We start from the raw sequence: 57,671 nt of genomic DNA on the forward strand, positions 1-57,671 counted from the left end.
GCGGCAAAGACGGTGGAATAGCCTTTGAACGGGCGCACCCGCGTTGTGGCGAGTGCTGCGAGCACCGCCGCCGAGGTCGCGATGAGCGAGGCCCAGAAAGCCAGAACGAGGCTGCGCACCGTCGCTTCTTGGACCTGCTGGTTGTCCCAAGCGCTGCGATACCATTGGAGCGAAAACCCCTCCCAAATAGCAACAGAGGTGCCTGCATTGAAGGAATATACCACCAGCAGCACGACCGGCAGATAAAGCAGCACGAAACAGACCGCCGCGATGGTGGTGAAGCCCCATTGCTTGCGGACATCAAAGCCTTTTGCGGAATTAGCCATGCCCCACCTCCTCGCGTCCCGCCGAGCGGACATAAAAGATCAGCGCGACCATCACGATGGCCAACAGGGTGATCGACAGCGCCGCCCCCAAGGGCCAGTTGCGCCCCTGCCCGAACTGCAATTCAATCAGGTTGCCCAGCATCAATTGCTTGCCGCCGCCCATCACCCGCGGCGTCACGTACGCCCCCAGCGACGGCACGAAAACAAGGATCGACCCTGCAATCAGCCCCGGCTTGACCAGTGGCAGGATGATCCGGCGCAGCACGGCAAAGCGGGTGGCGTAAAGGTCATAGCCCGCCTCGACAAGATTGAAATCCAACCGCTCCATGCTCGCATAAAGCGGCAGCACCATCAGCGGCAGATAGACATAAAGCATGCCGATCATGATCGCAGTTTCAGTGAACAGGATCTGGATCGGCTGGTCGATTACCCCCGACCAGATCAACAGCGAATTCACCGTGCCTTCGTTGCGGATCAACTCCATCACCGCAAAGGTGCGGATCAGCAGGTTGGTCCAGAACGGGATCATGATCAGCAGCATCCAGATATCGCGACTGTGCGGCGGACGTGTGGCGATGAAATAGGCGGTCGGAAAGCCAAGGATCACCGCGCCGATGGTGGTCATCAACGACAGCTTGACCGAGCGCCACAGGATCGACAGATGCGCATCGGCAAAGCCCAACGTGTCGTCGAAAATATCGCGCTGGAAAATGACGTTGAACCACGCCTCGGTGGAGAATCTCCACTCCACCCCGCCATAATCGCCCGGTGTCAGAAAGGAATAGGTCAGCGTGATTAGCAACGGCCCCGAGGCGGCGATCAGCAGTATAACAAGGGCCGGTGTGAGCAAGAGCCAGCGGTTGCGCCGTTCCTGCTTTTCGCGTGACTGCGCCAGATCGCTCATTCCTTCAATCCTTCAGCACTTGGCCGACGCCTGCCGGAAAATCCACGCCCACGGTGTCGCCTGTCTTGAACTGTGCAACGCTGCCGGGCAGGTTCTGGGCACGGGTGACGATGGTTTCGTCCTTGCCGATGGCCACGTGATAATGGGTGTCGGTGCCGAAATAGACCACGTTCTCCAGCCGCCCTTGCAGCAAACCCTGATCGGGCGGCACCAGTCGCGTGTGTTCGGGGCGGATCGCCAGCGTGGTGCCCCCGCCCTGCCCGCCTAATACGGCGCGCGCCGCAACCGTTTTGCCAGATGACAGCGTGACCTCGGCCATGTCGCCCTGCACGGTGCCGACCTGCACGGGCAAGAAATTGGTATCGCCGATAAAGTCCGCGACAAAGCGTTCGGCGGGTTGCTCATAGATGTCATGCGGGCTGCCGATCTGGCGGATCGAACCTGCGCTCATCACCGCGATACGGTCCGACATCGTCAGCGCCTCTTCTTGGTCGTGGGTCACGAAGACAAAGGTAATACCTGTCTCGGTCTGCAGACGTTTGAGTTCGATCTGCATGTCTTTGCGTAGCTTGAAATCCAGCGCCGAGAGAGGCTCGTCCAGCAACAGCACTTTCGGCTTGGGGGCCAAAGCCCGCGCCAGCGCCACCCGTTGCTGCTGCCCGCCGGAGATTTGCCCAGTCTGGCGATCTGCCATTGCGGTCATCTGCACCAGCGCCATCATCTCGTCGACAGTCTGTGCGATTTCGGCCTTGGGTTTGCCCAGCATTTCCAGCCCGAAGGCGATATTCTGGCGAACGGTCAGGTGGGGAAACAGGGCGTAGCTTTGGAAAACCGTGTTTACCGGCCGGCGGTGAGGCGGCAAAACCAGCAGGTCTTGGCCGTCCATCGTGACGCTGCCCTCGGTTGGATCAACAAAGCCCGCAATCACCCGCAAGAGGGTGGTTTTGCCACAGCCCGACGGGCCGAGAAGGGTGAAAAATTCGTTCTTTCGAATGGTGACCGAAACATCATTCAGCGCCATAAAACGCGACTTCCCCGCGCCGTATGCTTTGCTGACTTTATCAATTTCGATCATTTATTTTGCCCCTGTCGGTTGCAGAGTTGCCCCGCTTTGAGCCACGCTAGCCCGAAGATCAGCAATTAGGCAAGGCGTTCAAATAATTTTTTGATCAAATTCCCCGGTGGTCAAATTATCTGCCTGATGAATATGCAGCAGATCAGAAAACACGGCAAATGGTGAGGGTTGCTGGGCCCACCATTGCCTAAATTAGCGATTCTATCCAGCTTTAGAACAGGCCGCGCAATTGCGCACAGCCCCGCGCCGCGAAATCGGTTTCGCCCGCGGCAATGAAGGCCTCGATCCGGCGCAAAACCATGCCAGTACATTGCGGATCCAACAGATTTTCCTGCGCTGGCGCCGTACGGCGGGCCTCGAAATAAAGCACTTCGCGGTCTTGGGTGCCGTAGCCGTACTTATAGGGCTCGTTGCCATGGCCAAAATCATAAAGGCCCATGCCATTTTTAACCGCCCAATCAATGCTGAAAAAATGCAAGGCGGTGCCAACGAAGGGCTCGTCCGCCAGTTCGTCGCGGCCAACGATGATGAAATGCACCGACTTGCGGTCGTGATCAACGATATGGCCCAAGGCACCAAGGGGCCGGTCCCCGCGCCTGATAACCGGCAGCATCAACGCGCCAACCCGATGGGCGGCGGTAAGAACACCGCGGTAGGTTTCGGCCACGCTCGCGGCCTTTGTGCTGCCCTTCTCGGCGCGCCATTTTGCTTTCCATAAACCGAGCAGAGCATCGAGATCAGCGTCCAGCGTCCCAGCGTCAGAAATTCCGATGTTATAGTCGCCGCTATCGAGAAATTGGCGTTTGAACCTGTTGTACTGCTGGCGTTTGTTCCGGCTGATCGAGGTTTTCATGAAGGTGTCGAAATCCTGCGGCAGCGCCACCTGCGGGCAAAGCAGATTGTTCGTCTCGCCGCGGTTGATCATATGGTCCTTGAACTTGATCGACACGCCCCGCGCCGCCAAAGCATCCGTGAAAATTCGGCAACGGCGGGTTTGCGCGATATAGCGCAACGACAAACGCACCCACGGCATTTGCGCCAGTTGGTTGGCGGCGGCGATCAGCCCCGCCTCCTCCACCGCCGGATCGCAGAGAAATCCGGTGTACTCACTCCACAACAATCTCCCGCCTGCCTGAAGCTCTGTCTGGAACGCACGGCGCGTGGTGCTCCAATGCACGCGAGCTTTGAGCGGCAGGACGCAGACAAGATGCTCTGGCGCGGCTGCACTGCGCACCACGATCACGCTCCATTGGTGCAAAGTATCTCGGAAAGCCTCCGCCATCCACGCCCAAGACAGGAAGAACGTGGCTTCTGGATCGCGCTGCTCAAGGTTCTGCCACGCTGTTTGGAGCGCGGAGAAGCCTGCATGATCGTTGATCACCTCGACGACAAAATCGCTGTCGGCTTGTCTGGTGATCGCTTGTTGTAACATCTTCCGCTCCTCGCGTCCGAACCGGCATTTATGAGAGCTGATAGAAGTAGATCACGGCAAATTTGAGGAAAAACGTGGAATATGCACCTATAACGGGCATGACAGATTGAAAAAAAGGGCCCCGCTTTACGAGGCCCTTTGACGAGGGTGATATTAGACGTCGCGATCAACCCAGACTTTTTCAAGGTGCATTTCGCGCAGCGGATGACGGACATAACCCTTCACAGCAGCCGTGTGGTGCATCGCCAGCTCGCGCCAGTAAGGCTGGATGATAACACCGCTGTCTTGCAGCATTTGTTCCAGTTCCGCCATCAATGGCTTACGCTCTTCGGGGTCGAAAATCCCCAGCGCTTCGGAAAGTTTTGCATCAAACTCGGGGTTGGAGTGGCCGCTCTCGTTCCAAGCCTCGCCAGTCTTATAGGCCAGCGCATAGACCTGAACGCCCAACGGACGCCCGCCCCATGAAGTCGTCGAGAACGGGTATTTGGTCCAATCATTCCAGAAGGTTGCCCCGGGCAGCGTGCGCCGCGAAATGTTGAAACCTGCATCGCGCATCTGCGCTGCAACGCTGTCGGCGAGATCTTTCAGCTCGCCTTCATCAATCGAAATCAGTTCTACCTCGCCGCTGAAACCGGAGGCGTCCAGAACTTCCTTGGCGCGCTGCGGGTCGGCCGGCGGCCGTGGAACTTCGGCATATTCAGGGTGCACAGGGGCCACATGGTGGTTATCGGCCACAGTGCCCAAGCTCGCGATCGCCAGCTCCAGACAGATAGAGTTATCAACGGCAAGCTGCACGGCGTTTCGTAGTTCCTTGTTGTCGAAGGGGGCGGCATTCACGTTCATCCGTGCCACGGCGGTGGTTGCGGTCAACGCCACAGCACGTTCCAACCCGATAGAATTGAACACTTCTTCGATATTGTTGGTAGTTTCGTCGTTCATGTCGATCTCGTCGGCCTCGAAAGAGGCGACAAAGGCCACATCGTCGCTGCCCAGATCAATGAACTCCAGCCCGTCGAGATAAACCTCGCCACCCCACCATTTGCCGTCTTCGCGGCGCTTGAGGACTGCTTTCTCGCCGACACCGAAAGAGACCAGTTCAAACCCGCCCGTGCCAATCGGCGCATCCTGCAACTGGCCAGCAAAGCTGGGGTGTACGCAAAGCGCGGGGTAGTCGCCAAATGAGGGGATCAGCGAGATATCGGGGGTGAAGAGGTTCAGCCGCACGGTGAAATCATCGACCTTTTCGATCGCGCCTTCTGCGGCTTCGGTCGCCTCGCCTTCGCGCAGTGCTGACAGACGCGCGGCCATCGAATTGCCTTCGGCTGTGCTGTCGGCCATGCGTTTGATGTTGAAAATCACATCCTCCGCGGTGAAGGCGTCGCCGTTATTCCAAACCGCATCCTGCCGGACCTTGAGCGTGTAGGTCTTGGCATCCTCGCTGACCTCCCAGCTTTCCAGCAGTGACGGTGAAAAGGATCCGTCCGCCTCCCAGCGCACCAGCGGTTCACAAAACTGCCGCGCCACGTTGGATTTTTGTGGCCAGTCATAGGTGCGCGGATCATTGATATCGAGAATCTGCTGACCGATCCGCAAGACACCACCCTTTTTGGGCTCCTCTTGCGCGGCGGCAGGTGTCGCGCCGATCAACCCATATGCCACCGGAGTCGCCACGCTGAAAATCGATGCAAGCGCCAGAAATTCACGTCGGTCGAGACGACCCGCCTTTACGTCCTGCGCCATCTTGGTGACGCGCGGATTGATGTCATGTGTCATGTGGGGATCCCCGTTGCTGAGCTTTTCGCGATCAACCTGCGCCTTTGCCAATGCGAAATCCCTGCAGGCTGCATCTGCAACCGACTCAAGGCATCGGATCAAACCCGCCGCTGATGAACCAAGAATTTGGCCCGCTGCGCGCAAATATCAAGATAATTTTCCGCTGGGGTCGGCAGAACGAGTTACTCTGCGCCCCGGCTGCCGGTCACCGTATGCATATCCCGCAGATACTGGATGCCGCACATAACACGCCGCACCCGCAGGTGCATTTTTCGAGTGAGGAAAAGTGGGGCGACCGACGGGGCTCGAACCCGCGACCACCTGGATCACAACCAGGGGCTCTACCAGCTGAGCTACGGCCGCCTCAGCGCCGATGGGTCTAGCCTCTGATCCGGCTGCTGTCCATAGGCTTTGTCACAGTTTTTTTCAGCTTTCTGCAAACCTTTTGGCGAAACTGTCCAGGTCGATCTCGGACTGGGTGCCATTGCTCATGTCTTTAAGAAACGCAGTGCCGTCACGGGTCAGCCAGACGAAGGGAATGCCTTTGTCGTTGGCATATTTAAGTTGTTTATCCAGCCGCGCCACATCTGGCAAAACCTCGACATTGACGCCAAGCGCGCGGATTTGTGCCGCAAGCGCATGCGCCGTATCGCCCGCGCCTTCTTCTTCATTGGCCACCAGAACCTGTGTTGGGCTTTTGCGCCCCGGGGTGACCAGACCTTCCTTCAGCAGCTTGGTAAAGATACGCGTCAGACCGATGGAAATTCCGACCCCGGGCAATTTGCGCCGCATAAACGAGCTCACGAGATTTTCATAGCGCCCGCCCGCACAGATCGACGGGTAATCGGGGAAGTCGATGAACCGCGCCTCATAGACAACGCCGGTATAGTAATCGAACCCGCGCGAGATCGAGAGATCACCGTCGATGATGTAGTTTTCGGGACGCGTGGCCTCCACCCGGTCCAGCAGCGTACAGAGCTGGTCACGCCCCTCGCCTATTGCGTCGGCGTCGAGCTTCAACGCATCCAACCCGTTAGAGATCGCGTCTGCATTGCCGTAAACTTTGCAAAACGCGATGCAGGTGTCGATGGCACGCGTGTCCAGCGCCAACTCGGTGCTCAGCCGCTCTGCCAGTTGTTCGCCACTCAGCTTGTCAACCTTATCAAGGATACGCGCCAAACGGGTTGCGTCGGCGAGCCCCAAACTGCTCGCAAGCCCGTCCATGATCCGCCGGTTGCTCACCTGAAACTTAACCGGCCCTACGTCGAGCGCCGTGAGCGCCACAACGGCCATTTCCAGCATCTCGGCGTCAAAGGCATGCGAAACCGTTTCGCTGTCGATCACATCGATATCGCATTGGGTAAACTCGCGGAAACGGCCTTCCTGTGGGCGTTCGCCGCGCCAGGCGCGTTGCATTTGATAGCGTTTGAAAGGGAATGTCAGGTTGGAATAATGTTTGGCCACATAGCGCGCTGTTGGCACGGTCAGGTCGTAGTGAAGCGCGAATTTGGGCGTGCTGCCAGCTTCGGCGGCCAGACGCGTCAGCGCGTAGATTTCCTTGTCGACATCCTCGCCCTTTGAGGCAAGCGTCGCAACCGTCTCAACCGAAGGAGTTTCGATATTCGCGTAGCCGTAGCTCTCGAAAACCCGCGCCAGCTTGGCCAGCCACGCCTGTTCAAGCGCGCGTACTTCAGGCGTAAACTCAGGAAAACCGCTCATCGCGAAATCGAGTTTTTGGGCGTTATTGGCCATGGCGGGGCGGTCCTTGCTAGGGCGGGAATGACGCCCGAACGGGGCCCCTTTCACCGCGAAAATCCGGCGACCTTATAGGACAGCCCCCCTGCGACCACAACTGCCAATGGCGAGACGTGCCAGCCGCGCAACATGTGCTGGGTCGGCGGTTTGCCGGTTTGGTGCCCGCCAAGCATGAGAAAGCGTGCACAATTTTCCCGAAAAAAGTTCATTATTTCTTAATCTGCCCAAATTGCGCCATCTTTCCCCGTCAGGTTGATCAAAACGGGCTCCGCCAATCGCTGCCTAAGAACCCGAAGCTGGAGAGATGTGTGATGAAAATTCTTGCTGTTGACGATGATCCGATCATTCTCGAACTGCTCACCCAATTTGTGTCCGCTTTGGAAGGGCATACTGTCGTTACGGCAGAGTCTGCGATGGAGGCGCTTGAGCGCCTGAAAGACCCTGCCGTCGGCGAGTTCGACTGCTTCTTGCTGGATATCCAGATGCCTAAAATGGATGGCATCACGCTGGCGGGCCGGATCCGTGAAACCGTACGATATGCGGATACGCCGATTCTGATGCTCACTGCGATGTCTGACAAACGCTATATCGACGCCGCTTTCGCGGCTGGCGCTACCGATTATGTCACCAAACCATTCGATCCGCTGGAGCTAAAAGCGCGGATCAATCTGGTCGATGGACTGGTGAAAGCGCGTCAGGCACGGACCCGCAAAATCTTCGCGACCAAAACATTGAGTCCGCAGGTCACCCCGCTCGAAAAAGGCGTGGAGTTGCATGAGCCGATCTCGATCTTCGATGTGGAGAACGTGATCGATTTCACCGCGATGGAAAACTATGTCCAGCAGCTGAGCCGCGGATCGCTCTTCGGCTCGACCTGCTTTGCCTTTTCGATCCGCGAAGTCGGCCAGTTCCACGGCTCGCTAAGCTCATTTGAATTTTACAGCCTGATCTCGGACGTTGCCGAGGTAATCTCCGACGCCCTTTCCGACCATCAGTATCTGATGGCCTATGCGGGTAACGGCACATTCGTTTGCGTCACCGAAAGCGGCTGGCGTCCGGAAATGACCCGTTTGATGGATGGCATCAATCTGTCGCTGGCCCGCACCGAGCTTTTTGACAACAACGGCGCGAGCCTCAAACCGCGCGTCAGCGCCGGTGAAGCCGTGCGCTTGATCTGGAAATCAGGCCAGTCCATATTGGACGCCCTGGGGCATGCCCATGCCAGCGCCGAAAAGGCCTGCAAGGATTTCGAGAACGCGCAGAATGACTTTTGGTACCTAGGACGATCCGCATGACGATGATGCACAACCCTCCGCTTATGCCCGGGATCGAGGCGATCCAGCATCGCTTCGTGACGCTGCTTGAGGAACGTCAGGGCATCATCGCACAGCACGCATTGAATGCATGGGAAGGCGAGACAGTTGAGCAAGTGAACAGCAACCTTGCTTCCGCACAGGCCACCTTGCACCAGATTGCAGGCAGTGCCGGTTCTTTAGGCTTTGGCGAGCTTGGGACTTGCGCGCGCAACTGTGAGATTGAGATTATTGCCCACCTTGATGGGCCCGATGCCGATTTGGCAATCTGTCCTGGCGAGCTGATGCACCATCTAGATTTGTTCATTTCCGATTGCCGAACCCTGATCGATACCTATGACATGCCGGTTGCACAGCCGGGCATGGCCACGGCGGTGTAGTCGCCTGGGCGGCCACCCTGCCCGGCACAAATTTTGAACGCGAAATTTTCAGCCCTGCCGTTGCTATTGCTTCTGGCGGGGCATTTTCGTTTTCAGGGGCTGGCCCTGACATGGTGGCCAAGCCTGCGTGGTGGATTTGGCGATACAAAAAAGCTGTAGACCGAGTAACGGCTACAGCGAATTTTACATTTGCTTTGCGTTTAGGATCGGCAGGAGCAGCTGGCCCTACATCGAGGACTTTATGCTGTCGGCCAGCGACATCGGATCGAACGGCTTGCTGATCACATCAACCGCCCCGATTGACAAAAGCTCTTCGATTTCAGCGTGCTGGGCACGTGCTGTCATGAAAATTGCCGGGGTCTCTTTGAGACCGTCAAGCTGGCGGATCTCTTCGAGCGTCTGCCGGCCGGTCATGCCTGGCATCATCATATCCAGCAGGATAACGTCGGGCTTGAACCCCACCACAGTGGCAAGTGCTTCTTCGCCCGAGCTGCACTGGAGTACATCGAATTCACCGGACAACTCGAGCGCCATCTTAGCAATTTCGCGAATGTCCGCGTCATCTTCAACGTGCAATAATCTGATCATGATATCCTTCTCAGCCCGAAACACGACGCTGGGCTGCATGATTACCTTTTTCACGGTCATCTTTATCCGAAGGAAGTACGAAATGGAAAGAACTTCCTGACCCGGGATGGCTTTCAAAGCCTATCGATCCGCCGAGGCTCTCGACAATCGCTTTACAAATGCTCAACCCAAGCCCCGTTCCGCCTTTGCCACTTCGGTCCGAATTTGAAAGATCGGCAAAACGTTTGAACACTTTATGCTGATCCTCAGCCGGAATGCCGGCTCCTTCATCACGCACTGTAAGTGTCATGCCGCGAGGACCTTCAACACAACTTACGTGAATAATACCATTTGGGCGGGAAAATTTCGACGCATTCGAGATAAGATTAGTGAGAACCTGAATTATACGATTGGGATCGGTATAAATCACTTCACTACCTTGAACCCCGTCGAATAGAACCCGCTGACCGAAGTTCTTTGTCGTCACAGCACTGGCTGCAATCGCTTCTTTCACAAGCTCATCTAAATCTACATCACACATGGTAAACTCCATGCGACCCGTTGTGATTTTTTCGAGATCGAGAATATCGTTAATAATAAGAACCAATCGGTCCGCATTACGATGGGATATTTCCAATAGGCTTTTCGCTTTTGATGGCACGTCACCCGCGGCACCTGACAGCAGCAAACCCATCGATCCTTTGATTGACGTCAACGGTGACCGCAATTCGTGGCTTACCATCGAAATGAAGTCGGCCTTCAGCTGTTCTTGTGCCAGGCGATCCGAAATGTCGTTGAGCAAAATTAGGAAACGGCCACTGCTGCGTTTATTGCGCAGCAATTTAATGGTCACGTCAAAGTGCGAGCCCAGAACTGACATCTCGTGATGTGCAATTAACTCGCCAGTGCGGTGCAACGCGGCGCAAGCGTCCAGAATCGGGCCTGTTTCCTGCTCGACCGCCAGATCGACCAGTGATTTCTCGCTATACTCGTTCTCGCTCCAACCAAATCGCGCCATCGCTGTGCGGTTCATGTAGCGGAAGTGCAATGTTTTTTCATCGACGATCCAGACGTCATCGCGCAATTCATGCAAAGTCAGGGCCGTATCCCGCTCAGCCAGTAGTTTTTTGTGCTGCGTTACATCGGTGCGCGCGGAAATAGATCCACACCAGTTACCCTTCTCATCCATCAGCGGCAGAACTGTGGTTTGGGTATAGAAAATAGTACCATCAGCACGGCGTAACGGCGTTTCACCTTGCCAGGAGCGCCCCTGCTTGATCTCGCCAAGAATGCTGTTGGTGAAATCATGGTCATCAGGGTCGTACAGATGCGACACTGGTTGGCCGATCAATTCCTCGCGCGAAAAGCCCGTGAGTTTCAATAAGTGATCGTTGACCTCCGTCAAAATGCTGTTCTGATCAACGACATTTACGATTGCATGCAGGTCGAGCACGGCCAATCTTTGCAGAAGCGTTCTCTCAGCGTTTCTCGCACTCCGGCGCACTGATTTTTGAACCAATAGAATAGGCACAACGCTGGCAAGCGCGATGGCCCCGAACGCGGGTAATGCGCTTGTGCTACCTAATAGCGCGGTCGTGACACTGTGCCAGCCACCGGCAAGCACCGCGCCGAGAGCCAAACCACCCACTGTCGTTTTAAAATGTTCTAACTGCGACACAATAATCGCCTCGCTAATGATATCGGTTGAGGGGAGCCAGCCAGTCTTCGTTGCTGGTCCACTAATCAATTACGTACATTTCAAATCAAGTTGGCAAAAATGGGGCAAAAAAGAAATATCGCTGTTTTTAAACATGCTGCGCTCCCTTCAGTCGGTCAAGATGCCTGCTCCCGCCAAGTCGTTATTGTCTCGACAATATTCGACAAGTCAGTTTTTGATTTAACAATATTTTTTAGAATGCGATCGTCATGCTTTCGGTCCGCGTCGGCCGAAAGGCTGAACATTCTAGCTTGAGGTTGGGCTATCTCGATCTCATCCAAAAGCTCCGACGCGTCACCATCCGGTAACATCCAGTCCAGAATTATGATATCGATCGTCTCTTTCCCGATGATTTCTCGCGCCTTCGCGACGCTCGCAACATTTGTGACCTGCGCGAAATGCTCCAATCCCGTCCGCACCACTTCGGCGAAATCGGGGTCATCCTCAAGATGCAGAACCTTCAACTTCCGGCTATCGATCTGCTCGACAGGACCATTGTGAGCGGCGTCTGCTTCCTCTTCGGTCATGGTGACGGGCACCGTAAACCAGAAGATAGTCAGCCCGTCAGGATTGCTCTCGAAGCCCATCTTGCCGCCATGGCGCAACACGATTTGCTTAGAGATATTCAGCCCCAGACCTGTGCCGCCTTTTGCGCGCGTGTCCGACGAATCGGCTTGAGAGAAGGCTTTGAATATCTGTGCCTTGAAGCTCTCGGGCACCCCTGGTCCGACGTTTTGCACGTAGAACACCGCGAGGTCGCCAACTTGCTCCACTTTCACGAGAACTTCGGTATTATCCCACGAGTATTTGCACGCATTTGAAATTAAGTTGGCCATGACCTGCATCATACGCCCTCGATCTGCGTGAATCGTTAACCGCAGATTGGGCAGGTCGCAGCGCAATGTCGTTTTATGTTTAAGTGCAAAAGGCGACATCTCCCTGATCGAGGCTTCGACGATTTCTCGAACTCTAATATCTTCATTATTATAGGAAATACTCCCCGAAGATATCTTTTCTAGATCAAGAATATCATTCACGATCAAAGTAAGCCGGTCAACATTGCTGGTCGCGATCTCAAGCAAGCGCATGCCGGCGGGCGCCAGTTCATCCTTCACGGAGGCTGTGAGCAATCCAAGCGCACCTTTGATTGAGGTAAGCGGTGTGCGCAACTCGTGGCTGACTGTTGAAACAAACTCGCTCTTCATCTGATCCAGATGTTTTTGGTCGGTGATGTCGTTGATCTGCGTGATGAAAAAATTGCCTTTGGCATTTCTGTCATAGGCCCAAGACGTGTTGAAAAGCCCCCACCTCTCGCTGCCGTTTAAATGCTTGATGCGATGCTCGCCCCGATACGGGTCAGTCGAGCCTTCCGCCATCAGCGCGCTAACTGCCGAGTAAATCTGTTTCAAGTCTTCAGCTGGCACAAGATCTTGCAAACGGAAGCCCGATAGCAATTGTTCCTGTGTCCGACCGCATAGGGCCCCCAGCGCCTCGTTGACGCCAATAAATTCGCCCCGCTCGTTGGTCATTGCCATGCCAACCGGGGCTTCGGACAAGACCAAGCGGAAACGCGCCTCACTGGTTTCCAGCGCGTTGCGAGCATGGTGCACGTCGGTCACGTCTGTTTGCGTGCCAACCATCCGCAAGGCACGACCGTCGCTGTCGCGCTTAATGACCACGGCGTCAGATTTCATCCAACGCCAGCGGTCATCTCCAAAACTCATTCGGTACTCCGAAATCGAGCGGTCGTTGCTGCCTTCAATGCAAGCTTTGTCTGAGGCAAGCAAAGATGGCAAATCTTCTGGATGGACCCGAGCTAGAAACAGCTGCTGGGTATCTAGAACGGCAGCGGCTTCGTCTATCCCCATGATTTGACACCATGTTTCAGACACGATTGACCTGCCGGTAATCAAATCGACCTCGAAGATGCCAATCTCGGCCCCGTCGAGCGCCATGTCAAACCGGCGCTTGGTCTCCTGCATCTCGCCAACAGCTTTGGTTTCGGCTGTAATATCGCGGGCAATCACAGTGGTACGGCTGACGTCGTTCAAAGTTGTCCAGCCATTACTTTGAATGTCGAGCTGCAAATGGGCACCGTCACGGGTGCGCCCTGTCGCGTTGTGACGCGCCACGCCCTCTTCAAGATCGACATTGGTGACGAAGGCCTCGAACAACTGGCCCAGCATTTCTTGATCACTGTCATAGCCAAAACAGGCGACGGCCGCCTGATTGGCCGAAATCACCCGGTTGTCGGCATCAAGAATGAACACAGGCGTGACCGCATTTTCCATGATCGATCTGTTTTCGTCTTCACGCGCGCTGACTTGGCGGCTGCGCAGTGCAGCGACCTCCGTCAGCGCATCGCTGCGCAAACGCATATTCCTAAGCAGGTAAGCCAACATCGCGGTCAATAACAAACCGCCCACAAGGATCAGGTAGGCTGAGCTGTCCTTGAAAACGACATCGAAATCTGTGGTGCTGGAAAACTGGATTGTCCATGTCCGGCCATAGAGTTGCATCGTGTGGAGGTCAGCAAAGCGGCCCAAGGCCTCGCCCGGCTGGCTGCTGTCGTAGATCAGTTTTTCCGGCGCCAACTCTGCCCCATCATAGACGCTGAGGTGATAAAAACGCCCCTCATCCGCAGAGAGATTGCTCAACAGGTTCACGCCGATAAACGGCGCATAAACCCAGCCCCTAAACGGGCCGCGTTCGGCAGCGCCAGCGGGCGCGTCAAAAACCGGACGCAGCAACAAAAAGCCAGGCTGCTTTGTTGCGTCCTGTACCAGCAGAATGCGTGGAGTAAGCCGCGCCTCTCCAGTCTCGCGCGACTCCGTCGCCGCCCATTTCCGCCCCTCTTCAAAGGAGATATCGAGCCCGAATGCCTCTTTATTGATGCCGCGAGGATAGATGTATTTTATGACAAACCGCTCTGGCCCGTCCGTATCTGGAAACACGTTGAAACGCTGCCCGCCATTGAGCTCGACCTCACGCATCAATTGTTCTTCTTCGCCTCGCTGGATCGGCACGATAAAGCCGACACCATTAATGCCTGGCAGGTTTCGCTGAACGTCCAGCGTTTGAACGTAGCGTTCAAAGTCGGGCGCGGTTACTTCATCTGAGGCATTGATAAGAGCAGCGGCACCGTTCAAGGTCTGCATGTACAAGGACATCCGGGCGGAAAGGTCTTGAGCCCCGGTCGAAGCAATCTTCAGGAACTGCCGTTCAGCGGCACTATCTGCGGCCTTTTTCGCACCAAATGAGAGCCCCAGCGTCACGGCTAGAGCGATGCAAATAAGAAGAATTTCTAGACGCCTAAACAAGGCAATACTTTCCTACTCGCGCTTCCCCCCGCCCCACAAAAAATGGACGACATTTTGAGCAGCGCACCACACTAAACACTCCTTCCACCTATATGTAGAAGCAGCTAGTCCAACAACCGTTATTTGGCCGAAGTGTTTATATCCGGCAAAGATTACACCACAATTTCCCTTATTTTTGCATCATAAAGTGCACAAACACAGTGCTTGGGGCCGAGCTGGACCTGAACATAATAATGCAGTCCATGACGTATCATCAGGGGCTGCAAGATTGTGTCGTAACCAGGGCTTCGCGTTTATTGACGCAACATAACTTTGCCTGCCCACGCCGGTGTCAGTGCCGCTTGGATCGCAGACGAAACATCCTCCAACGCAAACAAGCCGCCGTCCTCCAGCACCAACAGCCCCGATGCGACCAAGGTCACCAATTCCGTGATCAGACGCGTGCGTTGTTTGGCAGGCATTTGCTGACTGACCCGCGACCTCCAGAAGCCTTTGACCGTGATGTGTTTCATAATCAATACGCCCGAGTTAAACGGCATCGGCGCACCGGTCGCGGTACCAAACACCACAAGTTCACGGTCAACGCCCAACAACTCAACCAGACTTGCGCTGATGTCGCCACCAACGGAATCAATCGCCGAAAACGCGCCAGCATCACCGATCAACGCGCGCGCTTTCTGCTTCCAGTCGGCGTCCGACGTCGGCAGGACATTATCGATGCCAAGGGCTGTCAACTCGGTCACCGCTTCATCGCGCCGCACAAGGTTTAGCAAGTTGATGCCGCGCACCTTGGCCAAAGTTGCCATGACCTTACCAACCGCGCCGTTTGAGGCAGTTTGAATGATCCAATCGCCTTTTTGCGCCTTCAACGTTTCAAGCAACGAAAGCGCGCTGAACGGCATGGCAATCAACTGGGCACCAGCCGTATCAGAGACAATCTCAGGCAAGGGTAAAACGCCATTCGCGGAAGCCGTGAAAAAAATTCGGCCCACGCACCGTGAACCCCCGTGACGGCAACGCGCTTGCCGACCATTGCCGCATCGACGCCCTCGGCCACAGCCTCAACCGTGCCCACAGCCTCGGACCCGCCGATCCCGTCCGGCAATTCAGGCTCGAGTGGTCTCTGCCAGCGCCTGCTCAAGCGGCGTCTGGCTGCGGGACAGTTTGGAAAGAAATGCAGCGCCTAGCCATTTGGCATAGAGCATCTGCGCCGTCACCAACGTGTCGGGGAATTTGCGGACAGTTCCATCAGCGCTGCCCTGCTCCAAAAGCGTGGCGATGCGGTCGACCAACTGGGTGAAGCCAGCGTTCAGCGTCTCGCGCATGCTATCGGACAAATCCGCCACCTCGGACCCGAGCTTGACCACCAAGCGCTGATTGGCGATTCCTTCGGAGCTAGCTTGTGCCAGTCAAGCCGCCTAGACCGCATCCAGCTTTTCTGCAGCGATGCTATCAGTGTCAATTAGTGCTTCAAAACGCGCGAGTTAGTGATCAATATAATCTTGCCAAAGCGCTTGGCCAAATGTCTCTTTTGCTGAGAAATAACAGTAAAACGAGCCCTTTGGCACTCCACACTCGCTTGGAACCCTAACAAGGCCGACTGGACCGAAACCGTGTGTGGCGAACAGTGGCTGCCCTGCGGTGAGTATCCGGTGTCGCGCCTGATCTGATTTTGTCTGCTCTGTCATGGTCAACGATCCAGCCAATAACAGACCGGTTGTCTGCTGGACGTTCACCAAGACGTGACAACAGATGCTGCACCCAGCCTGAAACAAAACGGCAGAGCGCTAAACGCTCTGCCGTGAAATCGCAAGTCAATCGGGTTGGCTTAGTTCACCATCCGGAAGTAAGAGGCGCGATAAGCATTTTCCATGCCGTGGTTGCGGCAGTACCCCATCTCCATGTTGCTGGTTCCATCGATCCGGCCCTTGGAGACGAATGACACACCTTGGATGCCGTTCGCACCCGCTGCAAAGGTGATATCTTTTAGCGCAAGGATCTGACCGTTGAAGGCTTCCAGCGACGAGGCTGCACTAAAGCCGCCGAGTGTCATCAGCGTGGCCCCACCGCCCGGCGCACAGTTGTCGTTTCTGCCGATCTGCATGTGAGACGTGCTCAGGGATTTGATTCCAGTGTTTGTCGTCGCGATTACGACATCCTCCAAGATCACCCCGTTCGCAAATGTTATTTCGCAGTTCGAGACAAAGACGAACGAGCTGTAGGTTCCTGCCTTCAGCGTTTGCTTACCACCGCCCGCACAGCGCAAGTAATTCACAGCATTTTTTTCGAAGTGATAAGGAGTCAAACCGCTCCCTGTAATCTTTTTACCGGTGTCATCAACCGGGTTCGCAAGCGCCACATCGTAAGGCGATCCTGCATAAATGTAGGGCGGCAGATGTTCAGGCTCGGCGGTCCAAAAGCTGTCAATGATGGATGGCAACTGGTTAAGCAGCCGCAGGCGATAGGCGCCCGCACGCAGCGCTGATTGCAAGCCCTCGTTTTTTTCAAAGCCCGAATTTGGCATGTCCAGATTGTCGAGGTCAGGCATCGACACCACGGTCCCCGGCTCGAAATAGTTGTTCTGGTTCATGCTCACGTATTGGTTGGAATGAATGCAAAACCCTTCGGAGAACGAGTTGTTTGACTGAATATCCACAACCCCGTCCGCGACAAAGCCTTCGCTGAAACAAGGCGGGTAATATGTCGAGTAGACTGACTCTGCGCCAATGTTCAACTTTGGCTGGCCCAAGATATGCATCATCAGATTGCGCGACGCATTGCCACGATCCTCGGTCATCTCGGCACGAACCCGCACGGCAGTTTTCGAGTTCACATCCGAAGTGAAAACCCAATTGGTTGCATCCCACGTGCCAAACGTCACGTCGGCATCGTTTAGCGCCACTGTGCCGAACCGTTCGCTCGGCAGCATCTGGACGATGGTTTCTAGCGCCTTTTGCCGGGACGCCGCAGGCTCTTCCTTTTCTCTCGTGTAAAGCGCGGCATGGGCGGCGGTATCTGCTGCCACCTGCAGCTGCGTCCGTTCCGAGATCGCTTTGTTATAGTCAACCGCAAGGCCGCCCAGCATGATCGAGACCAGAAGAAAAGACAGGGCAAGCAGTGTCGCGGTCCCGTCTTCATCTTCAATAAAGCTGGTGGATTTTGATAGATTAGGGGAGAGGTCTGACTGTTTCATACTAGAACTCGATTATATGTTGGGCATTGACCGCAATCGTAATGCTGTCAAACGCGCTGGTCATAAGGTTGAGGGGCATCAAATCGGTTGCCGGAACGCTCAGATTTGTGGTTACAAACCCACCCGTCGTTTCCGTGACAATGGTCATGCCCGCTTGAAGGTAGGCCAGATTGTTACTGATATAGGTCTGCACTTCCTCGGCACTGGTAAGCCGCCCGAGTGAGTAGGCACGATTGCCGTCTTGCATGACCCGCAAAATCTGGGACTCGTTGAAGAACACGATGGATATGTTCGTAACGAATGTCAGCAGGATCGCAAAGATCGGGAACCAGATGACAGACTCGATCGTGTAGCTGCCGTCTTCATCGCCCCAAAACCGGTGAAAACGGCATACGGGCTTTGCACTGTGACGCCGGTGTTTCATCGTATCTATGCCTTCTATTTCAATTTCTTGGTTATGATTATGTAATCTAAATGAGGTGTAAATATGGTGAGCCCCGATCTGATACTTGGCTCCTAAAATCCCGATGCAAAAATCCGGAATAGCTATCCCGCCTTAAACAAGGACGAAAAAGTTTATATGTATCAATGCGTTAGAATTAAAAATACATCATAGTTTAATCTTAATCGGCGATGCACTCGGCAAATCGCCAATCTTTGCCCAAGCTTTGCCACATTCCACCCACAATTTGGCAACTCACAATCCCACCGACCGGTGTGAGAATCGTCTGCCCCCATTTGATGTGAAAATCGGCGACAGCAAATCCTGCTCTATCGGCACGCCAGCCCCTCCATGTTCCCGTCAATTGTATATCTCTTTCCTTGGCCGCGACGTCCGCAGAGCAGCGCTTTGGGCGGCCCGGCCTCCACCCTGATCAAGCTCATGCGGCAACAAACGCGCTAAACCGTTCCAAACTGACCGCTCCAACGAACCCCGGGCGAGGGAACCCATCGCTAGGCCGCCGCGTTAGGCTGGAGTAGTTTTCTGGAGTTATAAAATGGTTTTGTCAGTCGCGATTATCGGGTCGGGGCCTACGGGCGTCTACACCCTCGCCCATCTGATCCGGCAGAAAAGCCCATTGGAGGTATCGCTGTTTGAGAAAGCGGAAACAGCCGGCATGGGCATGCCATTTTCGCCCGAAGCCAGCAGCCGCACTATGCTTGCCAACATCGCCAGCATCGAAATTCCGCCGATCAAAACGACCTACCTGGAATGGCTCCGCGCAGTGCCTCAAGGCAAATTGACCAGTTATGGCGTCGATCCAGAACGCCTGACCGAGCGTAGTTTCACCCCGCGCTTGTTGCTCGGAGAGTATTTCCGCGATCAGTTTTTGGAAATCATCGAAGACGGCCGCGCGGCGGGCCACGTCATCAACATCCACGAAAACACCGAAGTGCTCGATATTGGCGAATGGGGGCAGAAGTTCAAACTCAGCACCGCAGCAGGACCACTTGCAGAGACATTTGACCACGTTGTCTTGGCGACGGGCCATAGCTTCCCAGAGGATGACGCCGCCACCGGATCATATTTTCCCAATCCGTGGAGCGGACTTATCAGCACGGATATAGCCGCAGGGGATATCGGAGTGATGGGTACCTCGCTCAGCGGCATTGATGCCGCGATGGCTGTCGCCACGCAACACGGTACCTTCAAACCCGATGCCGACGATGGCCTGACCTTCGAAACCAATTCCACTGATCTGCGTATCACCATGGTATCGCGCAACGGGTTGCTGCCCGAAGCCGACTTCTACTGCCCGATCCCCTACGAAGACCTTCAGATTATGACCGAACAGACGCTTACCGAAGCGTGCCAGTCACCAAAGCCGCTAGACAACATTTTCGGGCTGTTCCGTGCAGAACTGGCCGCAGCAGACCCGGCCTACGCCCGCAAGATTGATCTTGAAAACCTGTCAGCTGATGATTTCGCGGACGCCTATTTCGCTGCTCGTGCCGAAGTGGACCCGTTTCGCTGGGCCCGCAAAAATCTTGCCGAAGTCGAGCGAAACAAAGCGGAAAACCGTACTGTGCACTGGCGCTACGCAATTTTGCGCATGCATGAGCAGGTCGAAGAAGCCGTTTCGGAATTTTCCGACGGCGATCGTGCGCGGTTTGATGCGGGGCTCAAGCGGGTTTTCATCGACAATTACGCTGCGGTGCCGCCAGAATCTATTCGCCGCCTGCTGGCGCTACGTGACGCAGGAGTGCTGCACGTCGCCGCTCTTGGTGATGATTACGAGCTAGACGCGGAAGCCCCGCAGCCAACGATCACCACAGGCGATCAAAAGCTTGTCTTTGACGTATTTATCGACGCGCGGGGGCAAAAGCCGATGGTCACCGCCGACCTGCCCTTCGCCAGTTTACGGCACCGGCTGTTGGAAGCCGATCAAGAGGTGCCCGACATCGCAGACGACTATACCTTGATTGCCCCGCCCGCGATTGCAGGCCGCGTATCTTTCGCAGCAATCCCCTACCTGATGCACGATAAACCTTTTGTGCAGGGTATCACAGCCTGTGCCGAGTTGGGCGAAGCCATTGCGCGGGGCGTCGGTAAAAAAAGCCGAGAAGCAGGCATCAGACGACGCCGCCGACTGGCGTGAACGCGCCCTCACTTCCCCTGACAAACCGCAAATTTTTGTAATCATCTACCGAATCGGAGTGCGAATATCATGGCAAAACAACCCTCAAAATCCGGCAAATCATCCCAAGAGATCCCACAGGGCTCCGGCGGCGAAACACAGCAGCGGGGTGGACCTGCACTGACCACTAACCACGGGGTGCCTATTTCCGACAACCAGAATACTTTGAAGGCCGGCGAACGGGGCCCTGCCCTACTTGAAGACTTCGTTCTGCGCGAAAAGATTTTTCATTTTGATCACGAGCGGATCCCCGAGCGGATCGTGCATGCACGCGGCACCGGGGCGCACGGCTACTTCGAATGTACCAAGGCGATCCCGGAACTCACCAAAGCCTCGCTATTTCAAAAAAAGGGCGCGAAAGTCCCTGTGTTTACGCGCTTCTCCACAGTGGCCGGATCGAAAGGGTCAAAGGATACCCCCCGCGATGTGCGTGGTTTCGCGGTAAAGTTCTATACTGATGAGGGCAACTGGGATCTGGTCGGCAACAACATTCCCGTCTTCTTCATCCAAGACGCGATGAAATTTCCCGACCTCGTGCACGCCGTGAAACCAGAAGCCGACCGCGGCTTCCCGCAAGCAGCGACCGCACATGACACCTTCTGGGACTTCGTTTCCCTGATGCCTGAAAGCATGCATATGATCATGTGGGCGATGTCAGACCGGACCCTGCCGCGCAGCTTGCGCATGATGGAGGGGTTTGGCGTTCACACGTTCCACTTGGTTAATGAAGCTGGCGACGCGAAAATGGTGAAGTTCCACTGGAAGCCAAAATTTGGCGTCCAATCGACAACATGGGACGAGGCAGTCAAAATCTCTGGCGCCGATCCCGATTACCATCGCCGCGATTTGTTCGAAGCGATACAAGCGGGCGACTACCCTGAATGGGAACTTGGCATTCAAGTCTTTGATGAGGCTTGGGCCGACAAGCAACCCTATGACGTGCTAGATGCCACCAAGCTGATCCCTGAAGAGGAAATTCCTGTTCAAATTATTGGCCGGATGGTGCTTGACCGCTATCCAGATAACTTCTTTGCCGAAACCGAACAGGCCGCCTTCCTGCCCTCCAACATCGTACCGGGAATTGAGTTTTCCAACGACCCGCTTCTGCAGGGTCGGCTGTTTTCCTACCTCGACACCCAAAAATCGCGGCTCGGTACGACCAACTTTCACCAGATTCCGATAAACGCGCCCAAATGCCCGATGCACAACTTCCAACGCGACGGGATGATGCAGACCCAAGTCCACAAGGGGCGGGCAAATTACGAGCCAAACAGTCTGGATGAAGCCAATGAGGACGCAGGCCCGCGTGCGACGGACGCTGGATTCAGGTCGATTTTGGATAAGCAGAATGTTGGCGACGGAAAGCGCCGCGTGCGGGCAGAAAGTTTTGCCGATCACTTCAGTCAAGCGCGACAGTTCTTTAAGTCGCAAACCGAAGTTGAGCAAAACCACATGGTCGCGGCCTTGGTGTTCGAACTTTCCAAGGTACAGCTTAACCACGTGCGGAAAAGGGTACTGGCCCAGTTGCGCAATGTTGATGAGGATCTGGCAAAGCGCGCAGCAGATGGCCTTGGCATCGACCTCCCCGATGCAATCGCAGCAGCCAAGAAACCTGTGGAGCTCGCTGCTTCCGACGCGCTTTCGATCCTCAAGCACAAGGCCCCTGTCGCGGGCCGTATGCTCGGGTTGTTAGTCGCGGACGGATCAGATGCAGATGTGGTTAACGCCGTGATGGAGCAGGCCAAAGCTCAGGGCGTGATGGTCAAAGTAGTCGCGCCAAAGGTGGGCGGCGCAAAGCTAGAGGGCGGCAAGCTGCTGCCTGCCGATGAGAAGATAGACGGCGCGCCTTCGGTGATGTTTGACGCCGTGGCGATCGTCCTGTCGGAAAGTGGCGCACGCGAACTGGCGGGTGAGAAAGCCGCACTCGACTTCGTGTCCGACGCCTTTGCGCATTGTAAGGCCATCGGACACACCGCCGACGCGAAGCCCTTGCTCGACAAGGTTGGGGTTAAGCCGGACGACTTTTTCTTTGACCTTTCCAGCGACGCTAAAGCTCTTCTAGCCAAAGTTTCGACGCGTCACTGGAGCCGCGAAGACAAAGTGAAACTGGACGTCTAAAACCACGAAGGGCCTGATTTATAATCAGGCCCTTTTGGTTATCCGTGGTGGAATTCTAGCGAGAATTGCACACGCGTTACGCGACAGGGGCCCGCAAACGGCCCCGGATGGAGGACGTAAGTTCGCCCATGCTAAACGGCTTACCGATCAACAGCGTTTCGTCTGATAAAAACTCCAGCTGGTCACGCGTGTAGCCGGAGACGACTATGTAGGGCGTTTGATTGCGGTCGAGGTATTCCATCACCGGTCGGGCGCTATCGCCGTTCAGGTTTGCATCCACAACCGCGCCATCGTAATCTTGGTTCTGCAGAAAATCCAATGCCTCGGGTATCGTCCGTGCACACCCTGCAACCTCGCATCCCGCGTCAGCGACAGCTTGCTCAATATCCAACGCGATTAAAACCTCATCTTCGATGATGATAATGCGATTGCCCAAGTTCTTTCACCTCCGGAAGTAATCGTTACGCCAATGCGCTCACTTTATTTCTGACCCCGTCGAGCGGGGCAGTCAGATTCCACCGTACCCCCGTGGGGTCATAGTCCAACTCAACACTGCCGCCAACGGAATTCGCCGCCATTCGCTCGATCACGATCCGACCAAATCCACGACGTTCGGGCGGGCTGACTGCGGGGCCGTTCATCTCACGCCAGTCAATAGAAAATTCCTGGTCGTCCTGTTGCAAGTTCCATTGCACCAAAACCGTCCCGTCCGCAACCGAAAGTGCACCATATTTCAGTGCATTGGTTGCCAGTTCATGCAGCGCCATGCCAATCCCCTCCGCCGCCGCAGGCGAGATGATAATTTCGGGCCCGTCGACCTGAACGCGGTTGTCCCGCACTTCCTCACTCAAATGATTCATTTGCGACAGTACAAGTTCACGCACCCCGACCCCGTCCCAGTTCCGTTTTACAATCAGATCTTGCGAGGCAGACAGGCCCCGCAACCGCTCGCTAAAGCGTTCGACGAAATCCACAGGCTGCGAGTTGCGTGCCGTTTGGCGGGCCATCGACAGCACCACCGTCAGCAGATTTTTCGAGCGGTGATTCACTTCGCGCATCAACATGCGCACATGGTGTTCATACCGCTGACGTTCAGAAAGATCATAGAAATTACAGACAACGCCTAGTCGCCCATCCGGCATAGTGATCCGCTCAATCCGCCAATCGTAGGATTCAATTTCACTAGTGTCCTGCCGAATCTTGGTGGAGGACGGCGCCTGATAGGGCTCCCCCGTTGCGAGCGTATGGCGAAACAATCCGATGGCCTCGGTGGCGAACGGCTCGGCCCAAACCGTGCGCAGGGCTGCCTCGAAATCATGCCCAATCAGTGGGTCTACATTTTCAAACACGCTGCGAGCGCCATCGCTGACATGGGCGAGGCGAAAGTCCTCATCAACGGTGTAAATCCCAAAGGGTGACTTTGCGACGAGATTTTGGAACGTATCATGTGAGGTTTTGAGCGCCTCAACCATCTTCTTTCGTGCAGTGATATCAATGCCGGAAGGGATCAAATTAACAATTTTGCCATCCAAATCCTTTAGCGGCGCGACCTGAAAATCAATCCAGACGAGCCTTCCGTCTGCAATTCGCACCTGTTCGTCATAGCGGATGAGCTCGCCTTTCAGCGCATCCTTACACGCCTGTATCAGGCGTTCCTGAACATCGGGTGCGTGGTTCCACCAATAGGTATCCCAGAATTTCTTGCCGATCACATCGGAGTTCACAAGATTGGCCGCCTCCAAAGGAGCGCGGTTGGCCTCCAGCAGCGTACCGTCTGGCCCGAGGATACCGACAAAGGCAAAGAGGTTATCCAAAACGTTGCGCAGTCGCTGTTCCGCAGCCCGTTCGTCCGTGACATCGCGGTGCACATTGGAAATGCCGATAATCTCGCCTGTGATGGAGCGGATCGGCGCAGCCGTCACCGCAATCGTGCGCTTGTCACCATATTTGGTCTGTCGCACCACATCAAAGCTGCGCAATTCGCGGGTAATGATGTCGGCGATATAGTCAGAGACCTTCGCAGGCCAGTTTGGCGGATAAAGGATTTCGATGCTCTCACCGATCACTTCATCGCGTTCATAGCCATAAAGCTTATAGGCGGCCGCGTTCCAACTGATGATCTTGCCATCGAGATCAAAAGCGATAACCGCGTCCGGCATGGTCGCGACGATGGCCGCTAAGTTTTCGACATTCTGCTCGGCATGGCTGGCTTCAACACTTGCTTCTACGCGCGATGTTACGTTGCGATGCGCGATCAGTGCATACTTCTGGTCGCTTAATCCAAATGGTCTGGCGATAATCTCGAACCAGCGCTTTTCAGTTGGCGAATGGCAGGGATATTCAGTGCTAAATTCCTCGCCACCGGAGAGAACGCCGCCGATGCCCGTGCCAACCCGCCGCGCCAACTCGTCTCCGGCGTCCGAGCTTTGACGGCAAACATCGAGGTAATTGACGCCTACATATTCATCAGCGGTGTCCCCCTCGTTTGCCGCCGCGAACTTTCGCCACGTATCATTTACCCATAAAATCGTGCCGTCTGCTGCGATGATGGCGGCCCCGTCTTTCATCGCATCAATAAGCGATTGCAGCTCTGGGTGTTGGGGAACAGAATTTTGCATCATTACTCAGGGCTCGCTCGTCGGGCATTCAGGATCGGTCAGGCGCGCGGGTATCGCCGCAATGCTGAGGTGCATTACGCTATAGGGCAAGGCTCAATCAACCGAAACCATGTGAAAATGGATGCGTTATGTTAAAAAGCTGCTCGCATTCCCACAAAGCGCGAGCAATTTCTCGACCTATGTCGATGAGAATTCGGGAGCGCTGGTGCCCATCAGATCGTTCACTGCGAAACTACATATCCCGTCGGGTTAAGCCCGATTGCCTGACACTCCCTGAAGTTGCGAGCGCCCGCGAGATCAACTCCGCAGGTTTGCCGCAATATCCTGAAGAGCTGCGATAATGCGTGTCGTGGGATAGGGCTTCGGGAAAAACAGCGTCCCTTCGGGCATCTGGGCTTTGTCAACATCAACAATGCCCGAGGCGATGATAATCGCCAGCGACGGCCAGCGCTCCCGCACAAGGCCCGCCAATTTGATCCCATTCATTGAGCCCGGCATGTCTACGTCGGTAAACAAGACGCCGATGTCATCCTGCGCTTCGAGTATTTTGAGCGCGGCATCCGCCGACCCCGCATCATAAGTTCGAAAGCCGGCATCTTCGATTGTGTCTACCGCCTCCAGCCGGATCAAAGGCTCGTCTTCGACCACAAGTACGGCGGGCAATGCGGATTTATCTGACGTCATAACATAAACTCGATCTCGTTTTGCAGCAATCTAGGTTGGCAATCTCATCCAGTCAAACCCGCCAGTGGTGCCTTGAGATCAAAGGACAAACCGTCCGGTTCGTATCGAAGTTCCGCGGTGCCCGAAAAATACCCTGCAAGTGCCTGTTCAATCATCCGACTGCCAAATCCGCGCCGCTCGGGCTTTTGCACCTTCGGGCCGTCGCTCTCGATCCATGAGAAGATAAACATCTCTCCTTCAGCGGTGTTTTCGACCTTCCAATTCACGTCGACCTGCCCGATCTCGCCCAGCCATGCCCCGTATTTGATCGCATTTGTTGCCAGTTCGTGCAGCGCCATCGTCAGTGCCAGCGCTTGTTTAGAACCGATAGGCAAGTCCGGCCCGCCGATGGTGGTACGCCCCTCACCGTTCGAATGCGGCGCCAGCGCGGCCAGCACGACCTCAAGGATATGGGTATTGGTCCAGGTTGATTGCACAAGCCGGTCATGGGCTTGCGACATCATGCTGATGCGCGATTCAATCGACGCCTTGGCATCGACCAAACTCTCGGCCTGCCGAAGAGTTTGAGAGACCATTGCATGCACCATGGCGAGCGAGTTCTTCACCCTGTGATTCATCTCTGCCAGCATCAATTGGCGCTGTTCTTCGGCGATCTTGATCTCGTGGATGTCAGTGCAACTGCCGTACCAGCGTTGAATCTCACCATTTGCGCCGAGCACAGCCTGCGCGCGCCCCAGAACCCAGCGATATTCCCCGCTGCGATGCCGTAGCCGATATTCAATCTCGTAGGGCTCCCCCGTGGCGAGACTATGGTTCCAGCGATCCCAGGCACGCGCCTGATCATCCGCATGAAAAACCCCATTCCACTCCTCACCGTTGGTTGATCCTTCAGGCACTCCGGTGAACTCATACCAGCGATGATTAAAGTAATCATGAAGACCGTCGGGCGTTGTGGACCAGATCATCTGATCCACAAAATCGGCAATGGCATGAAACTTTGCTTCACTCTCATGGAGTTGTTTTTCACGCAGCCTCAACTGCTCCATCTGGGTGCGCGATTGGTGTTGCCGCCCTCGCGCCGTCAAGGCAGAGCGCACCGAGCGTATCAGTTCTTCAGCATGCAGCGGGCGCGATAACAGCACCGCGTTTTGTAGCGCATTCAAGCGGTTGGACGCCTGATCGGAACGGTTCGTGATTGCGCCGTTGGCAAGCACAATGAAGGGCACATCCGACCATGTCGCCTGCTCCCCAACGGCGATTTGTAACGCCCCTCCCCCGCCAGCTAACGCTTCTTCGGTTACCAAAACAGCACCTATACCGTCGGTAATGATTGCGGCCAGTCCATCAAGCGACGCGACCACCACAGTCTCGATGGCTTCGCGGGCCAGCAACTGTTTGACCACGGCGGCATCGCGCCCACGCGGCGCAAGGACGGCAAGAGAAGCGGCTAAGTTTTGAACGTCGTAGCGTTGGGAAAGGCTCTGAACCACGATTTCGTTCACTTCTGCGGCGACCCATCATCATCCAGCGGCCTAAGCTGGCCGTGGTTGCGGTTATACACCGGAGAGCCGGAAAGAATGCCGCTAAAGTTGCGGAGCGGCTGGCCCACGACGATGCCACTTGCGTCAATCTTAAACTCGCGAATGGTTCGCTCGTGGTCCGACGTCCGCGTTTTGATAACCGCAATTGATTTGCGAACTTCACCGTCGGTTTCAAAGAACCGCAGCATCATCACCGTATCGGCCAGATAGCTGATATCGACATCTGACCGTAGCTCGCCCGTCACCCCGTGCTGGCCGAGTGTCATCAGCGACAAAACCCCCTGCTGCGCAAGGTAGCTGAGCAATTCGTGCATCTGCAGCACAAGGAAATTGTCGCTCGGCATGGCGTGCAGGTAGGCATTGAGGCTGTCGATTACGACAACGCCCACGTCATCTACTTCAACACTGTGACGCACGGCGGCAGCAAACTCACCGGGCGAGAGTTCCGCAGGATCAATCTGGCGCAATTCCAAAGCGCCGGAATCGATAAAGGGCTGCAAGTCCATGTCGAGCGCTTTTGAGCGGATCATCAGAGTGGAAAGCCGTTCATCAAACAGAAAATACGCCGCCTTTTGCCCACGCCGGAGGGCGGCGATCATGCTGCGCACGGCAACGGTGGTTTTGCCAACCCCTGCCGGGCCGCTCAACAATGTGTTGGTGCCGGGAAAGAGACCATCGCCAAGGATCGCGTCCAGTTCAGTCAATCCCGTGGTGACCGGCTCGGCGGAAAAATTGCGATGGTGATGGGCTGCGATCAACCGCGGATAGACACAAATACCGCCGCGTTCGATTGTAAAATCATGGTAGCCGCCGTGATACTTCAGCCCGCGCATTTTAGTCACCCGCAGGCGACGGCGCTCGGATCCGAAATCATTGGCGAGTTGTTCCAGCGAGGTAACCCCGTGCGCTATGGAATGCAGTTGCAGATCACCCGGCTCGGCGGAGCGGTCATCCAGCATAAGTACCGTGCAGTTTCGGCGTGCGAAAAAGTGTTTCAGTGCAAGTATTTGCCGACGATACCGCAGCGGATTCTGTGACAGAAGCCGCAGCTCTGACAGGCTGTCCAGCACAACGCGGGTGGGGTTGGTCTTCTCGACCAGCTCGATGACACTGCGCACAGTTTCACCCAGTTCAACCTCACTTGGGTGCAGGAGAGATTGCTCGTGCTCGGGGCCAAACTCATCTTCCGAAAGCATTTCGAACAACTCAATGTCGTCCAGCGTCCAGCCGTGCGACCGCGCCACGCCTTGCAGTTCCATCACCGTCTCTGACAGAGTGATATAGAGACCTTTTTCACCGGCCTCCCGTCCCTCCATAAGAAACCTCAGAGACAGAGTGGTTTTCCCCGATCCGGGCGTGCCTTCGACAAGATACAACCGGTGCGGCGTCAGCCCGCCGACCAGAACATCATCCAGCCCTTTGGTTCCTGTTAATACTCTGGGCTCTGGCTTGATCGCCGTTTCGAGTTGCATACTAGCTATCCTGCGCAGCAACCCCATGCTGCGACACAGGGCCTAGTGACAATTTTCACGCCAGCTTATCCCGAGCAGTGATCGCTCTGCAATCTGGCACAATGTATCCGGAAACGTTTTTACAGCTCTAGATCAAAAAGGTTACTTAGATCGCAAGAGCATAATGTCGAGGTTTCGCCCAATCACGAACGGAACAAGCGCTGCTTGAACGCCGATTATGCCAATCGCGCAACAGAGGCATAAGCTAAGCAGGCGCAGAGATCCCTCTCCGCGCCTGCTCTTTTTAAAATTTGAAGCGCTGAAAGCACCGGCCCCTATTCAGACCTTGTGCCACTCACGATCGCCATTGTGGTCCTTCACCCGCGTTGGCAGGCCGATCTTATCGAGCAGCGTGAACAAGGGCTTCGGGTCAAGCTCTTCAACGTTCAACATTGTGCCCAAGTCATAGGTGCCATCCGCAACCAGCATCGCCATCGCCACGGGGGGCACGCCTGCAGTGTAGGAAATCCCCTGACTGCCTACTTCGTTATAGGCGTCTTTGTGATCGGCGACATTGTAGACAAAAACCTCAACGTCCTTGCCATCTTTGGTGCCTTTCACCAGATCGCCGATGCAGGTCTTGCCGGTGTAATTCGGCGCCAGCGTCGAGGGATCAGGGAGCACGGCTTTCACCAGTTTCAACGGCACAACCTCAAGGCCTTCGGCGGTCAAAACCGGCTGTTCGGACAACAGACCCAGATTTTGCAGCACAGTGAAGACGTTGATATAGTGCTCGCCAAAGCCCATCCAGAAGCGCACGTCGGCCTGCGGGTAGTTCGCGGCCAGCGAATGCACCTCGTCGTGACCCGACATATAGGCGGTTTGTTTGCCGACGACAGGCAGGTCCCACTCGCGACGCTTTTCGAACATCTTGTTTTCTTGCCACGCGCCGTCCTGCCAACTGTAGACAGTGCCGGTAAACTCGCGAAAGTTGATCTCTGGGTCAAAGTTGGTGGAGAAATACTTACCGTGATCGCCTGCGTTAATATCGACGATGTCGATCGATTTGACATCATCCATAAACGTATCAACGGCATAGCGGGCAAATGCGTTGACCATGCCCGGATCAAACCCCGCACCAAGGATTGCCGTCACCCCGGCCTGCGCACAATCGGCACGGCGCTTCCATTCGTAGTTGCCATACCACGGCGGCGTTTCGCAGATTTTGGCGGGGTCTTCGTGAATTGCGGTGTCGATATAGGCGGCGCCTGTGCGGATACAGGCCTCCAACACCGACATGTTCACAAAGGGCGAGCCCACGTTGATCACGATCCGGGTGCCCAACGTGTTGATCAGCGCCTCGACTGCATCACTGTCCATCGCGTCCACGGCGTGGGCCGCAAAAACGCCGTCCTGTTTCATCGCGGATTTTTCGTGCACGCTTTCGATGATCGCTTCACACTTTGCGACCGTGCGGCTTGCAATATGCAAGTCACCCAGCACATCATTGTTTTGCGCGCATTTATGCGCCACGACCTGCGCGACGCCACCGGCACCGATGATTAGAACATTGCGTTTCATGTATTCAAAAGACCTCGTATAGTTGTTGAGATTAAGACAGGGCGGCTTTGAAATCGTCATAGCCAAAGTCGCGGACCAGGCGGACGGTTCCATCCAGTTCACGGATCGCGATGCCGGGCATCTTCACACCGTTGAACCAGTTTTTCTTGACCATCGTATAACCGGCAGCGTCCTGAAATGAAATCCGGTCGCCCGCCGTCAGCGGCGCGTCAAACCGGAATTCACCGAATATATCGCCCGCAAGGCAGGATTTGCCGCAGATCATCCATTCATGTGCGCCGGTGTCGGGGCTGATCTTTGCGGGCTCTCGGTAGATCAGTAGATCAAGCATATGCGCCTCGATCGAGCTGTCGACAATGGCTAGGTTCTTGCCGTTGTGCAGCGTATCCAGCACCGTAACCTCCAGCGTCGCCGCCCCTGTGATCGTGGCCTCCCCCGGCTCCAGATAGACTTGCACGCCGAAGTCTTCGGCAAAGCGCTTCAGCCGTCCGGCAAGCTTATCGAGCGGATAATCGGGACCGGTAAAGTGAATGCCACCCCCGAGACTCACCCATGCCATCTTATGCAGGGTTGCGCCGAAACGATCCTCAATCAGGGTTAACATCTCGTCAAAGCGGTTGAAGTTATCGTTCTCGCAGTTGTTGTGGAACATCAGCCCGCTAATCCGGTCCGCCACTGCCGCGATCTGGGCCGGTTCATGTTCGCCCAAGCGGCTGAACGGGCGCGCCGGATCGGCCAGATCAAACTCCGAGGTTGAAACACCAGGGTTGACCCGCAACCCCCGCACATGGTCCTGCGCAACACTCTCGAACCTGTCGAGCTGGCCGATCGAATTGAAAATGATCTTGTCGCTATTGGCGAGCACCTCGGCAATTTCATCTTCCGCATAAGCCACTGAATAGGCGTGGGTTTCACCACCGAATTTCTCATACCCCAGCTTGACTTCGTAGAGCGATGAAGATGTGGAACCATCCATATATTCGGCCATAAGATCAAAAACCGACCACGTCGCAAAGCATTTCAGCGCCAGCAATGATTTCGCCCCCGAGGCATTCCGGAGCCATGCGATCTTTTCGAGATTTCGCAGCAGGCGCGCTTTGTCGATGAGGTAATAGGGGGTTTGCATGGCAAATTCCTCGTGCTGTGGAGCGATTCAATCGCGGGGTACCGCTTAGAATAAGCGCTCTGATAAGGCAAACCTCGACTGTGCCGTTCGGTGATCGGGATGCGAAAAAGTCGGCGCTGGAATAGTCCGCTTACAGGTTGCAAACGCCCCGAGCTCAGATCCGTTCCGGCGCGATCCCCCATCGCCGCAATGCATCAGGGTTTGATTTGCTGGCGCAGCGTGCCGATAGGCTGATCGCGGAGGGCGTTTGGGAAAAGCGCGGCGCGGGTGCCGCTTGTACGACACCATCCACCGTTTGAAACAGACCACGCGCCTGATTGACCGGATCAGCCTGCGCCTCCTGCGGACTTAAGACCGGCGTGACGCAACCATCACTCTGGGCGAACAGGGCCGCCCAGTGCTGCCGTGTTTCTGCTGCAAAAATCCCGCCAAGCGTCGCGGTGCAATAGGGGTCATCAGCGATATCGCTTTTGATAAACCGCGCATCCTCTAACAGCCCGAGCTTTTCCAGCAGCACGCGGCGAAAGGCCGGTTCAATCGCCCCGACCGCGACATAAGCGCCATCCGCGCAAACATAGGTGCGGTAGTAATGCCGCCCGCCATCCAACACGTTTTGCCCCGCAGGTGCGCTATGCGCCCCCATCGCAGCCAATGCGGTTAAGAGAGTATAGAGGCTGGCAGACCCGTCGACGATATTTGCATCCACCACCTGTCCCTGCCCCGTCGTTCGGGCGTGCAGCACAGCAGATAACATACCGATCACGCCAAACAACGCACCGCTGGCCATATCTCCCACAAGCGGCGGGATTGCCACGGGCGGCACCCCGTCGCGGCCAAAAAGCGACAAGGCACCTGACAGGGCGATATAGTTCAGATCATGCCCCGCCTGCCGCGCCATCTCCCCTTCCTGCCCCCATCCGGTCACACGGACGTAAGCCAATGAAGGGCGATGCTCTAGACAGTCTTCCGGTCCAACCCCCAAAGCTTCCATCGCGCCTGGCCGATAGCCTTCGATCAGGGCATCCGCCTGCCCGATCAAGTCAAACATAACCTCGCGCCCAGCGGCGGATTTAAGGTTTAGCTCAACCAGAGGGCGCGAACGGTAGAAGACCGAAGCCGCATCCATCGACGCGAAATCCAAAGTCGGGTCAATCGCCGGATAGCCACCGGGCCGGTCAATGCGGATAATGTCGGCGCCCATATCAGCTAGCACCATCGCGGCATAGGGCACCGGCCCGATGCCCGTCATCTCAACGATGCGCATCCCGCTGAGCGGACCTTGCCGCTCAGCCATGTTCGACCACACGCGCCATTATAGCGACGCTAACACACCTATTCATACGACCTGTCCCCTCACATTCACCGATCGAACGCTATGCAAGGGCTGGCAGGATAACAAGTCGGCCGGACCGACTGGGCGATCACGTGCCATCACTCACCCGACGTAGCGGATCAGCATCCAGATGCCCATCGCGAGCATCATTACGTTCTCGGTCAGCGAGATGAACCCAAGCGGCACATTGCTGTCGCCGCCCACACAGGCACATTTCAGCTCGCGCTTGTCGATGTAAACCGCCTTGATCACAGACACCGCACCGATCCCGCCGATCACAATCGCCACCGGTGCCGACAACCATGTCAGCGCCCCCGCCGTCATCAGCACGCCTGCCAGTGCCTCACCGAAGGGATATATTTTACCGTAAGGCACCCAACGCTGCGCCAGCAAATCGTAGTTGAGAAACATTGTGGAGAACTTCTCCACGTCCTGCAGTTTCTGGATTGCCAGAATGCACATCGAGATCGAGATGAACCATTCAAACGCGCGCAGAGTAAAGATCGTACCAAAGGCCGCATAAGATACCGCCAGCGCCATCAACAGGGCCATCGCAAAGATGGCAATCACCGGGGTATAGGAGGTGTCGCTCTGTTCTGCTTCGGGTTTGTCGATCTCGAAGTGGATCCGCAGGTCATCATACCCACCGATGCGCTGTCCGGCGATAAAGGTTTGTGGCGTAGTCTCGACGTTATGCTCGGCCTTGAATGCTTCGGTTTCCTCGCGGGTGGTCAGGTGGTGATCCTCAACCTTAAACCCCCGCCGCTCCAAAAGGTCTTTGGACTTCAACCCATAGGGGCACATGTGCTCGGTCATCACCATCCGGTAAAGGGTGGCAGTCTTCTCTGATGTGGAAGGTTGCGGCGGGTTGGTTGATGCAGTGGTCATGACGTCCCCTATTCTTTGGTACTGTAGCTTTACGGCACAAATAGCTGGCTTGGTTTGCCAGCCCTCAGACTCTCTTATTTGCTAAACGCTCTTCCTGCGTAGGAAGGTTCCGAAATACAGCATTCGGGCGACCATTGCCTTTTTTACGCCTCACTCCAGATTGAGCGATGACGACTTTCGGCTGGTCAACATCCGCGAAATCTGCCGAATGCCTTAATATAAAGTGATAATTCCCGTTGCGAGAGAAACACCGAGGTCACAGATCGAAACAGTTTGTTTCCGACAAACTCGGTAAAATTAGGCGAAAATGTGGTACCAATTGGGCAGGGTCGTAACTCCCTTGGGCGAGTCCCATATACGATTGGGTAGGTTGCGAAGCGATTTAAGTGCCTGCCGCTAACGTGAAAAGCAGCAGGTTAGAAGTGCGGGGTCGCTGTTATCGACCCGGGGCCACTACGCGGCCGTTACAAGTACCCTTCCGGCGCGGGTCTGCGCGCGAGGGGCGTTAAGAATTACGATGAAACCCTTGGAGGGTTAGCATGAAGAAGTTTTCTCCGGATGCGCCCGATTACAGCGTGTTTGATATGTCCCTAAGGTCCACCGATCTGGACTTTGCAATGCCTATGGGCGCGTCCGTCGGCCTGCGCAGACCCGCGCCAAGTGTTGTCTGGGAAGCTGCTTTGGCGCGCAAATCCGCACGCGCCGCGAAAACGCGCGACGGGATATACCGCCAGTTTTTCAAGCGCGCCTTTGACCTTACCTTGATTGCGGTAAGCCTGCCGATCGTTGTGCCCCTCGTCGCGCTATTTGCCCTCGCGCTTTGGCTGGAGGGCGGTGCTGCGTTCTATACCCAGCGCCGCATCGGTCGTCACGGCAAGACGTTTTCGATCCTGAAGCTGCGCACGATGGTGCGTGATGCTGACACGGTACTGGAAACCTATCTGGCCGCCGACCCTGCCCTGCGTCAGGAGTGGGACTCGATGCAAAAGCTGAAATCCGACCCACGTGTCACACCTGTCGGCCGCTTGCTGCGCGCGACATCGCTCGATGAATTACCGCAGCTTTTCAACGTCCTGCTCGGCGACATGAGCCTTATCGGTCCACGCCCGATGATGCTGAACCAAGCGACGCTTTATGGCGACAAACGCGCCTACGAGGCCCTGCGCCCCGGTATCACCGGACTGTGGCAAATCTCTACACGCAACAACAGCCGCTTTGCTTATCGCAACGAAGTGGATGCCGCTTATGAACGGTCGCTTACCTTCGGCACCGATCTCACAATTTTGATCCGCACGGTTGGCGTGGTTCTGCGTCGCACAGGATATTGACCGATGATCCCCTGCCCGACCGCAACAAAAAAGTTTACTCTGCACCAATGCCCAAAATGCCCAACTCCAAAAAGCGAAAGGCCGATGCCATGAAAGACAGCTATCTGTCCGACATACCCGAGGGTGATATGCCTTTCGATCTGAGCACCTTGGAAGGGATGCGCCACAGCATTCGGCCACGGCGTGCGCATCTGGATCAAGCCGACGTGCGTCTTGATGCCCCTCAGCTCGACGAACGGGACGTTTTCAACGCTCTAGAAGCCCCGGCAATCCGGAGCCGATCGACGCGCATCGACGACCCTCTGAGCCATGCCGAGCGCATCGCCCGCTGGGAGGACCTCGACATTGAGGAACCAGGTGCAAACCGCGCACGTAACACGGCGATGCCTGTGGCCGATGCTGACCGCGATACCGCAACCGCGCGTGCCTTTGACCTGCTGCGCACAAGATTGCGGCAGACGACAAAGGAACACGGCTGGCGCAATATCGCGGTGACTGCGCCGACGCGCGGCTGCGGCAATACCTTTACTGCGGTGAATCTTGCGCTGGCGCTCAGCAGAGTTGAAGGTTCGCGCACTATTTTAATGGACTTGAATTTGCGCCACCCCGGCCTTGCCGATGCCTTTGACATGCATCCGCGCCACAACATGCGCGACTTCCTGTCAGGTGGTTTGGCACTTGAAGATCATCTCGTGCGCCTCAGTGATACGCTGGCATTGGGCCTGAACGACACTGCCGACAATTCCCCCGCGGAAGTGCTGCAAGGCGCCGCGACAGCGCACACTTTGAATCGGATGACCGCCGCATTAACGCCCGATCTGGTGATCTACGACATGCCGCCGATGCTGGCCCATGATGACGTTTCTGCCTTCCTGCCGCAGCTTGACGGGGTGCTGCTGGTCTCGGACGGAACCCAGACGATGGCACGTCAATTGGTTGAATGTGAGCGGCTGCTCGAAGGTCAGGTGCCGCTTTTGGGGGTAGTTCTGAACCGCGCACGCCGCTCCAGCATTCCTGATTACAGCTGATCCGATGATCGTTTGAACCTGTTGAATTCAACGGCCTTGCCCTATTATTACCAAATTGTGCTGCTTAACACGGTCGGGCACAGGTGCGGATCGACCGCGCTACGCACCGCGATGGGCATAATGCTATGGGAACGACAGGCTGATGGGTCCAATCTATTCGCTCGATGATTTTTTAGACATGGTCCGCCGTCGGGCCGTGTTGATTGCGTTCGTCATATTTGCAGGCTGCATCGCCTCGGTGCTCTGGGCGCTGTCCAAGCCCCATCTCTATTCGTCGTCCGAAGTCATCCAGATCGAACAGCCAAAAATTGATAGCGCGCTGGCCCCGACCACAGTCGCGGGCTCTTCTGCGCGACGTTTGCAGCTCATCCAGCAGCAATTGATGGCCCGCAGCACCTTGCTTGAGATTATCGCGAAATACGATCTTTACGACAATCTAACCGCTCTGCGCCCCTCGGAAAAAGTTGATCTGCTGCGCCGTTCCGTCACCATCACTGGCGTCGCGGCGGCCCGTGAAGGCTTTTCAGAGGATGGCACGATCTCGGTTCTGACGATCACCGCAGAAATGGACAGTGCTGTGCGCGCGCAAGCTGTGGCGCATGAAATCGCAGACCGTACCCGCGCCCTCTCCGCAGAACAACGTACCAGCCAGACCCGTGAAACGCTCGACTTCTTCTTGCGGCAAGAAGAAAACCTCAGCCGTGATATCGCTAATCTTGAAGGTGAACTGGCGACCTTCCGCGCCGAAAACGATCTTTCCATCGAAGGCAGTCTCAACTTCCGCCGTGCAGAAGTGGCCAGTCTCAACGATTCCCTGCTGGAACTGGACCGCCAGATTATCACCACCGAACTGGCCCGCACTGGCATTGACAGATCCGCACGCGCAGCAACCGTTACACGGCAGGAACGCGAGCTTGACGACCAACTTGAAAGCCTCAGAACCCAACGCGCATTGCTGGCTGAACGACGCGCAACTTTGACCGAAAGCATCGAGACGACCCCCGAGGTAGATCGCGCCTTGGCAAATTACGAACGTCGCATGGCGCAATTGCAAAGCCAGCTTGACGTCACCTCGGCCCGTCGCAACGAGGCCGAAGTCGGCTTTTCGCTCGAAACCGATGCCCGTGGCGAACGGTTAATCACCATCGAAGAAGCGCAGGTGCCGGACTATCCGATCACCATGAGCCGCAAGATACGCGCGATCATGGGCGGCGGTGCCTCCGTTCTCGCGGCACTGGTGCTGGCGCTGTTGCTAGAGTTGCGCCGCCCGGTGATCCGCACTGCCCGCCAGATGGAGCGTGAAACAGGGCTCATGCCTGTGGTCTCAATCCCCGAAGCGAAAAGCAGCAAAGCGCCGCGCCGCGTGTCTTCGCTCTGGCAGCAACGTCGCGCAGCGGGTCAAAAAGGCCGGGCCGCGCGTTTGGCGCGGCGCAACTAAACACCGCGCCGCCAATTAAACCGATGCTCTCGCCATCGCCACGATCGCATCCCAATGCAGCCAGAGCGCTGTACTCCCAGCCAATGCACCAATTGCGCCAAAGGTGAGATCGTGGCGTGGATCCCAGACTTTGTGAACGCGTGCCAGCCAGATCAACACGAGATGCGCCAGCACTAACGCGATGCCCATGCCAATCAGCGCACCGATCAATCCAAACGTGATCGCGCCAACCAGCAACAAGCCAACCTGCAAGGTAGAGCGCAAGGCTGAGTACACGAAAAACCGCCGCGAATCTCCGGCGGCCAATGCAGCCTGATCATAGGTCATGCCAATCACTTGCGACATCAATACCACCGATAAAACCACCACGATCGCGCCCGCTTCGGCAAAGCGCGGATCATAAAGATGACTGACCAGCCATGGCCCCGCAAATGCCATCACGATCAACAACCCGATGACCGCAGCGCTCAACCCATAGCGCATCCGCAACAGGCGCAGCGGATCGGCTTTCTCTCGGTAGACCGGTATCATCACCCGCCCCGTGACGTTGAGCCCAAGCAACAGCGGGAAGCTGGCTAGAAAATAGCCAATATTATAGATGCCAAAATTTTCGAGGGTCAGGAATTTACCCAAGACCGCCTTGTCGCCCTGCGAGGCAAAGAACCAAAACACTGTCGAGAGGAATATCCATTTGCCGAAATGGACCAGCTCGGTCACGGCGGCGCGTTCCCAACGAAAGCGGTTGCTTGGCCCCGGCAGGAACAGATGCGTCAAGGCGAGCTTTGCCACTGCGCCGATCACCCCTCCGACGACTAAAGCCGCCACTGACTGAAACGCCAGCGCCAGCGCGACCATCGTCGCGATGCCAATGACCTGCGACAGCAAATCCAGCGCCATCAACCGCCCCATCAGCAGATGCCGATGCGCCGTTTCGATCCGCGTCGGGTTAAACCCCGCCACCACCAGCGAAAGCGCCGCCATTGGCAGATATAACGTCAACTCCGTCTGGTCATAGAAAAGCGCCACCGGATACGCCAGTGCACAGGCGGCAAGCCACAGCCCAAAGCCGCGCCCGACCTGAATGGTCCAGGCAGTATTGAGAAAATCGGGATCATCGCCGCGCTTGCTTTGCGCGATGGAGGGGGCAATGCCCACGTCCGAAAAAAGGGTCAGCCCCACAGTGACAACGCTTATCAACGCCATCAGACCAAAGGCTTCGGGGAACAGCAACCGCGTCAGGATCAGGTTAGAGGCCAACCGGATCGCCTGACTGGCGCCGTAGCCCAGCACGATCCACGAGGCCGACCGCGCCACCCGCGCCATCAGACGATTGTCACCAAGCAGGTGGAGCATACGCGCGAACACTTTTGAAAAACTGCCTCACTGCCTTGTTCGGGTCAGGTTATCGCCTTGCCCGCGCAGGCACCAGCCGCAACGGTTGATCGCGGGTCATGCGGGGGCTTGCCGCGAAAGAAATACACACCAATGCGACACCCACCTTGGCCCAGGGCCGAAACCCTGTGGTCAAAGCCGCTCACGACCGCCAAGATAGCGCGCGGCCTGCTGCTCCGACCTCTAACCCAGCTTTGGATATCAAAACGTGAAGATCGGCTATATTCTCAACACCTATCCGCAACCCTCGCAGAGCTTTATTCGCCGCGAAATCCGCGCGCTTGAGGCGCAGGGCCATGAGGTGTTGCGCTTTGCCATGCGCCCCAGCGCCGAAAAATTGGTCGACGCGCAAGACCTCAGCGAGGCGGCAAAGACCGAGTATGTGCTCTCGGAGGGCGGTGCGACTTTGGCCCGCAGCGTTTGGGAGACCCTGCGCCAAGATGCGTCTGGATGGGCTGAAACCTTGCAGGCGGCGTGGCGTCTGGGGGCAGCATCCGAGGTCGGCCGCCTGCGCCATCTGATCTATCTCGCCGAAGCCTGCTTTGTCGCCCAACGCGCCCGCGCCGAAGGCATCACCCATCTACACGCCCATTTTGGCACCAACGCCGCCACCGTGGCGATGCTGGCACATATGCTGGGCGACCTGCCCTATTCCTTTACCGTGCATGGCCCCGAGGAATTTGACAGTCCGCGTGCCTTGTCGCTGGGCACCAAAATCCACCATGCCGCCTTTACCGTCGCGATCAGCCAGTTCGGGCGCAGCCAATTGTGCCGCTGGGCCGCCCCGGTTGATTGGGCGCGGATTAAGGTCGTGCATTGCGGTATTGAGCCTGCCCGTTTTCCTGCGCCCGCACCGTTCCCGAAAGGCCCGCGCCGCGTGGTCGCGATTGGCCGGTTTGTTGAACAGAAGGGCCAGTTGGCACTGATCGAGGCTCTGGCGCAGGCTACCGCGCCGCTGCATCTGACGCTGATTGGCGATGGAGAGATGCGCCCAATGATTGAAGCGCGCATCAAATCTCTCAGACTGGCTGAACGCGTGACGCTGACAGGCTGGGTCGATGAGGCCCGCGTGAAAGCCGAACTCGACAATGCGCATGCGCTGGTCATGCCAAGCTTTGCCGAAGGTCTGCCGATGGTGGTGATGGAGGCAATGGCCGCCGGCCGCCCCATCATCTCGACCCTGATCGCGGGCACGCCTGAATTAGTGCAGGATGGCACCTCGGGCTGGTTGGTCCCCGCTGGCGATGCAGATGCCTTAGCACAAGCGCTTGAGAAGTTGGTTAAAGCGCCCTTGGCAAAGTTGGAAAAAATGGGCGCAGCGGCACGCGAACGCGTGTTGGCGCGCCATGACGTGGCGATAGAGGCCGCCAAGCTTGCCGACCATATGCGCGGCTAAAAACGGGCCGAGTTTAGCGGCCCCGCACCCAACGATCCTTACTGCGCAGCACCGGCAGGAAAATCGCCAGCCGCACCGCGGCAAAGACCCCGAAGGCCAGAGGATCGCGCAGCGCCCGTTGCCAGATCGGCTTAGTCCGGTCGTGGCTGTCGTCGTTGGTTATTAACTCGGGGAACCGCTCTTCGATCTCGGCCACGCCGACATCTTGCCGCCGCCGCACCCGTACCAAGGGCGCAAAGCCTTCGATCATCGGCCAATTATAGGTGGCGGAGACCGACAGGCGTTCTTCGGGGGCGAAGTTCAGCCGCGCAAAAGTATCGTCCGAGATGATATCGGGCCAAGCGCCCCAGCGCGTGCGCCCCGCACGGTTCATCGCAAATACTCCAAAGCCCGGCACCCCGTGGACCATGAAAGGGGTCGTGCGCCAGAACCGCGTATAATGCCGCGTCACGGCGCTATGGGCCGTGGTCACGCGCGGCCTACCGCTGGCATAGCGCGGCAAATCGGTATCAAGCGCGGCGGCGATTTGCGCGATCAACGGCGGAGAAACGTGCACATCAGCGTCCAGATAGATCAACACATCGCCGATGGCCGACAACTCCCCCGCATTCCAAGCTTTCAGCTTACCGCCTTCGGGCAGATCCAGCACGGTATAGCGCCACCCCTTACTCTCGAACCGCGTCGCGAACCCGCGCGCAATATCAGCGGTATTGTCGCTGCAGCCATTGGCGATCACGATGACCTGCACCTTATTGGGCACAGGCTCCGAAGCGAGCATCGCCTCCAGACAATCGGGCAACCAAGCGGCCTCATCATGGGCGGGGATCAGCACGCTGACTTGTCTCATCGGAAATTCACCAAAGCGTCCCAACGCGGATTTTCGTCATCCAGATGGCGCAGCGCCCCCCAAGAGCCCCATTTTGTCGGGGCGTATACGTCAGAAAAAGCATTAAACAATTGCCCGCCAATGGCCTGCCATCCGGTCAGCAAGGTGCCGTAAAGGGCACCCATTTCTGCGGTGTAATTGAAATGGTGGAAGAAGTCTGTCAGCGCTTGGTTATCCACCATCGGCCCAAGACCCACGACATGCGTGCCGCCCTCATACATGATCAGATCAAGCCCCTGTGACCGCGCCACAGCAGCATGATACGGCCAGACGCGGCCAATCAGATCGGTTAGGGTATCGCTTGTATTTCCGCTGACCGATCCGTCCTGTAGCTCCTGCGCGGCGATCTTTGTGGCATGGTCATATCGGTGATCGGCGATGTAAGCCGTCGCGGCCTCCGCCTCCAACCCGTCGGCGCTGGCCTGTGCACGGGCCTGCGCCAGGCTTTCCGCAAGCCAGCCCGCAACAGTGGCCTGCCGCTCCTCCAGCCCCAGAACACCGCCGAAATAACCACTGACCGCATAGGCATCAAACGCACTCGCCGGTGCGGTGGTCCCTTCGGCCGTGGCCAGCGGCGCGGAAAGGATATCAACCTCCAACCCCATCCAGCCGGTCTGGGTCGCGATCACATTGATCAATCGGGCCTCGGCATGCTCGCCAAATACCTCAGACCACAGCCGCGCTATTTCGGCGGCGCGCACCCCATATAACTGCATCCATTTGTTTTTTTCATCCCAGCGCGCGCGGGCCTGCTCATCGGCCCAACGCGCCTGTCCAAACTGCCAGTTCCAAACCTCGTTGGAGAATTCGACATAGGCTTTCAGGCGCGGATCAAGATTTGCCTCAACGGTCTGTGCAAAGCTCCGCGCGTAACCATCATCGGCCAGATGGGGCATATTAAACCACGCATCCATTTCAAGCTCATTGGCCAGCGCCACCAAAACCTCGACCGGCACACCCTTGCGGGCATAGGTCATATCGGCGGGTTTGGGGCGATCCTCCCACCGCGACTGGCTGCTATCGTTTGTCGCCATCCAATCCATAAAACGCAGGGCGCGAAACTGCCCGATCCGGCGGGTCCAATCGGGGTTGAACAGCGCGCCTGCGTCAAAGCGTTCGGCGTTCTCGGCCTTGACCACTGTAATATTGCGCGGCGGGTCAGTGACGTTAATGCGCTGAACACGGATGTCGACGCTCCCCGGACCGGGTTCATAGTCAAAGGTGATCTCGCCTTTGCCGTAACGCACACCGCTCGCCCTCCCGGCCACTTCGATCACGCCCGTTCCCTCAAAGCGTAGACGGTAGCGCCCCACTAACGATACCGCCTCGGCAGGCATGTCGGTCAAAATCAAGGTGCCGATGCTGCTCAAGCTGCGCGGCATTTTCACGGGCCAGCCATCGGCATCGAGATACCCGCCTGCCTCCAGCTCCTCGATTTCCATGCCACCAAAGCGTGAAGGTTCATGGCCAAGCCATGGGCGAGCGGTCTTCATCACGTCTAGAAACGGCTGTTCAACGCTCCAGTCGGCAACGCCGGCAAGGCCAATCGCGACATCGCGGGTGCCCGCAACCGCGTCGGGCGGGGTCTGCGTCAGATCAATCGCGGGGGTCTTCGGAGCGTCAGGAGCCGGCGTCAAGGCGTTCGCATTGGCAGCTGCCGCAGCGGTCTTTTCAACTGGGGGCACATCTGCGCCAGACACAGGGGCTGGCGGCGGTATCGGCCAGACCCGCTCACCCTGATAGGCCCGTACCGCATCCCAAGCGACACGCTGCAACTCCCGCGCCAAATCTTCGGACGGGGTATCAAATGCCTTGCCCCACCGGTTTCTAAAATCCGTCGGCAAGCCCTGCGGGTCCTCGCCTGTCAGCACCGCGTATTGCACCATCGCAACGAAGTAGTGGCCTTGATCATTAAGGTGAATATCATCACTGAACAGCGCCGAGATATCCGCAAGCTCTGCGACTCTGCCCGCGCCGATTTCATCAAAGAGCCGCGCCATCGCTTGGCCTGCGGGGATCAGTTCAATGCTGGCGGTATCGATCCGGTTGCCCTCGGCCACAGCTTCGACAATGCGCTCCCATGCGGGCAAGTCCTGATCGAGCCGCAGCCGCCACGGGATACCAGCGTTATCATCGTGCTCAACAGCCTCCCCCGTGCCGCTTTTCAGGCTGTGCCAAGTTTCTTGGAGATAGACCTTGGCGTCCGGATTGGCCAAAGCCGCGAGGCCAAAAAACGCTTGCGCATAGACCTCGGTATCTGACCACTGCGTGTGGTTGGCCAGCGGTATCGCCTCGGTCAGGATCAGGTGAGAGATGCCGGCGGAGGGCAACACCGCACGGGCATCGACCCCTTCGGCCTCATGGGAATGCTCCCAGTTATAGCTGAGCGGCGCACCGTTGATGATCTGGGCCTGAACCGTGCCCTCGCCTTGTCCAGCGCGCAAAGCTTCTTGCAACATGTCGGGGCCGGTTTGACCGAACAGGCTGTGTCCAACCATTAAAACGGCAAAGGCAGCGGCAAGCGGGTTCACGCGGCCACCCCGGTTTCGGGCATCTGCGTGACCACCTGCCAAACGGTGCGCTGCATCAACGCCGACGCCGCGGCCGAAGGCGCAACAGCAGCGGTGCCGTCAGCGCGGCGCAAAGCAAAAGGCAAACCTCGGGGATCGCGGTGATGGATTACAGCGTAATGTGTCAATGCCACGAGATAGGCTCCCAAGTCGTTAAAATGAATGGTGTCCGGCATTCCATCTTCCGCTTTCGCGAAAAGGTCATGCAGGCTGCTAATCCCTTCAACCCCGCCTGCACGCTCCACCGCACGCACAAACGCAGCCATCACCTGTCCAGCGGGGATCAGATGGATCGGCGCGCCTGTGGCACGCATTGCCGGATACTTCACCGCGCCCTGCCAATAGGCAGGCAGATCATGCTCGATACGGGTCATCCAACCATCGGCATCATTGGTGTGGTGCCACGTCTCATACAGGTAAATGCGGGTTTCAGGGTTGGCGTCCTGCGCCAATGCAGCCCAGCGGGTGAGGTATTCGGCGCTGTCGTGATGGCGGATCGCATCGCGGATTTCGACCATTTCGGTGAGTACCACCGCATCATACTCCCCCGAACCGATGGCTTCATGGGCATCGCGGAAATGAGGGTGGGCATTTTCCTGCGCGAAGCCTTGGATCACCGCTCCCGGCTCCCAATGCTGTTTCAACGAGGTGCCCCAACCCAACTGGCTGTGATAGCGATGCGCAGGGCCGCAAAGTTGTGCCAGCATCGCGGGCATGTCACGCCCGACCAGCGAATGACCCAGATGGAACACTTGCATCGCCGCCTCTGGTTTGGTCAGCGGATTGGTATAGAGCGCCTGCATCTGCCTCCGCGTCACCAATCGGTTGACCGGCCCGTAGGCAAGGCCCGCGCCCGCAGCTGCGAGGCAGGCCAGAGCGAGGCCTCGGGTCAGTGGCGGCATGTCAGCTCCCTTTGACCCCACCCTGCCCAATCACCACTGTGGTGACAAGGTGACCTGCCGCGCGACCAAAGCATCCAAGCAAGCTGTCGCCGACGGCGAAGCAACCAGCGGGTTTGATAAAGGTCGCGGTGAAGCGCTGCGCCGCAAGATTTAGGCTGATATCAAGGTGGTCAAAGCCGAACAGCAAGCCCGTGCGCGGATATTGCGCCTTATAGGCGGCTTCCTTCGCGGCAAAGATTAGGGTGGCGCGTTCCAGCCTCTCCGGCCCTGCGATCCGCGCCACTTCCTCATTTGAACAGATTGTAGCAACTAAATTGGAGTCCATCGGGCTGTCAGGCTCCAGATCAACACCCAGATCATAGGGGGCAGCAGTCACTGCGGCGATACAGAGCAAGTTCGAATGAGAGATACTGCCGCGCCAGCCTGCGGGCCATTGGGGGGCGCGGTCCTCTCCCGCAGGGATGGCGGTTTGCGGGCCACCAAGCGTTGCCAGCGCACGACGCGCCATATGCCGCCCCGCCGCAAACTCGGCGCGGCGCGCGGCGGTTGCGCGGCCAAGATGCGCATCTTCATGCGGCATCAATATCGGCTGAGCGGCGCGCGGATCACAGACCTGCACGGCAAACTCTGGCCCCAACATCTGCGCCGTCAGCGCGTGCATTTGCGCGCAAGGGTCGGACGCACGGCTTGTCATCAGCTGTCCGTACGCGCCCGACCGGCCCGCATCATGCGGCGTTTCGACATGGTTTCCGTCTTCGCAGGCTCTGTCGCGGGGATGGGCTCAGGCACGGTGACAGCCTTACCTTGCGCCTTATCCAGATGCGCCGCCAATGTTTCGAGCGTGGGAAAACGGAAGATATCCGTGATCGACAAACGGTCTGCACCGAGGGCGGCACGGATATCCCGGTGCGCTTGCACGGCCAGCAGCGAATGTCCCCCCAAAGCAAAGAAGTTATCCTCGCCGCGAATATCAGCCACCCCCAAAAGCGCCGTCCAGACTTGGGCAATCGAGGCTTGGGTCTGGCTGGCAGGGGCTGTGGTGGCAGCAGCTCTGGCAGGCTTGCGGGCTTCGGGCGCAGGCAGTGCCTTGCGGTCGATCTTTTTGTTAGGGGTCAGCGGCATGGCGTCCAACACCACTAGCTGCGCAGGCACCATAATTTCCGGCAATTGTGCGGCAAGGCTACGCTTGGCGGCCGCGGGGTCGAATGTCGCTGCCGCAGTCACATAGCCGACCAGTTGCGCACCTCCAGCCGTATCGCGCGCGATCACAACAGCTTGGGTCACACCTTGGATCTCGGCCAAGCGGGCCTCAATCTCTCCCAGCTCGATCCGGTGACCGCGAATTTTTACCTGCGCATCGACGCGGCCTTTGAAATGCAGCACGCCCGCAGCATCCCAAGTAGCCAGATCGCCGGTCCGGTAAAGCTTTCCAGTACCGAAAGGATTTTCGACAAAACGGTCTGCGGTCATTTCATCCCGCTTGAAATATCCTTTGGTGACCCCATCGCCTCCGATCAGTAATTCACCTGTTGTCCCAATAGGTTGTGGGGCCAAATTCGTGTCGACGACATAGACCTGCGTATTGACAATCGGCGTGCCAATCGGCGTCGTGTCAGCCTTTGCATCCGTCACCACATGGGTGGTCGACCAAATCGTTGTCTCGGTCGGACCATACATGTTTTGCACCTGCGCGCCGCTCCGCGCTTGCAAAGCGCTGACAAGCGTTCCGGGCAAGGCTTCGCCGCCGACCATCAGGTGCTTTACCTTTGCCAAAGCCTGCGCGGCCTCGTCGTTGGTCGCCAGCATCTGCGCCATTGATGGCGTGCATTGCAAATGCGTCACGTCGTGGCGGATGATCTGTGCAGCAAGAGAGTAGTCATCCTGCGCCAGTTCAACTCTCCGGTTGGCCTGTGCCAAAACCTCGGCCAAGGGCTCAAGCCCTGCCAATACCGTCTCTACGGCAATGCCGTAGTCGATCAGGCAGGCAATCTCGTCCACGCCGATGCGGCGCAGCTGTTCGGTGCGCGCCAGCCCTTCAGCCACCGTGCCGAACATACCGCTGTCGTTGAAATAGCGCTGGAAGGCGAAGTCGAGGATCGCATCCATTTCCTCTTCCGACAGACCCTCGAGGTCGATCTCGAACGGATTGGTCGCACCTTCCGGCTTCTTGAAAGCTGGAAACGCCCAAGCGTATTGCTTGATCAGCCCCGCAGCCGACCGCAGGTAGTCTTTCATCGGTTCGCGCGCAACCGCTTCGGCGGCCTCGCGGGTCTCGGCCAGATAGGTGTGCAACATCACCGTGACCTTGTGATTTGCGGGGTCGTGGCCCGCGGCACGCAGGGCTGTGTGGTAAATCTTGATCTTCTCCGCAACTTCATCCACCGACTGGCCTAACAGGTGGGTTAGCACGTTCGCGCCAATCTCACCGGCCTCTTTCCAGGTTTGCGGATTGCCCGCAGTGGTGACCCAGATCGGCAACACCTTTGACACAGGGCGCGGCTGGGTGACGACAGCAAAGGGCGTGCCATCCTTGGTGGGAAACTCCACCGCTTCACCAGCCCATAGCTTGCGCAACTGGTCAATCGCCGCATACATCGCGGGCTTGTTTTCGGGCGGCGTGTTTTCAGGCCGCAGCACAAAATCATCCGGCTGCCAGCCGCTGGCGATTGCCAGCCCGACGCGCCCGTTGGTCAGGTTGTCGATCACCGCCCATTCTTCGGCGATACGGGCGGGATGGTGCAGCGGCGCCACGCAGGAACCTGCGCGCACGTCGATATTTTTCGTAACTGCCGCGACTGCTGCGCCCGTCACCGACGGGTTTGGATAGGGGCCGCCAAAGGCATGGAAATGCCGCTCCGGGGTCCAGACCGCGTTAAAGCCATGGGCGTCAGCGAACTTCGCACCTTCCAACAAAAGCTCGTATTTCTTAGGGCCGACCCCATCGTCATTGCCCCAGTAAAAGAGGTTGAAGTCGATGTGCTTGCCGGCACTCGCCACCGGACCGTTCGATACCAATGTGCGGCTGTCATCGCCCGCCAGCACCAGTTTGAACCCGCGTGACAGCGTCCAGAACAGCTCCAGCACCGAGATATCAAAACTCAGCGAAGTAACGGCGAGCCAGACCGCGCCATCGGTGTGATCAATGCGATCATCCATTCCGGCAAAGAAATTCGCCACATTACCGTGGCTGACCATCACGCCCTTGGGCGTTCCGGTTGAGCCGGAAGTATAGATCAGATACGCCAGATCATCCGCCGCCGCTACTGGCGCGGGATTTTCCTGCGAAGCGGCTGCAAGCTGGGGGTCACTGTCTAGCTCCAGTACCTTTGACGCGTGGGAAGGCAGTTGATCCGCCAACGCCGTTTGGGTCACAATAACGGGCGCAGCACTGTCGGCGATATAATGGGCAATCCGGTCCGCCGGATAGGCTGGATCAAGCGGCAGATATGCGCCCCCCGCCTTAAGAATTCCCAGCGTCCCGACCAGCATTCCGGTGCCGCGTGCGCAGAGCAAGCCGACGGGCGTGCCAGCCACCACCCCCATGTCGCGCAGGCGATGCGCAAGCTGGTTGGCGCGGGCGTTCAACGCGCTGAAACTGAGGCTCTCACCCTCGCAGACCAAGGCCGTGGCATCGGGGGTGCGGGCGACCTGTGCCTCGAAAGCGGCATGGATCGTGACCGGATCATAGTCCTTTTGCGTGTCGTTCCAGTCCGAGATCTGGCGCTGTGCTTCATCTTGCGGCAAGGCCCAGACCTCGGCGCAAATTTCTGCAGTGGCAAAGCGGGCAAGCGCCGCCTCCACGCGCGCAGCAATCAGACCGGCGGCCTGATCCGTGAGCCGTGCCGCGTCATACCAGATACTTATGCTATCCGGACCGAGACAAATAGAAACCGCCGCCCCGTCCAAGGGTTGCGCGCCAAGGCAAAGCGCAAAATCCGGCTTGGCTGCTGGATCAATCGCCGGATCACGGGCCAGCAAATCACGGGCAAATCCGGCACTCTCGGCGGCGCGGTCAAGCTGCGCCGAAATCGCGACGGCCACATCAATGACTGGTTGTTCAGCAGCAGCATCGACCTTTAACGGCATCCACGGGGTCACTAGCGGATGCGCGGGCGATCCTGTGAAAAGCGCGAGATCACCTGCGGTCACCCCAGCCGACCGGATCGCAGCCAGCCCAATCGCCGCGACACAATCGGCGCGGACAAGGCCCGTGGGCATAGTCAACGGCAAGGTGCGCATTTCTGCAGCGGTGTTTGAGGTTTGGGCCAGCGGGACCGTCACCGGCACCATCTGCTGCAGCGCACCGCGCCAGTAGGCTTCGTCAGCGACCGCCAATTCGGGCAAGGCGGGGGTGGCAATCACCTCACCGACCTGCACTAGTTTTGTCACGTCCAGCGATTGCCCGCCCAGCGCTGTCAGCCCACGCAAGGTCACGGCAGTGGTCGCGGTGCCAAGGGTAATCGCGTCAGGTTCAAGCGCCAGAATTTCTCCGCTGGCGGCGGCGACGTCCGGCGCGACCTCGACACTGCGAACGCGCAGTAGTGTGCCGTTCAATGTGATCATCGGCAGGGCCAGCGGGTTCCAATGGTCGCCAAAATCTAGCGCCCGCGCCTGAGCAGACAGCGCCTCGGCGGCCATAGTAAATTCGAGCAGCCCGTTGCCCGCAGGCCGCGCGTCACGCTCAAAATAGCTGCGCTGTTCAAGACCCTGAGGCATCCGCTCCAGTGCGCCGCTTTCAAGCTGCCCCAACACCTGCGCAAAGCTCTCCATCCCCGCGGCATAGCATTTCGAGTTGATGCTGAGGGCGGTTTCCTCCGCCGTGATCTCAACGAGAGTTTGCGCCAGAAGGTCGCCCTCATCAACGCCACCTTCGATCAGATGCCAACTTACGCCATGCTGGGTCTCGCCATTCAGGATGGCCCAAGCCGGCGTATTAAGTCCTGCATAGCGCGGCAGTGGACCGTCGTGAAAGTTGATCGCCCCGCGCGTCGGGATGGCCAGCACTGCCTGCCGGATCAGCCGCAGGTTCGCGATGCTGAGCAACCAGTCGGCCTGCACCGATCCCACGAGCGCTGTTGCCTCACGCTCCACGCGCAATCCCTGCTCCGAGGCCCAATCGCGCACCGCCTGATCAAGCGTCACGACAGCCGTGATGGTATGACCGCCCGCCAAGACCATATTGCCACAGGCGATGGTGAGCGACTCGTCTCCCATCAAAATTGCGCTGAAGGCGGCAGGATTGAAAGTGGCAGTCATAAGGTGTCCTCCGTGATGGTGCGGCGCGACATGCGCGGTGATCCATTGCGTGCAAGGCCAAGGCCGTGGCGCGTCAGATCACCTAGAAAGTGCGGGGGGTCTTGCGGCGGGCGGCCCGAAAGCACGCAGCGCAGCTTGTGGACCCCGCCCCCGGCAAGGCGTGCTGCCCATGCCAGTTTGGCATAGAGCACCCCGTGGTTTTTCGTGAAATAATGCTGGCGCGAATTGAACCAGTATTCCGGCATCCGCTGCCATTCTTTCATTCCTGTCGAGACCGAGCCGATGTGCACGGCGCGGGCCTGCGGCACGTACCAGCATTCCCATCCTGCAACGGCGGCGCGTTTGCACAGATCGGTTTCCTCGAAATACAAAAAGAAAGTTTCGTCGAATAATCCGATGTCGCGCAGCATACTGCCGCGCAGCAGCACCGAGGCTCCGGCAACCCAATCCACGCGCGTGGTGGTTTCGGGCAGGTCAGGCGCCACAATCGCATGGGATAGCACGCGGGAGACCACCCCGATCCGCGCCGCGCCCTCGAATTCCCCCGCGACGGAAGGAAACCGGAACGCGGTGGTGTGGGGCAGGTCATCACTGCCCCGCACATGGCTGCCCGCCAGACCTGCGCGCGGATGATCCGCCATATGCTCCATCAAATGCTCAATGCATCCGCGATCAACAAAGGCATCCGAATTCACGACAAAAACGAAATCGGCTTCGGATCCATCGGACATGCCTGCGCGCATGCCGATGTTATTGCCCGCGCCAAAGCCGCCATTCACGGCGGAGGCGACAAGCCGCACCTGCGGCCCCCAGCCCTGATCGGCGATTGCCTGCTGCAGCACCTCCACCGAGCCATCGCTTGATGCGTTGTCTACGATGATCAACTCGGCCCCGCGCGGCATATCGGCAAGTGCTGCCTCAACGGCGCGCAGGGTCATCGCTGCGGTGCGATAATTCAGTATAACGACCAAAAGCGAGGGAGAGGTTTGCATGGTCATTCTGCTGCTGCCTTAAATCCTGCGTCGTCGATGCTGCCTTCTTGCGAGGAGAGCGCCGCCGCAATCACTTCGCGCAGTTCTTGCGCCAAAGTAATGACATTGGGTGCCAACACCATAGTGACATGGTCACCGGGCACTTCGATGACATTCAGGTTGGCGGCATATCTACGCCAGTCGTTATCCTCAAAGACATACTCGCGCTCGCTGCTGACCCACTGGCCCTGTGACACTGGCCAATATTGGTCGAGCGGCGGGCGGAAAAGCGTGATTGGGCCATCCCAGTCGTGCGTCTCATAGGCTGCTACCGCACCCAGGAAGGCCTGCTGGATTTTCACGTTATTGAACTCGGACCCAGCGGGCGCAAGTACATCGCCCCGACCCGCTGCGCGCTTTTGCATTTCCCAGTCCCAGCGGTTGCGGGCCCACTCCATCAGATAGCCCGGCCCTTTCGTGCGAATTTCTGCAATTTTGATCAACGCTTTATCACGGCGCGACAACGAGGGGCGCACAGGCAGCGGCGTATCGAGCAGCACGAGGCTCGCGACTTCTTGGCCCGCTGCCCGCAATTGTTGAGCCATCTCATAAGCAGTAATGCCACCGCCCGAATAGCCTGCGAGCAAATAAGGGCCTTCGGGCTGCACCAGACGGATCTCTGCCAGATAATCGGCAGCCGCTTCGGCGACGGTTGCATGTGGTGCGGTATCGCTGATCAACCCGCGCGCCTGCACGCCATAAACGCACCGCTCGGCACTGAACGGCAAGGCAAGGTGGCGCAGGTTCAGCACGTTACCAAACATCCCAGCGACAACAAAAACCGGGGCCGCATGCGCAGGCGGAGTCTGGTTAAGCGGCACTAGAAATTCAAAGCGGCGCTGGGGTTCTTGCTGTGAGGCTGTGCCATCTGCCTCGCCATCCTCTCCCGTGTCGCCGGTCTTTGCCGCGATCATTGCAGCACATTTGGCAATCGTCGGTGCTTCGAACAGCACCGAAATCGGGAACTCCACCTTGAACTCGCGCTTCACATTGGCAAAGAGCCGAACAGCGATCAAGGAGTGGCCGCCCAGATCGAAAAAGCTGTCCTCAACCCCGACAGGGCTGACGCCAAGCAGGCTTTCCCACATGGCGGCAAGACGTGTCTCGATGGAATTGCGCGGGGCAAGATAGGTGCCGTCGAGATCGGGCCGCTCGAAAGTCTGGCCTTGTACGCTAACATTCTGCGCCGTCTGTCCGGCCTGTGCGATCAGCCCGTCCAAGGGCAGTGAAGAAACCATAACCATAGACCGCCCGAGGCCGAGCGCACGGCGCAATGCTTCGGGTCCTTCGGCGCTGCGGATCCCTTGGCGGACCAGATAGGCGAGCCGCTCTTCGCTGGCGCTGCGGGTGTCGCTGTCGGTCTCGCTTGAATCAAAATTCACCTCTTGTGCGGTTAGCGGTGCCGTGGCTTTGAACCCTTCGGCCAGACGCTTCATTGCGAAATCGCGCACCTCGACCAGAACCGTGCCGTTACCGTCAGTAAGCGTTACATCGAAATTCACAAATCCCTCGCCTGCCGCGCCTTTCGCAAGGCGCACCCACGAGCGGATATTGGCGGGGAGCGGCGCGTGCACAAGGATCTCGCCATATGATACCGGCACCCAGAGATGCGCCGCGCCATAACCCGGGATAAGGTCCATCGCCCAGCCGGTTGCAAGGTCCATCAAGCCACTATGCAACAGATGACCTGCGTCAAGATCGCCCTGTACCTCGGCGGGGAGCGATAGCTTTGCCAACCCCTCGCTGGTGCCAAAAGCCATTTCGCGCAAGACATGCCAGCGCGGACCAAAGTTCAAATGCGCCTCCTGCGGGGAGGACAAACGACCCCCGGCCTCCGCGCCCAAGGCAGGCGCACAACGGGCGGAGATTGCGCACAGGTCAAGCGATGCAGGGCGCTGCGCGTCCAATGGTGTGAGCGTCGCTTGTGCGTGCAGCTGCCAACCCGCCTTGGATTGGAACATACAGTCGCTGCGCACTTCAGCAGCAAACCCGTCGCCCTGCGGCGTCAGCGTGATCTGGATTTGACGGCTAGCGTCCTCTGCCACTGGCAGGGCCCGCAGGAAATAGAGGTCGGTGATCGTCACCGCGCCGATGCCCTGCCCCTGCGCGGCCTCGGCCAGCATTTCGATATAACCAGTGCCCGGCATGACCATCTGGTCATCCTTGGTACGGTGCTGGTCCAGCACCCAATCGTCCTGGCTGACTTCGGCCAAATAGACCGGATGGCCATTGGTATCGGTGGTGACACCTTGCAAAAAGCCTGCGGTAAGCGGACGCACTGGCAGTGTATCGATGGCGCCATTTTGGGTCGCTTCGGCGGCCATGCCGACGTCTGCCCAGATGCCCCAGTTGACCGCACACACACGGGTTTTGCCGCCAGCACGTGACTGGGCAAAAGCATTGAGCCACGCATTTGCTGCGACATAATCTACCTGTCCCGCCGACCGTGTGGCGGTGGAAGTCGATGAAAACAGCACCATCATCTCAAGCGTGCCATCGGGCAGCAACTGGTCCAGCACCCGCAGGCCCAGAACCTTGGGCTGCAATACCGCGTCGATACCTGCATCGGTTTTAGCTAACAGCGGCGCATCGTCCAGCACACCAGCGGCATGGATCACACCTGTGAGCGAGCCGTGGCGCGCGGTGACATCTTCCACCACACGGCGCATCTGCGCGAGGTTGGCGACATCGGCAGCGAGCGTTTCCACGCTGCCTCCCAAGGGGCGCGCGATCTCTTCGAGGCGCAGAACCGCGCGGATCTGGCGGGCGGCGCGGTTCGATGCGGGCGTGTTTTCAAGATAGGTCTCCCATGTCGCGCGGGGCGGCAAAGCAGAGCGCGACAGTAACAAGACCGTCGCCTTGTGCCGCGTCAGGATATCGGCTGCAACTGTTTGACCAATGCCGCCTGAGCCGCCGGTGACCAGATAGACACCGCCATCGCGGTAGACGGGCGCATCGGCAGGCGGCAGCGCTACATCGCGGTGGCTTTGCTCGAACCGTTTGGGACCCCGGTAAGCGGCAACCGTATTCGCCGGCTGTGCCAAGAGGTCCTCAACGATCCGGTCGGTTAGATCATCACGGCCCGCCTCGATCGGGGCAACTTTGGCGAACCAGCCTTGTTTGGCGGGATTTGCTGCGGGCGCTTCAATATCGATTTGCGCACATGTGACATTGGGCATCTCGCGCGCAAATACGCCGACGGGGCCAGAGATCATCGCCTTTTCAGGATGAGCCAGCGGCTCGTTGCGCAGTTGTGCTGCACGGGTTGTAAAGACCGACAGATGCAACGGCGCGTCGTGGCCTGCGTCGGCCAAAGCCTGCGCCAACCACGTCAGGCTCCAAAAGCCCTGCTCGACGTTACGGTCAAATGGGGACGAGCCGGGACGCGGCGTATGGGCATCATCGGTGAGCCAGAAATGGGCAATCCGGTCCGGCAAATCCGCGGCTTCGACCAAGGCAGCGATCAGACGGTCATAGCCGCTGCGCCCTTCTTCGGCGGCGAGCAGATAGGCGGCATCGCCCTGACGGGAAAACGCATCGCCCGCGGTAACCGTGATAACCCGGTGACCCGCTGCCTTTAGCCGCGCGATAACCGGCGTGCACAGCCCTGCGTCATCGGCAAACACCAGCCACGACAGCGGCGCGGCGGCCAAAGCGCCTTCTATATCTGCATCGACATCGGCAAAGGCAGGGCGCCAGATCGGCACCGCGCCCCATTGTGTCATATCATCGCGACGGCTGAGCGCCACTTCCGGCGCGGCTTGTGCGGCTTTTCCGGCTTCGATGAAATAGCGGGCGCGCTGGAACTGGTAGGTCGGCAGCACCACGCGATTGCGCCGCGCCTCGCCCCATATTTGCGACCAATCAGCCTCCACGCCGCAGGCCCAAAGCCGCCCGATGACCGAGATAAAATAGGCATCATCCGCTACATTGTGATCGGGATGGCGCAGGGTCGAGACTACCTGGCCGGCCCCGACATTGTGGTTCATCTGGGTCAAAGCGTTCAGCGCTCTGCCGGGGCCGACCTCCAGAAACACTGGCTTGCGGGTGGCACCCAGCGTGCTGATGCAATCAGCGAAATTTACCGTGCTGCGCAACTGGCCAACCCAATAGTCGGGGTCTGTCGCCTGTTCGGCGGTGATTGGCGCGCCGGTGCGGTTGGACATGAAGACGAGCTCGGGCGCTTGCAGATCAAGACCTTCAAGAAAGGCGCGGTAGCGGGCGAGGATCGGCTCCAACATCCGTGAGTGGGCGGCGATGTCGATGGCGATCCGCTGCCAGTCGATGCCCGCCTCGTCAAGGCGCTGTTGCATCGCCTCCAGTGCCGCTTGCGGTCCGGACACAGCAATAAGTTCCGGCGCATTGACCGAAGCGATATCAAGATCAGCCCCTAAAAGCGGCGTGATCCGGTCAAGGCTAGCCGAAATGCTAAGCATTCCGCCCGCGGGCACGTCATCGAACAGCCGCCCACGCAACAGCACCAGATCAATCAGGTTTTCAAAGCTCATCACGCCCGCAAGACAGGCCGCAACGTTCTCGCCCATCGAATGGCCGACCATCGCAGCAGGCTTCACGCCCCAGCCCAGCCAAAGCTGCGCCAGCGCGTATTCCACAATTGCGATGAGGGGCAGCTGAACCGACGGTTTCTTCAGCTTCGCATCAGCGGCTGGCGCGTCGCCCGCCTCCGGTAACCACAAGGCACGAATGTCGTAATCAAGCTGCGGTGCCAGATGGTCCAGCCCGCGATCCATCCATTCGGCAAAGACCGGCTCGGTCTCATAAAGGCCGCGCGCCATACCGGCAAACTGCGCCCCGCCGCCGGGAAACATAAACACGACCTCGGGCTGGGCGCCTAAGCGGTCATGGGTAAATACGTGACGGGTGTCGCCATGCTCCAGCAGATCGGCGGCTTCGGCATGGGTTTCGGCCACCAGCACGCGGCGCTTATCGAACCCGCGCCGCCCGTTTTTCAAAGTATGGGCGATGTCGGCCAGAGGCTGCTCGGGGTGGGCGCGCAGATGCGCGGCAAGGGCTGCGCTATTGGCATCAAGTGCTGCCTTGGTGCGCCCCGAGATACACAAGACATGAAACGGCCAGTCGCTTTCATCCGAAGGCGCGCGCGCGGGCGCTTCCTCAAGAATGGCATGGGCATTGGTGCCCCCGACGCCAAGCGCATTGATCGCGGCGCGGCGCGGCGTGTCGCCTGCCGGCCAGTCGTGCAATGCGGCATTCACCCGAAACGGGCTGCCCTCAAAGGCAATCGCCGGATTAGGCGCCTCGTAGCCCAGCGAAGGGGGGATTTGTCGGTGATGTAATGACAGCGCCGCTTTGGCAAAGCCCGCAACCCCTGCCGCCGTATCAAGGTGGCCGATGTTGGTTTTGACTGACCCGATGCGGCAGAAATCGACCGCTTCGGTTTCGGCTCGGTAAGCTTCGGTAAGTGCTGCAACCTCGATCGGGTCCCCCAGATAAGTGCCAGTGCCGTGGCATTCGACCATGCCAATGCTCTGCGCAGCAACGCCCGCCGCATCCAGCGCCTGCGCAATCGCCGCTGTCTGCCCGTCAACCGAAGGGGCCAGATAGCCCGCCTTGGCCGCGCCGTCGTTATTTACCGCCGAGCCTTTGATGACGGCCCAGATATGATCCCCGTCTGCAACCGCATCAGACAGACGCCGCAGCGCCACCGCGCCTGCTCCCGAGCCGAAAACCGTGCCTTGGGCGCGGTGGTCGAAGGCGTGGCAATGCCCGTCAGGTGACAGGATTTCATTTTCCTTGAACTCATACCCGCGGCCTTGCGGCAACTCGATCGTCACCCCGCCGGCCAGTGCCATGTCAACCTCGCCCGCGCGCAGCGCTTGGCAGGCATAATGAATTGCCACCAAAGACGTGGAGCATGCAGTTTGCAGGTTGATCGACGGGCCCTTCAGGTCAAAGACATGACTGACACGGGTGCTGAGGAAATCCTTGTCATTGCCGGTGTGACGCAGCAAAAACATGCCGACATCCTCGACCAGATCGGGGTTGGAGCAGATGTTGAAATAGAAATAGCTGCCCATGCCGCAGCCAGCATAGACACCGACCGCGCCGGAGATGGTTTCAGGTGGGTGGCCCGCCTGTTCCATTGCCTCCCAAGCGACCTCAAGAAATTTGCGGTGCTGGGGGTCAAGGATAGCGGCATCTTTGGGTGAAAACCCAAAGAACTCGGCGTCGAAAGTGTCATATCCGTCGAGCATGGCTGCGGCAGGCACGTAATTCTTGCGCGCCATAGTGGCCGCACTTTCGCCCGCGCTTTGCAAATCAGCTGTGCTCAAGCGACGGATCGATTCCACCCCATCGCGCAGGTTCGTCCAATAGGCGTCAATCCCGTCTGCACCGGGCACGTTGACAGACATCCCGACAATCGCGATGTCATCGCTTTGAAAAAGAGGCTTCTTGGCTGTCATAGTTTCAAAGTCCACACCCCGCCCATCGCTATGTGATCGCAGGGTCCCCAATATTGCTGATATAATTACCCTCTTTCATCAGAAGAAGCGGGCAAAAGAATGGCGTTTGGGCGTGAAACATGGCATTTGAAAGGGGATTGCCCTACTTCCCGCAGATTAACGACCTGTCTGTATTAACAACCAGGCCATCTGGACGTTATTGTAGCGCTTTAAGAAACAATGTCGCGCTTTTTGGCGGAATCAACCACAGTTAGAGAGCGGTTCGTT

Annotated in this window: 42 protein-coding genes and 1 tRNA gene (2 of these 43 cut by a window edge); 8 read left to right on the top strand and 35 right to left on the bottom strand. The window is 57.7% G+C overall.

Going from position 1 to position 57,671, the window contains the following annotated elements; all coding sequences use genetic code 11:
* From BM174_RS11125 to BM174_RS21075, 8 genes are all read right to left on the bottom strand, one after another.
* Positions 1–326 carry the beginning of an ABC transporter permease gene (locus tag BM174_RS11125; protein ID WP_093923939.1) on the bottom strand. Its footprint begins 484 nt before the window's first position, so the window shows 326 of its 810 coding nt (coding positions 1–326); its start codon is at positions 324–326; the stop codon falls past the left edge of the window.
* Positions 319–1,230 (bottom strand): ABC transporter permease, encoded by a 912-nt coding sequence (locus tag BM174_RS11130; protein WP_093923940.1) that lies wholly within the window; start codon positions 1,228–1,230, stop codon positions 319–321. The genes BM174_RS11125 and BM174_RS11130 overlap by 8 nt, the downstream gene beginning before the upstream one ends.
* A 4-nt stretch (positions 1,231–1,234) precedes the next feature.
* A complete protein-coding gene (locus BM174_RS11135; protein WP_093923941.1) occupies positions 1,235–2,305 on the bottom strand; it encodes an ABC transporter ATP-binding protein in 1,071 nt (356 codons plus the stop codon).
* Positions 2,306–2,516: 211 nt separating this feature from the next.
* The gene (locus tag BM174_RS11140; protein ID WP_093923942.1) at positions 2,517–3,737 is read right to left on the bottom strand and encodes a GNAT family N-acetyltransferase; all 1,221 of its coding nucleotides are present in this window, start codon (positions 3,735–3,737) and stop codon (positions 2,517–2,519) included.
* A gap of 153 nt (positions 3,738–3,890) precedes the next feature.
* Positions 3,891–5,510 carry an ABC transporter substrate-binding protein gene (locus tag BM174_RS11145; RefSeq protein WP_093924039.1) on the bottom strand — a complete coding sequence of 540 codons (1,620 nt, stop codon included), beginning with the start codon at positions 5,508–5,510 and terminating at the stop codon, positions 3,891–3,893.
* A gap of 287 nt (positions 5,511–5,797) precedes the next feature.
* Positions 5,798–5,873, bottom strand: a tRNA-His gene (locus BM174_RS11150).
* A gap of 63 nt (positions 5,874–5,936) precedes the next feature.
* On the bottom strand, positions 5,937–7,262 hold the full coding sequence (gene hisS / locus BM174_RS11155) for a histidine--tRNA ligase (RefSeq protein WP_093923943.1): 1,326 nt from the start codon (positions 7,260–7,262) through the stop codon (positions 5,937–5,939).
* 50 nt (positions 7,263–7,312) lie between these two features.
* A complete protein-coding gene (locus BM174_RS21075; protein ID WP_177209464.1) occupies positions 7,313–7,474 on the bottom strand; it encodes a hypothetical protein in 162 nt (53 codons plus the stop codon).
* A gap of 102 nt (positions 7,475–7,576) precedes the next feature.
* On the opposite strand from BM174_RS21075, the gene BM174_RS11160 reads away from it, so the two are divergent.
* Both BM174_RS11160 and BM174_RS11165 read left to right on the top strand, forming a co-directional pair.
* The gene (locus tag BM174_RS11160) at positions 7,577–8,560 is read left to right on the top strand and encodes a response regulator (RefSeq protein ID WP_093923944.1); all 984 of its coding nucleotides are present in this window, start codon (positions 7,577–7,579) and stop codon (positions 8,558–8,560) included.
* Positions 8,557–8,958: an Hpt domain-containing protein gene (locus BM174_RS11165; protein ID WP_245766332.1), complete on the top strand. Its 402-nt coding sequence runs from the start codon at positions 8,557–8,559 to the stop codon at positions 8,956–8,958. Before BM174_RS11160 ends, BM174_RS11165 begins: the two co-directional genes overlap by 4 nt.
* Before the next feature lie 225 nt (positions 8,959–9,183).
* Here BM174_RS11165 and BM174_RS11170 read toward each other — a convergent pair whose 3' ends face one another.
* The 9 genes from BM174_RS11170 to BM174_RS11200 form a co-directional block, all read right to left on the bottom strand.
* A complete protein-coding gene (locus BM174_RS11170) occupies positions 9,184–9,546 on the bottom strand; it encodes a response regulator (protein WP_093924041.1) in 363 nt (120 codons plus the stop codon).
* Positions 9,547–9,556: 10 nt separating this feature from the next.
* Positions 9,557–11,203, bottom strand: coding sequence for a sensor histidine kinase (locus BM174_RS11175; protein ID WP_093923945.1), 1,647 nt, complete (start codon positions 11,201–11,203; stop codon positions 9,557–9,559).
* A 155-nt stretch (positions 11,204–11,358) separates the two neighbouring features.
* Entirely contained in the window at positions 11,359–14,400 is a 3,042-nt protein-coding gene (locus BM174_RS11180) for a CHASE domain-containing protein (protein ID WP_245766333.1), read from the bottom strand.
* A gap of 455 nt (positions 14,401–14,855) precedes the next feature.
* Complete coding sequence (locus tag BM174_RS11185; protein WP_245766334.1) at positions 14,856–15,509, bottom strand: zinc-binding dehydrogenase; 654 nt, start codon at positions 15,507–15,509, stop codon at positions 14,856–14,858.
* Positions 15,470–15,637, bottom strand: a complete 168-nt coding sequence (locus BM174_RS21735) for a hypothetical protein (RefSeq protein WP_425442361.1) — start codon at positions 15,635–15,637, stop codon at positions 15,470–15,472. The genes BM174_RS11185 and BM174_RS21735 overlap by 40 nt, the downstream gene beginning before the upstream one ends.
* Positions 15,638–15,668: 31 nt before the next feature.
* Positions 15,669–15,929 (bottom strand): TetR family transcriptional regulator C-terminal domain-containing protein, encoded by a 261-nt coding sequence (locus BM174_RS21375; protein WP_245766342.1) that lies wholly within the window; start codon positions 15,927–15,929, stop codon positions 15,669–15,671.
* A 117-nt stretch (positions 15,930–16,046) separates the two neighbouring features.
* On the bottom strand, positions 16,047–16,250 hold the full coding sequence (locus tag BM174_RS21380) for a TetR/AcrR family transcriptional regulator (protein ID WP_245766335.1): 204 nt from the start codon (positions 16,248–16,250) through the stop codon (positions 16,047–16,049).
* 140 nt (positions 16,251–16,390) lie between these two features.
* Complete coding sequence (locus tag BM174_RS11195; RefSeq protein WP_093923947.1) at positions 16,391–17,755, bottom strand: Tad domain-containing protein; 1,365 nt, start codon at positions 17,753–17,755, stop codon at positions 16,391–16,393.
* A 1-nt stretch (position 17,756) separates the two neighbouring features.
* Positions 17,757–18,179 (bottom strand): TadE/TadG family type IV pilus assembly protein, encoded by a 423-nt coding sequence (locus tag BM174_RS11200; RefSeq protein ID WP_093923948.1) that lies wholly within the window; start codon positions 18,177–18,179, stop codon positions 17,757–17,759.
* 574 nt (positions 18,180–18,753) lie between these two features.
* Between BM174_RS11200 and BM174_RS11205 the strand changes: the two genes are divergently transcribed.
* Positions 18,754–20,355 carry an FAD/NAD(P)-binding protein gene (locus tag BM174_RS11205; RefSeq protein WP_093923949.1) on the top strand — a complete coding sequence of 534 codons (1,602 nt, stop codon included), beginning with the start codon at positions 18,754–18,756 and terminating at the stop codon, positions 20,353–20,355.
* Positions 20,356–20,424: 69 nt separating this feature from the next.
* The gene (locus BM174_RS11210; RefSeq protein WP_093923950.1) at positions 20,425–22,512 is read left to right on the top strand and encodes a catalase; all 2,088 of its coding nucleotides are present in this window, start codon (positions 20,425–20,427) and stop codon (positions 22,510–22,512) included.
* Positions 22,513–22,588: 76 nt separating this feature from the next.
* Here the strand turns inward: BM174_RS11210 and BM174_RS11215 are convergent, their stop codons facing one another.
* From BM174_RS11215 to BM174_RS11255, 9 genes are all read right to left on the bottom strand, one after another.
* On the bottom strand, positions 22,589–22,948 hold the full coding sequence (locus BM174_RS11215) for a response regulator (protein WP_093923951.1): 360 nt from the start codon (positions 22,946–22,948) through the stop codon (positions 22,589–22,591).
* 25 nt (positions 22,949–22,973) lie between these two features.
* Complete coding sequence (locus BM174_RS11220) at positions 22,974–25,133, bottom strand: PAS domain-containing sensor histidine kinase (RefSeq protein ID WP_093923952.1); 2,160 nt, start codon at positions 25,131–25,133, stop codon at positions 22,974–22,976.
* A 294-nt stretch (positions 25,134–25,427) separates the two neighbouring features.
* Positions 25,428–25,814, bottom strand: a complete 387-nt coding sequence (locus tag BM174_RS11225) for a response regulator (RefSeq protein ID WP_093923953.1) — start codon at positions 25,812–25,814, stop codon at positions 25,428–25,430.
* 44 nt (positions 25,815–25,858) lie between these two features.
* Positions 25,859–27,316 carry a sensor histidine kinase gene (locus BM174_RS11230; protein ID WP_245766336.1) on the bottom strand — a complete coding sequence of 486 codons (1,458 nt, stop codon included), beginning with the start codon at positions 27,314–27,316 and terminating at the stop codon, positions 25,859–25,861.
* Positions 27,313–28,827 (bottom strand): ATPase domain-containing protein, encoded by a 1,515-nt coding sequence (locus tag BM174_RS11235; protein WP_093923954.1) that lies wholly within the window; start codon positions 28,825–28,827, stop codon positions 27,313–27,315. Before BM174_RS11235 ends, BM174_RS11230 begins: the two co-directional genes overlap by 4 nt.
* 318 nt (positions 28,828–29,145) lie before the next feature.
* A complete protein-coding gene (locus BM174_RS11240; RefSeq protein ID WP_093923955.1) occupies positions 29,146–30,387 on the bottom strand; it encodes a saccharopine dehydrogenase family protein in 1,242 nt (413 codons plus the stop codon).
* Positions 30,388–30,418: 31 nt separating this feature from the next.
* Positions 30,419–31,513, bottom strand: a complete 1,095-nt coding sequence (gene nspC, locus BM174_RS11245; protein ID WP_093923956.1) for a carboxynorspermidine decarboxylase — start codon at positions 31,511–31,513, stop codon at positions 30,419–30,421.
* Between the two features lie 154 nt (positions 31,514–31,667).
* Entirely contained in the window at positions 31,668–32,807 is a 1,140-nt protein-coding gene (locus BM174_RS11250; RefSeq protein WP_093923957.1) for a CaiB/BaiF CoA transferase family protein, read from the bottom strand.
* A 141-nt stretch (positions 32,808–32,948) separates the two neighbouring features.
* The gene (locus BM174_RS11255) at positions 32,949–33,668 is read right to left on the bottom strand and encodes a MauE/DoxX family redox-associated membrane protein (protein ID WP_177209469.1); all 720 of its coding nucleotides are present in this window, start codon (positions 33,666–33,668) and stop codon (positions 32,949–32,951) included.
* A gap of 605 nt (positions 33,669–34,273) precedes the next feature.
* Here BM174_RS11255 and BM174_RS11260 point away from each other — a divergent pair.
* The 3 genes from BM174_RS11260 (at position 34,274) to BM174_RS11270 (ending at position 37,528) form a co-directional block, all read left to right on the top strand.
* Entirely contained in the window at positions 34,274–35,062 is a 789-nt protein-coding gene (locus BM174_RS11260) for a sugar transferase (protein ID WP_245766337.1), read from the top strand.
* Between the two features lie 89 nt (positions 35,063–35,151).
* On the top strand, positions 35,152–36,090 hold the full coding sequence (locus BM174_RS11265) for a CpsD/CapB family tyrosine-protein kinase (RefSeq protein ID WP_143092447.1): 939 nt from the start codon (positions 35,152–35,154) through the stop codon (positions 36,088–36,090).
* A 142-nt stretch (positions 36,091–36,232) separates the two neighbouring features.
* Entirely contained in the window at positions 36,233–37,528 is a 1,296-nt protein-coding gene (locus BM174_RS11270) for a GumC domain-containing protein (protein WP_093923960.1), read from the top strand.
* Between the two features lie 15 nt (positions 37,529–37,543).
* Here BM174_RS11270 and BM174_RS11275 read toward each other — a convergent pair whose 3' ends face one another.
* Positions 37,544–38,881 carry an oligosaccharide flippase family protein gene (locus tag BM174_RS11275; protein WP_245766338.1) on the bottom strand — a complete coding sequence of 446 codons (1,338 nt, stop codon included), beginning with the start codon at positions 38,879–38,881 and terminating at the stop codon, positions 37,544–37,546.
* Between the two features lie 247 nt (positions 38,882–39,128).
* On the opposite strand from BM174_RS11275, the gene BM174_RS11280 reads away from it, so the two are divergent.
* Entirely contained in the window at positions 39,129–40,316 is a 1,188-nt protein-coding gene (locus BM174_RS11280) for a glycosyltransferase (protein ID WP_093923961.1), read from the top strand.
* Positions 40,317–40,329: 13 nt separating this feature from the next.
* Here the strand turns inward: BM174_RS11280 and BM174_RS11285 are convergent, their stop codons facing one another.
* From BM174_RS11285 to BM174_RS11320, 8 genes are all read right to left on the bottom strand, one after another.
* Complete coding sequence (locus tag BM174_RS11285) at positions 40,330–41,163, bottom strand: glycosyltransferase family 2 protein (protein ID WP_093923962.1); 834 nt, start codon at positions 41,161–41,163, stop codon at positions 40,330–40,332.
* A complete protein-coding gene (locus tag BM174_RS11290) occupies positions 41,160–43,733 on the bottom strand; it encodes a hypothetical protein (protein ID WP_425442357.1) in 2,574 nt (857 codons plus the stop codon). The genes BM174_RS11285 and BM174_RS11290 overlap by 4 nt, the downstream gene beginning before the upstream one ends.
* The gene (locus BM174_RS11295) at positions 43,730–44,674 is read right to left on the bottom strand and encodes a hypothetical protein (protein ID WP_245766339.1); all 945 of its coding nucleotides are present in this window, start codon (positions 44,672–44,674) and stop codon (positions 43,730–43,732) included. The genes BM174_RS11290 and BM174_RS11295 overlap by 4 nt, the downstream gene beginning before the upstream one ends.
* Before the next feature lies 1 nt (position 44,675).
* The gene (locus BM174_RS11300) at positions 44,676–45,368 is read right to left on the bottom strand and encodes a 4'-phosphopantetheinyl transferase family protein (RefSeq protein ID WP_093923963.1); all 693 of its coding nucleotides are present in this window, start codon (positions 45,366–45,368) and stop codon (positions 44,676–44,678) included.
* On the bottom strand, positions 45,368–49,930 hold the full coding sequence (locus BM174_RS11305) for a MupA/Atu3671 family FMN-dependent luciferase-like monooxygenase (RefSeq protein WP_093923964.1): 4,563 nt from the start codon (positions 49,928–49,930) through the stop codon (positions 45,368–45,370). The genes BM174_RS11300 and BM174_RS11305 overlap by 1 nt, the downstream gene beginning before the upstream one ends.
* Positions 49,927–50,928 (bottom strand): glycosyltransferase family 2 protein, encoded by a 1,002-nt coding sequence (locus tag BM174_RS11310; RefSeq protein ID WP_245766340.1) that lies wholly within the window; start codon positions 50,926–50,928, stop codon positions 49,927–49,929. The genes BM174_RS11305 and BM174_RS11310 overlap by 4 nt, the downstream gene beginning before the upstream one ends.
* The gene (locus BM174_RS11315; protein WP_093923965.1) at positions 50,925–57,404 is read right to left on the bottom strand and encodes a type I polyketide synthase; all 6,480 of its coding nucleotides are present in this window, start codon (positions 57,402–57,404) and stop codon (positions 50,925–50,927) included. The genes BM174_RS11310 and BM174_RS11315 overlap by 4 nt, the downstream gene beginning before the upstream one ends.
* Before the next feature lie 250 nt (positions 57,405–57,654).
* A protein-coding gene (locus BM174_RS11320) for a hypothetical protein (RefSeq protein WP_177209466.1) crosses the window boundary here: on the bottom strand, positions 57,655–57,671 show its 3' portion. It continues 1,444 nt past the right edge of the window; the window shows 17 of its 1,461 coding nt (coding positions 1,445–1,461); its start codon lies off the right edge, out of view; the stop codon is at positions 57,655–57,657.

The sequence above is a fragment of the Sulfitobacter brevis genome, from assembly GCF_900112755.1.
Taxonomy (GTDB): domain Bacteria; phylum Pseudomonadota; class Alphaproteobacteria; order Rhodobacterales; family Rhodobacteraceae; genus Sulfitobacter; species Sulfitobacter brevis.

Excerpts from the sequence above, each read along its gene's own strand:
- BM174_RS11130 (WP_093923940.1), bottom strand. The coding sequence starts at position 1,230 with ATGAGCGATCTGGCGCAGTCACGCGAAAAGCAGGAACGGCGCAACCGC.
- BM174_RS11135 (WP_093923941.1), bottom strand. The coding sequence starts at position 2,305 with ATGATCGAAATTGATAAAGTCAGCAAAGCATACGGCGCGGGGAAGTCG.
- BM174_RS11140 (WP_093923942.1), bottom strand. The coding sequence starts at position 3,737 with ATGTTACAACAAGCGATCACCAGACAAGCCGACAGCGATTTTGTCGTC.
- BM174_RS11145 (WP_093924039.1), bottom strand. The coding sequence starts at position 5,510 with ATGACACATGACATCAATCCGCGCGTCACCAAGATGGCGCAGGACGTA.
- hisS (WP_093923943.1), bottom strand. The coding sequence starts at position 7,262 with ATGGCCAATAACGCCCAAAAACTCGATTTCGCGATGAGCGGTTTTCCT.
- BM174_RS21075 (WP_177209464.1), bottom strand. The coding sequence starts at position 7,474 with ATGAACTTTTTTCGGGAAAATTGTGCACGCTTTCTCATGCTTGGCGGG.
- BM174_RS11160 (WP_093923944.1), top strand. The coding sequence starts at position 7,577 with ATGAAAATTCTTGCTGTTGACGATGATCCGATCATTCTCGAACTGCTC.
- BM174_RS11165 (WP_245766332.1), top strand. The coding sequence starts at position 8,557 with ATGACGATGATGCACAACCCTCCGCTTATGCCCGGGATCGAGGCGATC.
- BM174_RS11170 (WP_093924041.1), bottom strand. The coding sequence starts at position 9,546 with ATGATCAGATTATTGCACGTTGAAGATGACGCGGACATTCGCGAAATT.
- BM174_RS11180 (WP_245766333.1), bottom strand. The coding sequence starts at position 14,400 with ATGCAGACCTTGAACGGTGCCGCTGCTCTTATCAATGCCTCAGATGAA.
- BM174_RS21380 (WP_245766335.1), bottom strand. The coding sequence starts at position 16,250 with ATGACAGAGCAGACAAAATCAGATCAGGCGCGACACCGGATACTCACC.
- BM174_RS11195 (WP_093923947.1), bottom strand. The coding sequence starts at position 17,755 with ATGAAACAGTCAGACCTCTCCCCTAATCTATCAAAATCCACCAGCTTT.
- BM174_RS11200 (WP_093923948.1), bottom strand. The coding sequence starts at position 18,179 with ATGAAACACCGGCGTCACAGTGCAAAGCCCGTATGCCGTTTTCACCGG.
- BM174_RS11205 (WP_093923949.1), top strand. The coding sequence starts at position 18,754 with ATGGTTTTGTCAGTCGCGATTATCGGGTCGGGGCCTACGGGCGTCTAC.
- BM174_RS11210 (WP_093923950.1), top strand. The coding sequence starts at position 20,425 with ATGGCAAAACAACCCTCAAAATCCGGCAAATCATCCCAAGAGATCCCA.
- BM174_RS11220 (WP_093923952.1), bottom strand. The coding sequence starts at position 25,133 with ATGATGCAAAATTCTGTTCCCCAACACCCAGAGCTGCAATCGCTTATT.
- BM174_RS11225 (WP_093923953.1), bottom strand. The coding sequence starts at position 25,814 with ATGACGTCAGATAAATCCGCATTGCCCGCCGTACTTGTGGTCGAAGAC.
- BM174_RS11235 (WP_093923954.1), bottom strand. The coding sequence starts at position 28,827 with ATGCAACTCGAAACGGCGATCAAGCCAGAGCCCAGAGTATTAACAGGA.
- BM174_RS11240 (WP_093923955.1), bottom strand. The coding sequence starts at position 30,387 with ATGAAACGCAATGTTCTAATCATCGGTGCCGGTGGCGTCGCGCAGGTC.
- nspC (WP_093923956.1), bottom strand. The coding sequence starts at position 31,513 with ATGCAAACCCCCTATTACCTCATCGACAAAGCGCGCCTGCTGCGAAAT.
- BM174_RS11250 (WP_093923957.1), bottom strand. The coding sequence starts at position 32,807 with ATGGCTGAGCGGCAAGGTCCGCTCAGCGGGATGCGCATCGTTGAGATG.
- BM174_RS11255 (WP_177209469.1), bottom strand. The coding sequence starts at position 33,668 with ATGGTGATGACCGAGCACATGTGCCCCTATGGGTTGAAGTCCAAAGAC.
- BM174_RS11260 (WP_245766337.1), top strand. The coding sequence starts at position 34,274 with ATGAAGAAGTTTTCTCCGGATGCGCCCGATTACAGCGTGTTTGATATG.
- BM174_RS11265 (WP_143092447.1), top strand. The coding sequence starts at position 35,152 with ATGAAAGACAGCTATCTGTCCGACATACCCGAGGGTGATATGCCTTTC.
- BM174_RS11270 (WP_093923960.1), top strand. The coding sequence starts at position 36,233 with ATGGGTCCAATCTATTCGCTCGATGATTTTTTAGACATGGTCCGCCGT.
- BM174_RS11275 (WP_245766338.1), bottom strand. The coding sequence starts at position 38,881 with ATGCTCCACCTGCTTGGTGACAATCGTCTGATGGCGCGGGTGGCGCGG.
- BM174_RS11285 (WP_093923962.1), bottom strand. The coding sequence starts at position 41,163 with ATGAGACAAGTCAGCGTGCTGATCCCCGCCCATGATGAGGCCGCTTGG.
- BM174_RS11295 (WP_245766339.1), bottom strand. The coding sequence starts at position 44,674 with ATGCCGCCACTGACCCGAGGCCTCGCTCTGGCCTGCCTCGCAGCTGCG.
- BM174_RS11300 (WP_093923963.1), bottom strand. The coding sequence starts at position 45,368 with ATGACAAGCCGTGCGTCCGACCCTTGCGCGCAAATGCACGCGCTGACG.
- BM174_RS11305 (WP_093923964.1), bottom strand. The coding sequence starts at position 49,930 with ATGACTGCCACTTTCAATCCTGCCGCCTTCAGCGCAATTTTGATGGGA.
- BM174_RS11310 (WP_245766340.1), bottom strand. The coding sequence starts at position 50,928 with ATGACCATGCAAACCTCTCCCTCGCTTTTGGTCGTTATACTGAATTAT.
- BM174_RS11315 (WP_093923965.1), bottom strand. The coding sequence starts at position 57,404 with ATGACAGCCAAGAAGCCTCTTTTTCAAAGCGATGACATCGCGATTGTC.